Below are 57,671 nucleotides of genomic sequence, written 5' to 3'. Positions count from 1 at the left end.
ACGTGCTGTTACAGCTTCTTTGTACTCAACCTGTGGCTGTCCCTGATTTACTTCTACTTTAAACTCACGCTTAAGACGGTCTACAATAATATCTAAGTGAAGCTCACCCATTCCAGATATAATAGTTTGTCCTGAAGCTTCATCAGTACGAGCTGTAAAAGTTGGATCTTCTTCTGCTAATTTAGCAAGAGCCATACCTAACTTATCTACATCAGCCTTTGTTTTAGGCTCTACAGCAATACCAATTACTGGATCAGGGAATTCCATTGATTCAAGAACAATTGGGTTCTTTTCATCAGACATGGTATCACCTGTTTTAATATCTTTAAAACCAACTGCAGCTCCAATATCACCAGCCTCGATGAATTCAATAGCATTTTGTTTATTAGAATGCATTTGGTAAATACGTGAAATACGCTCTTTTTTACCAGATCTATTGTTTAAGATATACGAACCTGCATCTAAACGTCCTGAATAAGCTCTAAAGAACGCTAGACGACCTACGAAAGGATCTGTAGCAATCTTAAATGCTAATGCCGCGAAAGGCTCATCTACAGAAGGCTTACGTGTAATTTCTTCTCCTGTATCTGGATTTGTTCCTACAATCGCATCCTTATCTACCGGAGAAGGTAAATAACGACAAACAGCATCAAGTAGGAATTGAACTCCTTTATTCTTAAATGCACTACCACAAACCATTGGAATGATAGACATATCCATTACAGCTGCACGTAATGCCGCGTGAATTTCATCCTCAGTAATAGAATCCTCATCTTCCATGAATTTTTCAAGCAAGCTTTCATCATAAGCAGCAACTTCTTCTATTAAAAGCGCTCTGTATTCTCTAGCTTCTGCTTTTAATTCTTCTGGAATATCAATTACGTCAAATGTAGCTCCTTGTGTATTATCGTGCCATACAATAGCTCGGTTCTTAACAAGATCAACTATTCCTTTAAAGTCAGCTTCATCACCGATAGGTAAAACGATAGGCACCGCATTAGAACCTAACATTTCCTTAACCTGATTACAAACCGCAAGGAAATTAGAACCTTGACGGTCCATTTTATTAACAAATCCCATACGTGGGACTTTATAGTTATCTGCTAATCTCCAGTTAGTTTCTGACTGAGGCTCAACACCATCAACTGCACTAAATAAGAATACCAATCCATCAAGTACACGTAAAGATCTATTTACTTCAACAGTAAAATCTACGTGACCAGGAGTATCGATAATATTAAAGTGATAATCCTTAGTTTCAGGTAATCTTTGAGCATTTTCCATAGGAAACTGCCATGTACAAGTTGTTGCAGCAGAAGTAATAGTAATACCACGCTCCTGCTCCTGCTCCATCCAGTCCATTGTTGCAGCACCATCATGCACCTCACCAATTTTATGTGAAACTCCTGTATAATAAAGTATACGCTCAGTAGTTGTTGTTTTACCAGCATCAATGTGAGCGGCAATACCAATATTTCTTGTGTATTTTAAATCTCTAGCCATGTCTTAGAATCTAAAGTGTGAGAATGCTTTATTAGCCTCTGCCATTTTGTGCGTATCCACACGTTTTTTAACAGCAGCACCTTCTTCTTTTGCAGCAGCAAGTATTTCAGCAGCTAATTTTTGAGAAAATGATTTTTCGTTACGCTTTCGAGCATATCCAATTAACCATTTCATTGCTGTAGAAATTTTGCGATCTGGTCTAATCTGCATTGGGATTTGAAAAGTAGCACCACCTACACGTCTACTGCGCACCTCTACGTGAGGCATTACATTAGATAAGGCATCTTTCCAAAGCTCCAAAGCCGTTTTTTCTTCATCTTGATTTTTCTCTTCTACGATATCCATTGCATCGTAAAAAAGCTTAAATGCTATCGACTTCTTTCCATGCAACATCATCATGTTTACAAAGCGAGTCACTAGCTGGTCGTTAAAACGTGGATCCGGAAGGATAGGACGTTTTTTTGCCTGTCTTTTTCTCATTTCTGTTGTTTCAGATTGTTAATTGAATTACTTCTTAGGGCGTTTTGCACCATACTTAGATCTACGTTGCGTGCGGTCTGCAACACCTGCTGTGTCCAAAGCACCACGTACAATGTGATATCTAACTCCTGGTAAATCTTTTACCCTTCCACCTCTAACTAATACTATCGAGTGCTCTTGTAGATTGTGACCTTCTCCTGGAATGTATGCGTTTACTTCCTTACCGTTTGTAAGTCTTACACGAGCAACTTTTCTCATTGCCGAGTTAGGCTTTTTAGGCGTAGTAGTGTAAACACGCGTACATACTCCACGACGTTGCGGACAAGAATCTAAGGCAGCCGATTTACTCTTCTTAGTTATTTTGGCTCTTCCTTTTCGTACTAATTGTGAAATTGTTGGCATATTATTTTACGCTAAATATGTTAAATCCCTATTTTTAGGGTCGGCAAAGGTATAAATATTATTTTGTTATTCAAACCTCACTTTCAAATATTTACAATAAAGTTTATTTAAAAACGTTTTTACCCTATCAAAAAAGTTAAGCACACATACAAAAACTATGTTTTATTTAATGAGAAAAATTACATACTAGGAGTACTTTTTACCCTTTTTACTTTGTCCTTATTATATAGCCAACAATTTGATATATTTAATTACATCTATTCAAACAGTCAAAAAATCACAGATACTATAGCTGTATCTAGTAGCTCATTCGAAGAGTCAAAAAGAAAATCAGACAGTATCATTAAACACTATCAAAATATTGGTTACATACGCTTACAGCACACCACAATCAACCAAAATAAAACCTATCACTATAGCCGGTCCATATTTTTGAATCAACCTATAAAAGGAATAAACGTTGGTATACCAAAAAATTATTATTCAAATTATGAGTTTTTGAAAAGTACGCTTTCGCGAAAGCGAGAAATAAAAATACCTTTTAAACATAAAGACAGCTTACTAAAGCTGATCACCAACTCTTTTTCCGAACAAGGGTTCGTATTTACTGAAACCAAATTGCTCTTTTTAAAAGAAACACAGGACACACTTTTCTCCCGCCTTACATCATCTACTACAAAAAAAAGACGAATAGACAATATAGAAGTTAAAGGTTATAAAAAATTTCCAAAGAAAATCATCAAGTCACAAATTATTGACAAGAGCTTTACTCCTAAATTATCGACTGCAATTAATAAAAGAATAAATAGCATCCCATTCATCCAGGCCACGAGAAATTCGGAATTGTTGTTTCAAGAAAACTCCACTACTCTCTATCTATATCTAGAAAAGAAAAACATAAACGCCGCTGAAGGTTTGTTAGGTTTTAATAATAACAATGGCAAACTAGAATTAAATGGTTATCTAGATCTGTATTTAGAAAACAACTTTGACGCTGCTGAAAGATTTCAACTTACCTATCGGAATGATCAAGATGATCAAACTAGAGTACACTCAGCATTTACAATTCCATACGTAGCACAATCTAATTTTGGTTTGGGCGCATCTCTGGAGATTGTACGAAGAGATAGCACATACCAAAGAAACAACTTTGAAATAGGAACGTCTTATAAAATAGATTGGAATAACACTATCACATTAAATTACGAAAGTCAAAATACCACGGACAGCGGGATGATACTCTCCTTAAATAATCTTGAAACCGATCGTTCTGGATTGAACATTGGTTATAGATTAGAAAAATGGTCAACAGATTTATTGCATCGTCAAAATCTAATCTTCCAACTTAAGATAGGCACAGGAACAAGAGAATTACCAGAGGAAAAAGAAAATTATTTGAATATTGACGCAACCATTACAAAACTTTGGCATCTATCAAATAGAAGTAAGATTCTAAGTTCTTTGAAAAGCCAAATTTTAAAAACAGATAAAATTCAATTTAATGAGTTGTATCAATTAGGTGGGAACAACAGCATAAGAGGTTTTAATCAAAATAGCATTGATAGCTCGCAATATGCAACCCTACTTTTAGAATATAGATACAATTTATCTCCAACTTTATACATAAACAGTATTACAGATGCTGGTATTTTCCGAAGCTTTATTGACGATAAAGCAGAATATTTAACAGGATTTGGAGCAGGTGTAGGAATTTTAACAAATTCAGGAATACTAAGTTTAAATATCGCATCAGGAAATTTTGGAGACGCTAACTTTAATCTAACCAACCTTATAGGCCATATAGAATATAAGGTTTTGTTCTAAAAAGGTTATACAAATGTTAAGCCAATATTAAATTTCCTGATAAAATAAATAGTTAAAAGTTGTTTTATTAAGTCTTTTTTTTGATTTTTACAGCTGGCTAATTCAAATAAATCTAAACATGAAAACAAAATTTAAAGGAATTTTGACGCTATTACTAGCGTTAGTTGCGCAAGTAGCTTTTGCGCAGCAGACTGTTACCGGTACGGTATCAGATGCAGATGGACCTGTTGGAGGTGCAACAGTGTCTATTAAAGGTTCGAATACCTTCGCATCAACTAATTTTGATGGTGAATATAGTATTCAAGCTAACCCTGAAGACGTGCTTGTCTTTAGTTATGTAGGATATGATGCTAAAGAAGAGACCGTTGGTAATAGAACAGTTATCGATGTAACACTTAGTTCTGCTCTTGAAGAGGTAGTAGTTCAGGCATATCGTACTTCATCTACCAAAAGGAGTAACATTGCTGCAAATGTTATTACCGCTAAACAAATCCAAGACAGACCTAACGCAAGTGCTATTCAAAGGTTACAAGGTCAGGTACCTGGACTTATTATTCAAACGGCTTCTGGTCAACCAGGTGCAAACTCTACTATTCAATTAAGAGGTGTAAGTTCTATTAATGGTAATACAGAGCCACTTATCATTATAGATGGTATTCCTGTTGATGAAGATGCCTTCAGAACAATAAACCCATTGGATATTGAAAGTCAGACTGTACTTAAAGATGCGGCAGCAACTGCAATCTATGGTAATAGGGGTGCAAATGGTGTAATTATCATCAAAACTAAAGGTGGTGCTTATAATCAAGAGCTTCAAGTTAGTTATACGGGACAGACTAGAATTACGGAATTAATAGACACAGAGTATGACCTGTTCAACTCACGTGACTACTTAAGGCTAGAAAACGAACGAGGAATCGGTCTAGGTGCAACTTTAACAGACGCTGAAATAAATGCATATGCGGTTAACACCGACTGGAGTGATACTTTCTATAGAACTGGGTTTAGTCAATTACACAATTTATCTTTAAGATCTGGTGGTAAAAACTTGAACCAATTCACATCTGTTAACTACACATACGAAGAAGGTTCTTTACAAGCATCAGACTTACAGAGATTTACGGTTAGAAACAATTTAAATGTAAAGTCAGATAATGATCGCTTTAATTTGGCAACCTCTCTTCAAGTAGGATATTCTAAAAACAACTCTCAGTCAGAGCCTGAGACAAGAAATAATGCTATTTATTTTAATTCTATCTATAATTCTAATTTTGGTTTACCTTATTTTGATCCAAACAATTATGATACAAGAATAGAGGAATGGGTTGGTAGTTTACAGGCACGTTTGTCTCCATATGTTACCTTAGACAACATTTTATTCAATGGTAATAGAGAAGATGAAATGAAAATAATTGCTGGTGCAAATTCATCTTATAAAATTAGTGATAATTGGACAGCGAGATACAACATTGGTGTGGATTATCGTCAACAAACATTTTTAAGATATGCTGATCCTAATTCTGCTCTAGCAAGAGTAAGAGCAAGTTTCATTGGACCTGGAGAAGTAGAAGGATTTCAAACAGAATCATTTTTCAATGACTTTAGATTTAACTCGACTGCAAGCATAGGTTATAAGAAAACTTTTGGTGCGAATGAAGACGGAAGTAATGGTCACACAATATTAGCAAACGGATATGTAGAGTATGTAAAGGCTCACTTTAAAAGTTTCGGCTTTTCTCAGACAGGTTTAGACCCAAGAACATTTAGTCCTGGAAATGACGGTGGGGCATTCATTGGTGACAATGAAGATAATGACGAATTTGTTCCAACGGTTAACTCTGGAAAAGGTAGTACTGGTCTATTCTCATATTTTGCAGAATTTGATTATGATTATGCTGACAAATATGGTTTTGGTGCAACAATTCGTAGAGATGCTTCATCAAGATTTAGCGGAGACAACAAATGGGGTACTTTTTGGTCTGTTGCAGGTAGATGGAATATTTCGGAAGAAGCATTTATGAAAGATGTAAACTGGGTTAATTCATTAAAACTAAGAGCATCATATGGTAGCGTAGGTAATGACCGAATTGCTTCAACTTATTACGGAGCTCTTAACAATACAAGAACTTTATTTACTACAGGATTATCATATGCTGATAATCAAACCTTCGTAAGATCTCAATTAGGAAATGCAGACTTGAGATGGGAGTCGGTAAACACGGCAAACCTTGGTATTGATTATGAATTATTTAACCGAAGATTAAGAGGTACATTAGATTTCTATAACAGAAAAACTACTGATTTATTTTCTCCGAGATCTGTTTCTACTTTAGTAATTGCTAGTGGTACACAGCAAGCTAACATTGGAGACTTGGTGAATCGTGGTATTGAATTAGGAGCTAGATTTGATTTAATCATTCCAAAATCAAATAAAGGATTTGATTTAGACATATTTGCTAACGTAAGTTACAATGAAAATGAGGTAACTTCAATTGATGCTCCAGATGGAATCATCGATAATGGTTCATCAGTAATCCAAGAAGGAGCTCAATTAAATGAATACTTTGTAGTGCCTTATCTAGGAGTAAATCCAGCTAACGGTAACTTGTTATTCTTAGATGCGAATGGAAATCCAACGGAAGCTCCAACACTAGATGATAGAAGATTAACTGGAACTGATACTGTGCCAGATTTCCAAGGTGGATTTGGTTTTGAAATGAACTACAACAACTTCTTTTTTGAAACTCAATTTAGTTTCATGACTGGATTACAAAGATTTGACTTTAATCAACGTGACTATTATGACATCAATAATTTAGGTCAAACTCAATTATCTAGCGACCTTACAAGATCGTGGACGCCAACAAATAGAGTTACAGATATGCCATCTTTAGCAGCTACTAACATAGCTACTGGACCATTATCAGATAGATTCTTAATAGACTCAGACTTTTTAAGAGTTCGTTTCATGCAATTGGGTTACAACTTTGATGAGACAGCATTAGATAAAATTTTCCTTGACAGTGCTAGAATATATGTAAATGCTGAAAACTTAGTTACTTGGACTAAGTGGTTAGGATCTGATCCAGAAAGTACACGTTTATCAGAATACAACAGATACCCAACACCACGTATTTTTAGTGTAGGTATTGATTTACAATTTTAATTTTAAAAGCAATGAGAAAAATATTTTTAACTTTAGGACTCGCAGCTGCCTTGTTTAGCTGTGAAGACGCAACTGAAATAATTCAGCCGAGTGAATTCGGATTTGATACTGCGTTCCAAAATGCGGACGATGTAAAAACCGCTGTTTTTGGAATCTACGGAAATGCAAATAGAACTACGGGTATCGCATTTACATCATATTTCACTGATGAATGTGGATTAGGTGAAGCTGGAAACAATGGTAACGAATCACACAGACTTCAGCTTAATGTAAACAATGCACAAGCATCAGGTATATGGACTGGCTACAATAGTGCCATAAGAAATGCAAATATTTTCTTTGAAGGAGCAGCTCTAGTTACTCCAGCTGATGCTGCAGAACAAGCTACATATGATGAAGCTTTGGGTGAAGCACATGCTTTAAGAGCATATGCGTACTCTCAATTGCTTGCTTACTTTGCTCAAGATTTATCTGATCCTTCTAGTTTGGCAGTACCAGTATATGATTTTGTACCTGGTGTAGAAGACAGATTACCACGTAATACGGTGGCAGAAGTTGTTCAATTTATAAATGATGACTTAGATGCAGCTGATAATTTATTAACACAAGCTGGAACTGCATACACCGTAGACTTTATTTCACTTGATTTTGTAAATGCATTGAGAGCTCGTGTTGCTGCATATGTTGGTGACTACCCAAGAGCATCCAATTTTGCACAAGCAGTGTTAGGTAATTTTACTTTACCTACTACCGCTAACGCTGCTCAATTTACAGAGGTTTGGCAAGACATAAATGGTACTGCTACTTCACAAGAGGTTATTTTTAAATTTAATAATACTCTTGCTGTTGGGAGCAGTATGGGACAAATATGGAATACTAATTCAAGTGACGTAACAGGTTCACCATTATATGAGGTTGGAAGAAGACTTTTTAATGAATTAGAAAGTAATAGTTCAAGTTTTGGTGATATCAGAAGACAAGTATGGGTAGATCCATCTTCATTAATTTCTCCTGATTACCCTAATGCAACAAACCCGAGAGAAGACGACATTCTGGTTGTGGATAAATATCCAGGAGACCCTTCTTTACCAGGTCTGGTTGGTGGATATACTAATGATCAGAAAGTGTTTAGAACCGCTGAAATGCATTTTATTCTTGCTGAAGCAGCTGTTGAAAATGGAGATCTACCTGGTGCTGCAGCACAATTGAAAATTGTACGTGATGCTAGATACACTAGCCCACAGGCCGCACCGACTTATTCTAGCGCTACTGAAGCATGGGCAGATATCATGGCAGAACGCTATATTGAATTAGCGTTCGAAGGGCACCGTTACATTGATGTTAAAAGATTAGGAGCACTTGCAAACCAAGGTTATGACAGAAATGAGACGGACTGCTCACTTTATCCTGCACCAGAATGTGATATAAGCTTCAATGACTTCAGAGCAAGAGCATTACCAATTCCTGCTGTGGAAGTAAGGGGTAATCCTACAATTACTCAAAATGACGGTTATTAATAAAATAAATTTAGTAAGATGAAAAACTTAAAATATAGCTTTATAGCAATCGCGACGCTTTTTTTAATAATTGGTTGTGAATATGAGCCTAAGGTATTTGACGGTAATGGAGACTTAACATTAGTTCAGTTTTCAAGATCTACTTATGACTTAGAAATTATAATAGATGCTACAGGAGAATTGAATATACCTGTTCAATCATCAACTGTATCCTCTACAGATAGAACATTTAACGTCAATGTTGTAAATGACGGAACAACTGCAATCACTGGTAGTTATTCCGTTCCGACTTCTGTAACTATTCCTGCAAATGAATACGAGGGAACCTTAACAATTTCAGGTAACGACGTTGCGGGTGTTGATACAAATGCTGAAACTTTAATAATTGAACTTGAGGAAGGTGCAGATTTTGCTTCTGGTGGTAATGCAATTATAAGTGTATTCCAGATCTGTCCTGTACCAGATACGTTTATGATAGGTGATTATACTATAACAGACCTTGCAGGTGTTATTGGTCCAGGTAATGGTACAGAAAACTTCGAATCAGGAACTGTAACTCTTAGCGCTTCTTCAGCAACAGGTAGAAGTTTTAGTGTTGCCATGTTACCAGGTTTTAGACCAACACCAGGAGATGTAACAATTAACTTAATTTGTGGTAATTTTATATTGGCTGAAACAGGACCAAATCCTGGAATTGGTTGTAGTGCAGCTGATATTCGTTTTGGAGCAGCAACAACACCTACATCTTACCCATTAGATTTTAGTGATGATTCCCTATTCATCGTTACTTATGATGAAGATATCTTGGGAAGTTGTGGTGGACCGTTCCCAGATCAATCATTTTTGTTACAAAAGATTTAATGATTTAAGTCATATAATCATAAAAATCCCGTCCTTAAGGACGGGATTTTTTTATTAGTCAAATCTTAATAATAAAACTATTTTTGCAGCATGAGTAAGACATCTTTTATATATGGTATTCGAGCTATCATTGAAGCCATTGAATCAGGAAAAGAAATTGATAAAATATACCTTTTAAAAGGTGGTGATGGCGTTCTAGCTCAACAGCTCAAAAAGGTTGCTGGGACTAAAAATATTTCAACTAGCTATGTGCCCATTGAGAAATTGGACCACCTTGCAAAAGGAAATCATCAGGGAGCAGTTGCCAGAATAGCAGCTATCTCCTATTCCAACTTAGAAGAAATATTAGAAAAAATTGACTTAGATACAAATCCAACTTTCTTGGTTTTAGATGGGATTACAGATGTACGTAACTTCGGCGCTATTGCTCGTACTGCAGAATGTACAGGGATTGCGGCTATAATTATACCTACAAAAGGTAGTGCGAGTATTAATGCAGATGCAATAAAGACAAGCGCAGGTGCCTTATTTAATATTCCTATCTGTAAAGTAAATCACGTGAAAGATGCGTTGTTTATGTTCCAGTCCTACGGTATTCAACTGGCAGGAGCTACAGAAAAAGTTGATCAAGTACTCTACAATGAAAATCTCAATCTACCAATTGCGGTAGTTATGGGAAGTGAAGAGCGAGGTATACAGCCATCGGTCATAAAAATGCTAGACTACAAATTAAAATTACCGATGTTAGGAGATATCGCATCCCTTAATGTATCAGTAGCTTGTGGTGCTATACTTTATGAAATAACTAGGCAAAAAATGTCGTAGTCGTCACTCCTCTTCCTCAGAAGGAATTTCAAAAAAATTACCTTCATCATCAAACTGCTGCATAAAAGGATCCTTTGAACTATCATAATTTCTAAGTTCCCATTGGAACTTTCTTTTTTCCGGCATCTTGTTTTTTGCAAACAAAGCAATGACTAGTCCGGTTATGAAACCACTAAGATGTCCTTCCCATGACATTCCTTCCTTAATAGGTAGCATATACCATATTAAACTCCCATAAAAAAAGGCAATTAAAAAACTTAAGGAAACCAATCGATAGTGTTTAACTAATAGCCCTTTAAAAAACAGAAAACTTACTAGCAGATAAATAATACCACTTGCACCAATATGATAACCATTGCTTGCAATTAACCAGGTTAATATTCCTGTACTTAACAAGCCTATAATAAAAACAAACCAAAACTGTTTCCTATAGAAATAATTGAGTAAAACAAGAAGTATGAAGGAAGGCACTGTATTACTCCACAAATGTTGTAAACTAGCGTGAATGAAAGGGCTTGTAAAGATCCCCTTTAAACCAGCTATACTTTTAGGATATATACCCATTTTGTTAAATCGGATATGAAAAGTTACTTCTACATAATAAACTAACCATATCAATAGAACAAAAAGTACGGCAGGAAGGAAGGTGATACCATCAAACTTAAAATACTCCTTATCTTGCATACTTATAAAATATCAATGTTTAAGCCACAAAGGGCTGTCATGTCAATATAACTTATGTCAATAAACACGCCACTAGCTGAACGCCTAAGACCGCAAAATCTGGATGATTACATAAGTCAAAATCATCTTGTAGGCGAGCATGGAAGTCTTACCCGTCATATTAAAAACGGAACAGTACCATCGTTGATTTTTTGGGGTCCACCTGGAACAGGTAAAACCACACTTGCTCAAATTATTGCTCAAGAAAGCAAGCGACCTTTTTTCACACTAAGTGCTATAAATAGTGGTGTAAAAGATATAAGAGAAGTAATTAATAAAGCGAAAACATCAGGAGGACTGTTTACACAAAAGAATCCAATTTTGTTCATTGATGAAATTCATCGTTTCAGTAAATCACAACAAGATTCACTTCTCGGTGCAGTGGAAAAGGGATGGGTAACTCTTATAGGTGCGACGACCGAAAATCCAAGCTTTGAGGTTATACCTGCCTTGTTATCTAGATGTCAGGTTTACGTTTTAAACGCTTTCGCGAAAGCGGAATTACACCAACTACTCCATCACGCTATACAAAAAGATGACATTTTAAAAAACTTATCCATTGAATTGATAGAAAGTGACGCACTGATGAGGATAAGCGGTGGTGATGCAAGAAAATTGTTAAACACATTTGAATTAGTTGTCCTATCCCAACCCGAAGGTGTAATTAAGGTTACCAATGAAATGGTCCTTGAGCAGGTTAAGTCAAATCCTGCACGATACGATAAAACAGGTGAGCAACATTATGATATTATAAGTGCGTTTATAAAATCGATAAGAGGATCAGATCCTAATGCCGCAGTCTACTGGCTAGCCAGAATGATAGAAGGCGGAGAAGACGTTAAGTTTATTGCTAGACGACTTATCATACTTGCTAGTGAAGATATAGGAAATGCAAATCCTACTGCTTTAATCATGGCTAATAATACTTTTCAAGCGGTAAGTACTGTAGGAATGCCAGAGTCCAGAATTATACTAAGTCAATGTGCAATCTATCTCGCAACCTCGCTAAAAAGTAATGCTAGTTACCTGGCAATAGGTAATGCACAAAAGTTGGTACGGGAGACCGGTGATTTACCTGTACCCTTAGGATTACGTAACGCTCCAACAACGTTGATGAAAGATTTAGGATATGGAGACGATTATAAGTATGCCCATGATTATCCTGGTAATTTTGCATTTTACGATTTTTTACCAAAAGAAATAAGCGCTACCAAACTTTATGAACCCGGTAACAATTCAAGAGAACAAGCTCAAAGAGACTTTTTAAAAAGAAGATGGAAGGATCACTATCCTTATTCCGATAAATAAGTGAATATATCTAATAAACTCTCTACATAGGGCTGATCGTGCGCGGTTTGCTCATTAGTTGTTTTAAACCAAATGCTATCCATCCCTATATTTTGAGCTCCTTCTATATCGGCAAGTAAGCTGTCCCCTATCATTACACTTTCTTCAACGCGAGCACCTGATTTTTGAAGAGCTATTTCAAATATTTTGGGATCAGGTTTTTTAACTCCAGCTTCATCGGCTGTTAAGATTACATCAAAGTATTTAGACAAACCGGATTTATTGATCTTATTATGCTGTACGTCAAAGAACCCATTAGTAATTAAATGTAATTTAAACTTGGGTTTTAACTGATCTAATAACTGAATACATCCAGCAAATAAATGGTTGTTATTAGGTAAATAAGCGATGTACATATCAGCAAATTTATTGATTTGTTCGGTAGTCGTCGGGTAATTACAAGCATCAAAAGCGGTTTTAAGACGTTGAAATCTGAGTTCTTCCTTAGTAATTAGGTTTTCTCTGAATTTTCGCCAAAACTCAAGATTCAACGGTTCATAAACCTTTATGAATACATCAAGATCTAATGAAATTTTCTCTTCTTGAAATATTTGTTGATAGGCTAGTTTACTATTCAAATTAAAATCCCATAAGGTGTGATCTAAATCAAAGAAAATGTGCTTTTTACCTTTAAATACCATTGAAATCTTTTAAAAATGTATAACTGTGATTGCCTAATTCTCTGTCGAAATGATCATAATTCATAACAATATTTAAGTGACCATGTACAGCTTTAATTTGATGAACTATTTGTTTGAGCGCTATTCGTTGACTAGCTAACATTTTATTTACTAATGACGAATAATGAATAGCAACTGGATGAACAAGGACTGGTGTTTGAATTTCATAATCCAGATCATAAAAATAAAAGGGTAATGATGTACCTGCTCTAAAACCTACAACGTTTTCAAAGCACATACTATAATCATTTACCTTACCTAAGCCAGAAATATTTCTATAAAAATGAGGCACTTCCAATTTACTCTTGTTTACCCTTACGAATTTTAGGATACGATGGGTGTTTTTTTCAAACCTCGTAGCTTGTAAAATTGCCTGTTCTTCGCTTGAATTAATTCTCGCGAGAACACCTATATCAGAATAATCTGCAGCATGTTTTATCGCTATTTTATAAGTATGGTTTCTATAAGATACTCCAGGATTATCACGAGTAATATTACCTAGGTTGAATAAAAACAACGACTTACTTTCAGTTTGATTAGTCGATGTAAAAATTTTTAATAAATCATCTAGATTATCAAAGGGATCCTTTTTAAATCTAAGTAGCACTGAATAGAACAATATGAGCTTGTAGATACTGAACTTTTTAACATATGAAATAAACATCTCCCATTTTGTAATCCAACTACGACTGCGGTATTTAAAATAAATAGGAGTATCAATTACTGTTACTTGCTTATATTCATTAGCCAAATCAATAGTAAAATCAAATTTTTCTTCGAGAACAGTTTTAAATTTAAATACCCATAATTCAATTATAGGTAGTTTTAAAAAATCATTTTGATAAGCAACAGAGTCTTGTGCTTTAAATCTACCCAACTCATCCTTCATCTGTGGTAGATATTCTTCATAACGAGAAAGTAAATAAAATACTGCACTAAATAAATCAAAGGGTACTATCGACTCATAATCTAGTGATTGAAAAAAAACTGGTAACTCATCCCAATAACTTATTTCAACCTCATGTAGATCAATACCTACTTCATCCAACAAGCCTTCGGCATAGATACTCATTTCCTGACCAATGGTCTTTTGAGTATAGCTAAATTTAGGTCCAGAATACCCTACAAATTCATTAAGCTCTGTGGTGAATTTATATTCTACCTCTAGAATTCTTTTAAACACGTGGCGAAAAACGTATTCTTTCCTACTTGTAATATTTGAACAATAAATCAAGATCATAGAATCCCTTCATCTGCAAAGCTATAATAAGCGCTTTGAGTAATAATTAAATGATCAAAAACCTTAATATCTAAAACTTTACCAGCTTCAATAAGTTTGGTCGTTATGTTTTTGTCCTGGTGGCTAGGCTGTAGTTTACCGCTAGGGTGATTGTGCGCCAAAATTATAGCCACACAACCACTTTCTATAGCTTTTTTATAAACAATCCTAGTATCAACCATCGTCCCAGTTATACCACCTACACTTATTTGAGAAGATTCAATCACTTGATTACTATTATTAAGATACAATACCCAAAATTCTTCATGAGGCAACTCACCCAATCTAGGTTGTAAAATTTTAAAAGCATCTAGACTAGAGGTTATTTTTGGTTTAGTAACTGGCATTTCCATGGCACGACGTCTTCCTAATTCCATTGCCGCAGCAATGGTTATCGCTTTGGCTTCTCCTATACCCTTATACTTAATTAATTCTTTGATTGATTTCTTTCCTAAGGTATCTAGCGAATTACCCGAATCATTCACCATGATACGGCTTAATTCCACAGCGCTCATTTTACGAGTACCACTACCTATCAAAATGGCAATTAATTCTGCTATTGAAAGTGATGAACTGCCGCTTTTAAGAAGTTTCTCACGAGGACGATCGTCTAATGACCAATCCTTAATTGAAAAATGCTCTTTTTCATCTTGCATGCAGCAATATAAAAATTACCTTACAAATACAGGTTCATTTTCTTTTTTTGTTTCTTCTGCCGAAAATGAATAACCATCTGTAGCAAAGGAAAGAATAGCCTCTTTACCCCTATTTTCAGTAGTAATTAAATGTCTAGCCATAGCACCTCGAGCTTTTTTTGCAAAAAAGGAGATTACTTTAAGCTTACCATTTTTATAATCCTTGAATACAGGTGAGATCAATTTACCAGTAAGGGCTTTTTTATTAATAACCTTGAAATACTCATTACTTGCGAGGTTTACTACTAATTCATCCTCGGTCATTTCCTCATTAAGCGCTGGGGTTACAACATCTTTCCAATATTGATAAAGATTGTCGTTACCACCTATTGACCATTTGGTGCCCATTTCTAATCGATAAGGCTGCATAAGATCTAGAGGTCTTAGGTAACCATACAGTCCAGATAAAATTCTAATGGATTTTTGGGCTTTTTTTATTTGACTTTCTGATAGCGTGTATGCATCTAGGCCAGTATAAACATCTCCATCAAAAGCATAGATAGCCTGCTTTGAGTTTTCTTGATTAAAATCTATTGCAAACTCTTGATTGCGATCGTAGTTCAAATCGGCAAGTTTATCAGAAATACTCATCAACTCACTCAGCTTTTTCCTTGATAGTTTTTTTAAACCTTTATTCAATTGTACAGCCTGATCTTTAAACAAGGGTGTAGTAAACTCAGTTACAACCGGTTTTGTTTCATAATTTAGAGACTTTGCAGGAGACAATAGAATTTTCATATCAATATTTTAATGATTCAAAAATAAATATCCTTCTTCTCAATTATAGGATACCGGTGCCTAAATCTATCGATGATTTAATAAGAAATTTTGATACTGAATAACCAGATAGTATTGTGTTACTACGCTTTCGCGAAAGCGAAACTTAAAACTACTAATCAATCATTACTAGCATGTGTAGCATATACTCGCCATTTTTCAATACAAGCTTGCATATCGTCTGGTACCGGACATGAAAAACTAAGCCACTGACCAGTTGTTGGGTGCTCAAATCCTAAAGTGCGCGCATGTAAGGCCTGTCTAGGCAGGACCTTAAAGCAATTATCTACAAACTGTTTGTATTTTGTAAAACTTGTACCCTTGAGTATTTTATCACCACCGTAGCGTTCATCATTGAATAAGGTGTGCCCGATATGTTTCATGTGCACGCGAATTTGATGGGTACGTCCCGTTTCTAACCGGCAACTTATAACGCTTACATATCCTAAATCCTCAATCACTTTGTAATGGGTAACGGCAGGTTTACCTTTATAGGGTTCTTCTCCAGACCAAACTGTATTCTGCAATCTATTCTTGGGATGTCTACCTATATTACCTTCAACTGTTCCACTTGTTTCTTCAAAACTGCCCCATGTAATTGCAATGTATTCTCGTTCACTGGTTTTATTTGCAAATTGAGCAGATAGATGTGCCATGGCATGTTCCGTTTTGGCAATTACTAGCAATCCGCTAGTATCCTTATCTATTCTATGAACCAGGCCAGGACGATCACTAGAATTGTTAGGTAAGTTTTCAAAATGATAAATCAAAGCATTTATCAAGGTACCAGAGTAATTACCATGTCCTGGATGTACAACCATTCCTGCTGGTTTATTCACCACTACGACATCATCGTCTTCATGAATTATATCGAGATCGATATCTTCAGCAACCAGTAATTGTTCATAGGTAGGATGCTGCATTAACACACGTACAGTATCACCTGATTTTACCTTATAGTTAGCTTTTACTACTTGATCATTTACAAATACGCCACCTTCTTTAATGTATTGTTGAATTTTACTACGGGTAGCGTTTTCAATACGATTAATTAAGAATTTATCTACTCGCAAGGGTTCTTGCCCTGGGTTTGCGGTAAATGAATGATGTTCATGTAGATTTTGGGAAGATTCCTGTGTCATAATACTTATTTAGAATCTTCAGGTGTGGTTACTGGTCGTTTTCCATCAGCCAGCACTAGATCAATAACACTTGTTTTACGTAATTGCGTTCCAGATTCTAGGACCTCACCTTTATATCTCATTTCAAGCACAGTGTCCTCTGCATAGTTAGGTTTATAAGTAATTTCACCAATTTCAAATCCTAAACTTTGTAAGGTAGGTATAGCTTGTCTTTTAGTCTTGTAAATTACATTAGGAACGGTAACCATACCATATCCACTAGGATTCACTTTGAGATAAATCTGTCTATTTTCCTTAACAAATTTTCCTGCTTTAGGATTTTGCTCAATGATTGTTCTAGGAGGAAACTCTGGATTGAAACCAGAGCTATCTATAACCTTACTTCTTAAATCCAATTCTTCTAACTCTGTATTTGCCTGACTCAAGGTTAGTTTTTCAAGGCTAGGCACCTCAATACGTTGATCATGATTTGTATACCAATCTAGCCAATATAAATATCCTAGACATAAAACAAAAACAAGAACAACTGCCAGAACAACTTGTATCCAGAAGGTTTTAGTAAACATAAACCTGAAAAAATTCATACTTGAAAAATTAAGTAGTATTATGCACCAAAGATACATAATCGATTCCCTTATTTAAACGACATCTTTTTTAACTTTGTTGTTTACGCTCAGGGCGAAAACAGAACTATGAAAAACATTGCCGTACTCATGGGTGGCTATTCCAGTGAGAAAGACATCTCGATGAAGAGTGGAAAGGTAATTTCCAAATATTTAAACAAAGATCTTTACCAGGTCTATGAAATTGTAATATCAGAACAGTCATGGAGCTACACCAGTGCAGATGGTGAGGTCCATGAGATTGATAAAAATGATTTTTCAATTACCATTAATGACAATAAAGTAATATTTGATTGTTGCTACAATACCATTCACGGTACTCCTGGTGAGAATGGACTGTTACAAGCCTACTTAGAATTAATAGGCTTGCCGCAAACCTCTTGTGACAGTTACCAAAGTGCAATTACCTTTAATAAAAGGGACTGCATTGCAGTGTTGAAACCATGGGGAATAACTACTGCACAAAGTGTTTATTTAAATCAGTCTCAAGAGGTCGATGTAAATCTAATAGTTGATCGAGTGGGATTGCCTTGTTTTGTTAAAGCAAATCGCAGTGGTAGTAGTTATGGTGTTTCAAAAGTTTATCAAATCGAACATTTACCAGCTGCACTTGATGTAGCATTTGCGGTAGATAACGAGATTATTATTGAGTCCTTTCTAGATGGCATTGAAGTTTCTGTAGGTGTTTATAAAAAAGATGGTACTATCATCGCTTTACCACCTACTGAAATTGTAAGTGAAAATGATTTTTTTGATTATGAAGCCAAATATCAAGGAAAATCCCAAGAAATTACGCCTGCAAGAATTAGTGAACGTATGACAGTTGCTGTTCAAGAATTAAGTAAAAGAATCTATGAATTACTTAATTGTAAAGGTATAGCACGTGCCGACTTTATATTTCATCAAGGAACACCTCATTTCATTGAAATAAATACCAATCCCGGTATGAGTGAGGAAAGTATAGTTCCTAAACAAGTAGAAGCTTCTAATCAATCCTTAACTGATTTTTTAACCGATATCATTGAGGAAACCTTAAATTAGCCCTATGAGAAGAGCCGTTTTTCCGGGTAGTTTTGACCCAATAACCCTAGGACACTATGATATAATTGAAAGAGGTTTAGGCCTTTTTGATGAAATCATAATCGCAATTGGTGTTAATGCAGATAAAAAGTACATGTTCAGTTTAGAAGAACGTAAAAGGTTTATAGAGGAAGCCTTTAAGGATCAACCACAAATAAAGGTAATGACGTATTCTGGACTAACCATTGAATTTTGTAAACAACAACAAGCTCAATTCATTCTTAGAGGATTACGTAACCCAGCCGACTTTGAATTTGAAAAAGCAATTGCCCATACTAATCGCAAGCTTTCCGAAATAGAAACCGTATTCCTACTTACCTCTTCTGGTAAAAGTTATATTTCATCATCAATAGTACGCGACGTAATTCGTAATAATGGAGACTACACAGGACTAGTCCCTACAACTGTAAGAATATGAGAAACCTGTTAATCTATTTTGCTTTCATCTTTGTTGTTACATCATGTGATAATAAAAAAACCACTAACAACGATCCAATAGATTGGGAAACTCCATTTGAAAAAGGTAATGGGAATCAAACTGCTACCTATCATGAAGTTATTTCATATTACGAAAAATTAGCAAACCACTACTCCTCTATTTCTATAAAGGAATATGGTAAAACAGATAGTGGTTTACCCTTACACCTTATCTCGTTCAAGTCGAACACTCAATCCAATGAGGAACCAGTAAAAATACTAGTAAATAATGGTATTCATCCAGGTGAAAGTGATGGAATTGACGCCAGTATGATGCTATTAAGAGATCTAGCTAACGAAAAATTGTCCATTGAATACCCAATTGAACTGCATGTAATAGCGGTGTATAATGTAGGTGGTTCATTAAATAGGAATACGAGTTCAAGAACCAATCAAAATGGACCAGAAAGTTATGGATTTAGAGGTAACGCTCGTAATTATGATTTAAACAGAGATTTTATTAAAACAGATTCAAGAAATGCAGTCACATTTCAAGAAATCTATCATACTGTAAATCCTGATTTCTTCATTGATAATCACGTGAGTAATGGTGCAGACTATCAATACGTTCTTACTCATTTGATCACACAACACAACAGATCAACCTCTATCCTTGCCAACTATATTGAAAACTCGTTTAGGCCAGAGCTTGAGCAAAAATTAAATGAAGAAAACTGGCCCATTACACCCTACGTGAGCGTTTGGGGCACTACTCCAGATAAAGGTTTTTCTCAATTCCTGGATGAACCTAGATATTCTACCGGATACACTTCATTATGGAACACGGTAGGACTTATGGTAGAAACTCACATGCTCAAACCTTATAAGGACCGAGTTGAAGGAACCAAAATACTAATGGAAAAAGTGCTAGAAATAGCACAATCAAGAGCTACTGAGGTAAAAGAATTGAGAAAAGATGCTTTTGCTACTTTAAAAGCAGGAGATTCATACGCACTCACCTACAATCTAGATAGAACTAAAAATGATAGTATAGAGTTTTTAGGCTATGAAGGTGAATACATAACTAGTAAAGTCACTGGACTGGAACAACTAACCTATAACCGAAACAAACCTTTTAAAAAAATGGTTCCTTATTACAATACCTATAAAGGAACCGACAGTATCATAATCCCGTCATATTATGTAATCCCTTCGGGCTATTGGAATATCATAGAAAATTTAGATCACAACCAAATTGATTACTTTACTTTAAAAAAGGATTCAACAATTCTTGCTCAAGAATATCGAATTGAAAACTACAATACCGCTCGCAGTGCCTATGAAGGACATTATCCTCATAGCAATGTATCTGTTAGTAGTAAAGAATATGAAGTACGCTTTCGCGAAAGCGATATCATCATACCTACTAATCAACCAGGAATTAAATATCTTGTTGAAACTCTAGAACCACAAGCAAGTGATAGCTTTTTTAAGTGGAATTACTTTGATACCATACTCCAACAAAAGGAAGGTTTTTCTAGCTATGTTTTTGACGCTAGCGCAGAAAAACTATTAGAACAGAATCCAAGTATTAGGATGGAATTTGATAGTTTAAAACAAGCCAATCCGAATTTTAAAAATAATGCAGCTGCACAACTGTCTTGGTTACATAAACGCAGTCCTTATTATGAAAAAGCTCATCTAACCTACCCAATTTATAGAATTTTATGAAAAAAATTATAGCACTAGCAACAATCAGTTTGATTGTCTTAAGTTGTAACTCCGATAAGAAAAACAATTCAGAAAATCTAGACCCAATACCCAGTGATTTTGAACGAGGTCAAGTAATTGAAAACAATACAGATGGCGTATGGAGTAATCAAGTAAATTGTGATGGAGCTGTTTATAAATTTGAAATTCCAAAATTTTCGGGAACTCAAACTAAATCATTATACCAACCTATCTCCAATTTAATTGGCAAGGATTTGAGTGCTACTACCTATCCAAAAGATGCCACAATGGAAGAGGTTTTTGACATTTTTGCCAATGAGCGCAGCATGAATCTTTGTCTCAATAAAGATCGCGGTACAAGTATGATAAAGGTTAATCATGTATCTGAAAATACAGATTTTATTTCTTACAGCATTGTTTATAAGAGAGAAGGAGAATTTGGAAGAATACTGCGCACTTTTTCAAAACCTAATTATAAAGAAATCAAACTTAATGATATGGTAAGCGCTAAAAAATTCCCTGATGTGCGCACTATTCTACAAGTTAATTTACAACAAGAAACAGCAAATCTTATTTTAGGATTACCAAAGGATATGCAGGCGACCTATGGAGATTATGCTAGAAATACGGCCTTTACTTTTACCGATGAAGAACTTAAAAATGCACCTGTTGCATTCAAAGTTGATCAAGATAAAAATGTTTTCTTACAAACTACTTTTAAAGTTGACTTACCAGATACTTTTAAAGAACTTAATAATCAGGTATTAATTACAATACCTGTTGATCAACTAAGCTATTACATGGATTTTGAGAAGGTAATAAAAGGTTAGTGACGCTTAGTCACTAACATGTTATCAGGAAAAAGCTCTCTTATATTAGCATAGGAATTCATAAGAGCTACTTGCGCCATTTCTTTATCTAACCATACCGCTTTTTCTATTCCTTCCTTTTTTTGAGGCTTAAGCTTTTTATCTGAGTCTGTTTGCATAAGGTACCAGTGAGTAAGCTTGAGCTTTATTTTTGATTTCCAAGAATAAATGTGATAAGTACGACCTAGATAATCATTGAGTTTCAAATTTTTCACTTTCGTTTCTTCTTGAACCTCTCGAATAGCACAATCTTCAATGGTTTCTCCTTTATCAATTTTACCTTTAGGAAGATCCCATTTGTCATTACGATAAATAAATAAATATTGATTAAGCGAATTGAGAACAAGTCCACCACCGGCAACTACCACAGGAAGTTTTTTATGCAGCCTTTTGACAATTTTGTTGGGATTCTTGCTATACAACAACACTTTAGTAAGCTCACCAGCTTCAATACGCTTGATGATTTTTTTAAGATTTACAGTTCTTAATTTAAAGACTGTGTAATCTGGAAAATTGTCTTTGTTTGAAGTGACTAAAATAGGCACTTCTTTGACAAAAACTTTATACATTTGCTCCATGGTCAGAGATAAAAATGTTGCTGCAAAAACAGCAGAATTATTATTGCAAATTAAAGCAATAAAATTGCAACCACAAGAACCTTTTACATGGGCCAGTGGATGGAAATCACCTATTTATTGCGACAACCGCATAACTCTTTCATATCCAGAGGTTAGAAACTATTTAAAGGATCAATTATCAGATCTTGTTAAGAAAATGTATGGTACACCAGACGTTATCGCCGGAGTTGCTACAGGTGCCATAGGTATCGGTATGCTAGTGGCACATGCGCTAGACGTTCCTTTTATCTATGTACGACCAGAGCCTAAAAAACATGGTAGAAAAAACCAAATTGAAGGACAGTTAAAGGCTGGTCAAAATGTGGTTGTAATTGAAGACCTTATAAGTACAGGTAAAAGCAGTTTAAATGCTGTAAAAGCTTTAAAAGAATCTGGGGCACATGTCAAGGGCATGCTTGCTCTTTTTTCATATGGCTTTACTTTTGCTGTAGAAAATTTCAAAGAACACGATCTAGAACTTACCACCTTAAGTGATTATAATCATTTAATTGAAAAGGCAGTAAGTGCTGGATTGTTTAATGATGAAGAAAAAGAATTACTAAAAAGCTGGAGAGAGAACCCTAGCCAGTGGAATAATTAAGCTATGAATTTAGAAAGCCGTAAAGTAACAACTCAAAAGAATCCAGAAGAATTGTACACGTTTTTAACAAACGTTGCTAATTTCAAGGAGCTCATGCCCGATGATACAAAGTTTGAATTAAGAGGTGATGATAGTTTTCTCTTTGGACTTAAAGGAATGCCAGAAATAAAGCTTCAACTTAAAGAGCAAAACCCTTATTCTAAAGTTGTTTTAGGCTCAGCAAGTGATAAGTTTGATTTTAGTCTAATCTGTGATATTGAAGATAAAGAAGCTGGTAGTGAGGCTCAATTATTTTTTACAGGAGATTTTAATCCTATGATGGCTATGATGATTAAAGGCCCTATCAAGAAATTTTTGGAGCAACTAGCCAAAGGACTAGAACAATTCTAGTAAAACCATTTAAGTTCTTTTAAGTCTGCTGTGAGGTATTGACTATCAGTAGTCATTAACTCCAACAAACCGTTCTCAGTTACACCGATAATGGTTGCTGTAATAGGCCTATCAAGGTATTCAAAATTGAGAGTCCTACCCAGTTTATATAAGTGACTGTTGTAGTCATTTATAAACTCCTTAATTTCATAATTTGAAACATTCAAATATTGAACAAAGCTAAATAGTAACTCATCTAGGTTGAACTGTTTACCCGTTATTAATTTAAGTGAGATCGCTTTCAGGGAATCGGGAAACTCATCCTGGTTAACATTAAGACCTATACCAACGATCGCATGGCTTAGTGAACTACCTGAATAGACAGTTTCGATGAGAATTCCTGCTAGTTTATGATTAACTGCCAGAATGTCGTTTGGCCATTTAATATCTGCCTTTATGCCAAGATGGTTTTTAAGCCACGATACTAAACTTACGGTTATCCATTTATTAATTTGAAATGGTGTAAGACTCACCTTTGAATTATCAAGTAAAAAACTGAAAGTTAGATTCTTACCAGGCTCAGAGTGCCATTTTGCTCCAAGCTGTCCTTTGCCTGCCGACTGTTTGTAAGCAACAACAGTAGTAAGGTGAGTGAGTTCGCTTTCGCGAAAGCGAGACCTCAATTCATCATTTGTAGAGGTAGTGGCATATAATTTGACAATGTTCAAATCTAGAATTTAATTGTAGTTTAATGAATAAAGTGCAATTCTAGAACAAAAAAGAAATAAATTTGTACTTAACAAAAAGTTTTTAATGATTAAAACAGCAGTACCTACAGATACATTAATAAGCCAAATAATTGCCGGAATAGAAGATGTCAAAGGAAATGACATTACTATAATGGACCTAAGGGATTTAGAAAATACCGTAACTAGTTACTTCATTATTTGCAACGGTAACTCCAATACTCAAGTTAACGCTATCGTTAACTCTATTCAGAAGAAAGTAAGTAAAGAATTGCAAGAAAAAGCCTGGCATGTAGAAGGTACAGATCAAGGTGAATGGGTACTTATTGACTATGTTGATGTAGTTGTTCACGTTTTTCAGAAACCTATTAGAGAATATTACGACCTAGAAGGATTATGGGGTGATGCAAAAATCACAGTTATTGAAAGTACTTACTAAAATTGAAGAAGAAAAACATGTCTGATAAAAAAGCACCTAATAAAGATCCACGTAAACCTTTAATGAATTCAGGTAAACCAAAATTCAGCATTTGGTGGATTATTATTCCTTTGGGATTATTATTTTTTGGATACAGTCTATTTACTGACCAATTATACTCACCAAAAGAAATATCTATACAAGACTTCTATACTTACCTAAAAGACGGTGATGTAAAAAAGGTTGTTATTGTAGGTAACAGAAGAAAAGCTAACATTTTTCTTACTGATGAAGCAAAAAAAGAAGACCAGCATAAAGATGCTAAACGAGGTAGTGAGGTAGGATCAAATATTCCTATACCACAATATGTTGCAAATTATGGTTCACAAGAAAAGTTTGAAGAAAAATTTTCTGAGATAAAAGAACAGAATAATCTGGATACTGAATATACTTTTGACCCAGAAGAGGAAGGATTTTTAAGTTACGTAGGCACCTTCCTACCCTTTATTATAATTCTTGCGATTTGGATTTTTATCATGCGTAGGATGAGTGCTGGAGCTGGTGGTGGCGCTGGTGGCCAAATTTTTAACATAGGTAAATCAAAAGCAAAGCTTTTTGACCAAAAAACTGATATTAAAACAACTTTTAAAGATGTTGCAGGATTAGAAGGTGCTAAAGAAGAAGTTCAAGAAATCGTAGATTTTCTTAAAAATCCAGAAAAATATACTTCGCTAGGTGGTAAAATTCCTAAAGGAGCCCTTTTGATAGGATCGCCTGGTACAGGTAAAACATTACTTGCTAAAGCGGTAGCTGGTGAAGCAAAAGTTCCTTTCTTCTCATTAAGTGGATCAGACTTTGTAGAAATGTTTGTAGGTGTAGGTGCAAGTAGAGTACGTGATCTCTTTAAACAAGCTAAAGAAAAATCACCATCTATTATTTTTATTGATGAGATTGATGCTATCGGTCGTGCAAGAGGTAAATCTAATTTTTCTGGATCAAACGACGAGCGTGAAAATACACTTAATCAATTATTGACAGAAATGGATGGTTTTGGCACCAATACAAATGTGATTGTGCTTGCTGCAACCAACCGTGGTGACATACTTGATAAAGCATTGATGAGAGCAGGTAGATTTGATCGTCAAATTTATGTAGACCTACCAGATGTAAGAGAACGTGAACAAATTTTTGAAGTTCACTTAAGACCACTTAAGAAAGTAGATGAAGAACTAGACACTTCATTTCTTGCGAAACAAACACCTGGATTCTCTGGAGCCGATATTGCCAATGTTTGTAACGAGGCAGCACTTATCGCTGCGAGAAAAGGTAAAAAGGCAGTAACTAGACAAGACTTTTTAGATGCGGTAGACCGTATTGTAGGTGGACTTGAAAAGAAGAATAAGTTAATCACACCTAGTGAGAAAAAGACAATTGCTTATCATGAAGCTGGTCACGCAACTGTAAGCTGGATGACTGAGCATGCAGCGCCATTAGTTAAGGTTACCATTGTTCCTCGTGGACAATCTCTGGGAGCAGCATGGTATTTACCTGAAGAAAGACAAATTGTAAGACCAGAACAGATGCTTGACGAGATGTGTGCAACTATGGGTGGTCGTGCAGCAGAAAAGGTGATTTTCAATAAAATCTCAACGGGAGCTTTAAGTGATTTAGAAAAAGTCACTAAACAAGCTAAGGCTATGGTGACTATTTACGGTCTTAATGATAAAATAGGTAATATCACCTATTATGACAGCAGTGGTCAACAAGAATATTCTATGACCAAACCTTATAGTGAGGAAACAGCTGTAATTATTGATAAAGAAATATCAAAAATTATTGAGGAGCAGTATCAACGTGCTATTCAAATCTTGACAGACAATCAAGATAAATTAACCGAACTGGCAGAATTACTTTTAGAAAAAGAGGTGATCTTCAAGGATGACTTGGAACGCATATTTGGTAAAAGACCTTTTATCAAGGAAAAACCGATTGCATTAAAGTCAGCTATAAGCGGTACTGAAACTGATGCAGCTACAAGCAAGGATGAAGAAGAATAGTTTGTATGCTTTTAGTTAAAAAAGTATATTTACATCAACCCTAAATCCTTTTGCTTATAGAATGGGCATATTCGGCAAGTTTTTTAAAAAATCAACAGAAAGCGATGAATCAAAGAGCACTGATAATGAGCGCTCTAAATACATGCCTGAAAAAAAACTGCCTTTAGACGAACAATTTTTTCATCATTTTATCCAACAAGGTGGAAGATTACTCTACTCGGTAAATGAAGAAGAAATTCAAGCAAACTTCGAAGATATTTTAGTTGAACATGATTTTTTTGAAAAGGATGTTTTTTGTCACGATAAGCAATTACAACAAAGATTTCCTAATTTCAACTTGAATTTTGAGGGAAGTAATCGCTCCAGTAGTTTCTTTTTGACCACTTGTGAATATCTAATAAGTGACAAAGGAGCTTTATTATTTTCTTCAAATCAGATTAAGGAATGTAAATTACCTGAATTACCTAACACCTTTGTTGTCCTAGCAAGCACTAGTCAGATTGTAGAAAATATAGGTGAAGGTTTGAGAGGCATTAAACACCGTAGTAAAACATACATCCCTACTAACATTACTACTCTTAAAAACTTTAAAGATGGCGATGGCAAAGAAAGTAAGGATATTGAAACTTATGGAGCACCTAATAAAAGACTCTATCTTTTATTATTAGAAGATTTATAATGAGAGAATTATTAGTTCGTTCTATTTCGGGAATTGTATACGTTTCCCTAGTGGTATTAAGCGCCCTATATTCACGAGATGTGTTTATAGGTTTATTTTGTTTGTTTGCCTTTTTTTGCTTGATAGAGCTTATGCCAATGATAAGGCTAAAGCAATGGTTAATATATCCCGTACTACCTGCCGCTTACCTTTTACTGGTAAGGTATAATGTGTGGCCCGATCCTTTGGACGATTATTATCTTTATGTGATATATGCATTATTAGCTGGAACACTAGCAGTAAATCTATACCTTATTAGAGACTTAATACTTACAGATCGTATTCCCCTTTTCAATTCAAAAAAACACTTTATTGCGTTATTATATTTGATTGGATCAAGTTTATTCTTAGCATTAATACCAGATGTTTTAGAAAGCTACAAACCAGAATTAATAATTGGTCTATTTACAATCATATGGTCCAATGACAGCTTTGCCTATTTATTTGGTAAAAACTTTGGTAAGCATAAATTAATGCAACGCATCTCACCTAAAAAAACCGTGGAAGGATTTGTAGGTGGGTTGGTTATGGCAATGCTTACAGGTGTTGGTCTATTCTTTTATTTACAAAATATAGGAATAACAGATTACACCATATACCATTGGATAATTATAGCTTTTGTAGTTGCGTTTTTTGGAACACTAGGTGATTTAATTCAATCTAAATTTAAAAGACAGGCACAAATAAAAGACAGTGGTAGTATCATGCCAGGTCATGGTGGTATCTTTGACCGCATGGATAGTATTATCTTTGCAGCGCCATTTGCTTATCTTACATTCTTAATTATTAATTATGTTTCATAAAGAGGGATCAAAAATTATTCTGATATCTGTTTTAATAACAGGAGCCTTAAATTTAGGTGTTTCCTATTTCAATCCTCCACATTGGATTACAGTAGCTGTAGGGATATTATCGATTGTTTTTTTAATTCTAATTCTGCAATTTTTTAGAAACCCAAAGAGATCTACACCAATAAGCGAAACCAATATAATATCACCTGTTGATGGTAAAGTAGTTGTAATCGAGAAAGTACAGGAGAATGAATATTTTAAGGAAGAACGTTTAATGATAAGCGTTTTTATGTCTCCTATCAATGTTCATGTAACTCGGTATCCAATTGGAGGCTCCATTGCTTATAGCAAATACCATCCAGGAAAATACTTGGTGGCATGGCACCCAAAAGCTAGTGAGGAAAATGAACGCACAACTGTTGTTATCAATCATAAAAATAAATTGCAAGTAATGTATAGACAAATAGCAGGTGCACTTGCAAAACGCATTGTTAATTACGCCAATGAAGGTGAACAAGCTATTCAAGGTAATGATAGCGGTTTTATTAAATTTGGCTCTAGAGTAGACGTATATCTACCCATAGACACAGAAGTTAAAGTATCACTTAATCAAAAAGTAAAAGGTGGAATTACCACATTGGCTAAATTCTCTTAAAGGTAAAGAATTGGATAAGTACTTTGAATCAGCTTTTCACAAAGCGAGTTCTGAGGAACAGTCCGAAGTTCCTCTTGCTACTCAATTACATCTTTATGCATACTACAAAAGAGCTATAGATGAGCCTTATGTAAGTAATCGATCCTTTGAATTAAATGATTTGCGACAAGGCTTCAAAATGAATGCTTTAATTCAAGTTCAAAATATATCTAAAAGCGAGGCTAAAAGAAGGTATATAAAAATCGTTGAAGATCTATACCCTAAACCTTGGTAAACACAAGTGATCCATCACCAAAGAATCACTATATAACTACTATTTTTTCTTTAGAATATATATTGCCAGCGCAGCTACACAAACTACAATGGCGATAAAAATTATAGCAATGGTAGAGATTACATTCATCGTTTCAATAATTTCTTAAGCAAACAGATAGTTAGCAGCACACATAAAGCTACCACTATCAGGCTGCCTAGTAATATTAAAATTATATTACCTGTACTCATTATTTTAGAGCTTCAATACTAGCATTAATAGTATCAATTTTTGCAAGAGCATCTGCTTCTTTTTTACGTTCAAGCTCGACTACTTTTTCAGGAGCTCCGGCAATGAATCTTTCATTAGACAATTTCTTTTGAACTCCTAATAAGAATCCCTGCGCACGCTTTAATTCAGCCTCTAATTTCTCTAACTCTGCAGCCGTATCAACGTTTCCTGATAAGGGTATGAAGTATTCATTTGATTTAACTCTATAACTAGCTGCTCCAGATAATTGATCAGTTACCTGCATAATTGAATCAACATTACCCATTTTCATGATGAGATCATTATAATCTGCAGATAAACCTTCATTATTTATAACACTTAAAGAGATTTCATTTTTAAATGAAATTTGCTTTTCCTTACGCACCGTTCTTATACCAGATATGATGTCTTTAACCATCTCAAAATCCACAAGTAATTTATCATCTGGTTTTACAGTCGTAGGCCATGTGTTAATACACAATGCATCTTCGACTTTACGATCAGTAATACTTTGCCAGATCTCCTCACTTATAAAAGGAGTAAATGGATGAATTAATCGCAAATTATTTTCAAACAACTCTATAACCTGCTTATAGGTTAAAGCGTCAATAGGTTGACCGTATTCTGGTTTAATAATTTCCAACAGCCATCCACAAAAATCATCCCAAATTAATTTGTAGGAGCTCATTAAAACATCACTAATTCTATATTTTGAATAGTGATCCTCAACCTCATCTAATACTTGCGCAAACCTAGATTGGAACCACTGGATTCCTTGTTTAGCATAAGAAGGTTGTTCTATTTTTGTATCAATTTCCCAACCTTTTATTAGTCTAAATGCATTCCACATTTTATTTACGAAACCTTTTCCTTGCTGGCATAAGCTTTCATCAAACATAAGGTCATTACCTGCAGCACTGCTTAATAAAAGTCCTACTCTTACACCATCAGCACCAAACTCTTCAATTAACTTAAGCGCATCAGGTGAATTCCCTAATGACTTAGACATTTTACGTCGTTGCTTATCCCTTACAAGTCCAGTTAAATAAACCTTATCAAACGGTTTCTCATCCTTATACTCATATCCAGCTACAATCATACGTGCCACCCAAAAGAAAAGAATATCTGGACCTGTCACAAGATCTCGCGTAGGATAATAATAGTTGATCTCTTTATTTTCAGGTTCTAGAATACCATTAAAAACCGATATAGGCCACAGCCAACTGGAAAACCAAGTGTCAAGAACATCATTATCCTGTCTTAAATCCTGTTCTTGTAGATTGTTATTGTTAGTTCGCTTTCGCGAAAGCGTAAGAGCATCCTCTATACTCTCAGCTACTACAAAATCCTCTTTTCCATCTCCATAGTAATAAGCAGGAATACGTTGTCCCCACATCAACTGACGAGATATATTCCAATCTCTAACGTTATCCATCCAGTGGAAATAAGTAGACTTAAACTTAGCTGGTAACAACTCTACAATATCTTCTTTTACAGCCTTTATTGCAGGTTGAGCTAGTTCTTCCATTTTTAAGAACCATTGATCAGACAATCTAGGTTCTATGACTGCTTTGGTTCGTTCACTAGTACCTACCTTATGAATATGGTTTTCCTTTTTGACAAGGTAATTTTTCTCTTCTAATTCTTTTGCAATCAACTTGCGCACTTCAAATCTATCCTTACCTTGATAGTGCAAACCATAACTATTAAGGCTACCATCTTCATTGAAAATATCAATGATTTCTAGATCGTGTTTTTCCCCTAACTTATAGTCATTTTCATCGTGTGCAGGAGTTATTTTTAAACATCCTGTACCAAACTCCATATCTACATACTCATCAGCAATAATTGGTATTTCTCGATTAACAATAGGAACTATAACTGTTTTACCTATCAAATTTTGATACCTTTCATCTTCAGGATGAACACATATTGCCGTATCACCCAGGATTGTTTCGGGTCTGGTTGTTGCGATGATCACCTTATCATCACTATCCTTTAGGTTATAAGCTAGATGATAGAGATGTCCATTTCTTTCTTCATAAATAACCTCTTCATCGCTTAAGGTAGTTTTAGCTTGCGGATCCCAATTTACCATACGATATCCACGATAAATTTTACCTTTATTAAAAAGGTCCACAAATACTTTTATCACACTAGCTGACATGTCGTCATCCATGGTAAATTTTGTGCGAGACCAATCGCAACTAGCTCCTAATTTTTTAAGCTGTTCAAGGATTATCCCACCATATTCATGAGTCCAATCCCAAGCATGTTCAAGGAATTCCTCTCGTGTAAGGTCATTTTTATCAATACCTTGCTCTTTAAGCTTCTTCACCACCTTTGCCTCGGTTGCGATACTAGCATGATCAGTTCCTGGAACCCAGCAGGCATTATATCCTTTTAACCTAGCTCTTCTAATAAGAACATCCTGAATCGTATTATTAAGCATGTGCCCCATATGTAGAACTCCAGTAACATTAGGCGGCGGAATTACTATGGTATAACTTTCTCTATCATCTGGAACAGATTTGAAGAAGTCGTTTTCCATCCAGTAGTCGTACCACTTTTGCTCTGCTTTTTGAGAATCATATTTTGTTGCAAGGGACATGTTTGGCTTGATTTTTGAAATTTCTTCGACAAAAGTACTATTAACTTAAATTATATCTGGCATTAACTGCTATTTTAAATGAGTTAGTTTACCTTTAAAATCTAAAAAAGTAAATGATGAAAAATCTTATACTACTGGTAGCATTTTTAAGCTTTACCCAAATGGGTGTTGCTCAAAAACCTTCTACCCTAGACCCTATGACAACTGTGGAGTTTGAAACTACTACAATTGACTATGGTGAGATTAAAAAAGACAGTGATGGTGTGAGAACTTTTAAGTTTAAAAACACAGGCGAACATCCTCTAAAAATTTATCAAATCTATTCCTCATGCAGATGCGATATTTTGGAACAGCCCGAAAAGCCAATTGCACCTGGAGAAACTGGTGTAATTAAAGTCAAGTATGATACCAAAAAAATTGGGCCTATCGTAAAAACGCTAACCGTAATTACTAATATCAAAGAAAAACAAGTTGCTTTGCGACTAAAGGGACGCGTGATTGAATAATTAGCTTATCAACTAATCTATTAAAGGTATAAGTTTAAACTTATACCTTTTTTGTTTGCCATTTCTTTTAATCGTAATCCTAATAGTTGAATGTGGATTAGTGTAAAAAAAGTCATTTACCTCATTCAAAGTTAAATAGGGGAAAGATCTTCCATTTATTTTGACAATTTGATCTCCTACTTGCAAGCCTGCCTTTTCTGCTTCGCTATTTACTCTGATTTGATCAATGTAAATACCTGGTATTTGAACAATGTCATATTCGGGTTTATCTAATTGAATTAACTGCGCATCCACCTCATTACCATAACCATTTTCCGCCTTGCTTTCATAACTATAGAAAATCTCACGTTTTCCTAATTTTGCTGTAATACCTGACATATTGTAATAAAATCCGTCACGATATTTCCTAGTGTTCTGTAGGTAAATTGTATTGTTTCTGTAATCTAAAATTAAGAAAAACCTCTTAAGCACCTCTGCGCCAATACTAGACAGCAAGTTTTTAGAATTCAATAATTTTGACTCTTTAATATCTGGAAATGATGAAGTAATTCTTTGCAAATTGAAGCTCCCGAAATTTAGTTGATCTAACTTAGTCCTGTAACCACTTATTTCCCCATTAAGACCAAAACCTAAAAAGTCGTAAAAATTCTTTTCTGGAATTTTAAATTGCTGTGGTCGTTTATTAATCCATAAAGCGTCGTTACTTCCGGTATCTATTAAAACATCGGCATTATAGGAATTATCAGCTTCAACTATTTCACTCTTTATATAAGGTTTACCACTTGAGAGTTGTATGGGAATTGAATCATAACGCCTTAAACCTCTTAAATACTTTATGTCCTGAGTTAATGTTATATAGTTTTTTTCGTAATCTATTTTAACTACCGCATTTTTAAAAAAACTAGCACCTATTACCCCATTAATTTCCACTCCTATAAAATTGAAAAGGGATAGTTGCTCTTCTGCTAGTATAAAAATTCTTGCTTGCTCGTTAACATAATCTCCTAATTTTAAAACATTATTATCACTTACATACGCATTCACTCCATTCCTATTTCCATAACCCTTAAGTTTAAATTGTTTTCCTTTCTTTATTTCAAGGGAATCAATACCATTAAGATTATAAATAATATTTTTGGAGGCTCCAGTATCTAACATAAAGTTGAGCTTGGTGCCATTTAATTCTATGGGAACTATGATTAATCCACCAGAATTATCAAATTCAACAAAAATTTTCTTTTGGTCGTTTTTAAAAGTAAAATAATCTTGTTGAGCAATCATCAACAAGGGTTGGATGAAAACTATAAAAAACAAAATTTTCTTAAGCATATATTATAAAGATAAGCAATCGAATTGTTTTAGTACATAACAGCCTTAAACCTTACTTTTGTATCTCAAAAAAGAAAAAGATGCCACAGATTTCCCAAAAAGGTACAGCAATGCCTTCATCACCAGTGAGAAAACTGGTACCATTTGCAGAACAAGCAAAGAAAGAAGGAAAGCATATCTACCAACTTAATATAGGTCAACCAGACATTAAAACACCAGAACAAGCTATTGATGCTGTTCAAAGCGCTAATATTGAAGTACTATCTTACAGCCACAGTGCAGGTAATCAATCCTATAGAGATAAATTGATCGCCCATTACAACAAACTTGGATTTGGATTGGAAGACGATAATATTATTGTTTCTACTGGAGGAAGCGAGGCGCTATTATTCACTATGGGAAGTATTTGTGACTATGGTGACGAGGTCATTATTCCAGAACCATTTTATGCAAACTATAATGGATTTGCAACTGCTAGTGGTGTAACTGTAAAGCCTATTGAAACTAGCATAGAGAACAATTTTGCATTACCAGCCATCAGTGAATTTGAAAAGTTAATTACTGATAAAACTAAAGCTATCCTTATTTGTAATCCAGGAAACCCAACTGGTTACTTGTATACTAAAGAGGAAATGCAACAACTAGCTGATCTTGTTATAAAACACGATTTATTTCTAGTTGCCGATGAGGTGTATAGAGAATTTGCTTATGACGGTCGCGAGCATTTCTCAGTATTAAGCATGAAAGAATTAGACAATCACGCTATAATGATTGATTCCGTTTCAAAACGTTACAGTATGTGCGGTGCTCGTATAGGTTGCATGGTTTCTAAAAATAAAGAGGTAATGGCAACCGCCATGAAATTTGCACAAGCCAGATTGAGCCCACCTACATTTGCTCAAATAGCTGCCGAAGCTGCATTAGACACACCACAAACCTATTTTGATCAAGTAATAAATGAATACATAGAGCGTAGAGATATTCTTATCGCTGGACTCAAAGAAATCCCAGGAGTGACCGTAGCAAACCCTGGCGGAGCTTTCTATTGTGTAGCTCAATTACCTGTAGAAGATACCGATGTTTTTGCACAATGGATCCTAGAAAACTTTGACGTTGATGGTGAAACAATAATGGTTGCACCGGCGGCAGGCTTTTACTCAACACCAGGAATGGGTAAAAATCAAATACGAATTGCCTATGTCCTTGAAAAAGAATCGTTAAAAAAAGCAGTTAATATATTAGACCAAGCCCTTAAAGCCTACAATTCTTGATTCAAGTAAATCACAATTTTTCTCTCAAGGAGTTTAATACTTTTGGTATTTCCGCTTTCGCGAAAGCGTACTCACCTACAAACTCTATTGAACAACTTAAGGAAACTTTATCTTACTACCGTCGTGAAACTATTTTTTTACTTGGCGGCGGTAGTAATATGTTGATTACCCAGGATATTGAAACCCCTGTAATTCATGTTTTAATAAAAGGAATTAAGGAAGTCTATAGAGAAAACACTACCGTTAGATTACAAGCAATGGCTGGTGAAAACTGGCACGAGTTTGTGATGTATTGCATTTCAAAACGATATGCTGGTGTTGAAAACCTAGCTCTTATCCCAGGTAATATAGGGACCTCTCCTATCCAAAACATTGGTGCTTATGGAGTCGAATTAAAGGATGTCTTCTATTCATGTACGGTTCTGGATTTAAAGACCCAAGAGGAAAAAACATTATTCCTTGACGATTGTAAATTTGGGTACAGAGATTCCATATTTAAAAATGAGGCTAAAGGTAAATACGTAATTACCTCTGTTACGCTAGAGCTTTCTGACTTAAACCTTACTGATAAGTATCAAGTAAAAACAAGCTATGGAGCTATCCAAGAAGAGCTTAATAAACTAAATAAGGGAGAAAGTATTGATCAAATAGCTCAGGCTGTAATCAATATTAGAAGCAGTAAATTACCCGATCCTAAACTATTAGGAAACAGTGGCAGCTTCTTTAAAAATCCAATCATTGATAAGGCTGCTTACCATAAACTACTAGAATTGAATGATGACATCCCATCATATCCAGTAAACGATGATCAGGTTAAAGTACCTGCAGGATGGCTCATTGATAAATGTGGACTTAAAGGATACAGGGATGGCGATGCGGCTGTCCATGATAAACAAGCACTAGTACTGGTTAATCATGGTAATGCTACTGGATCTGACATTATAAATTTAGCTCAATTTATACAAAACCAGGTTTATTCAAAATTTGGAATAAAAATTCATCCTGAAGTAAACTTAATTAAGCAGTAATACCATTGAAACTGTTTATCTTATCATTAAGATAAAATTAGTGCAATGTTCAATCTAAGTAGATTGTAAATTGTATTTTTGCACTATGAAATTATTTCTCATATCATTTGGTCTATTAGCTCTTGCAGTTGCTGGTATCGCAATTAAAATTTGGGGTAAAAAAGATGGTAAATTTGCCGGAACATGTGCAAGTCAAAACCCTTATCTAAACAAGGATGGAGAAGCCTGTTCACTATGTGGTAAATTACCAGAAGAGCAGGATTGTAAAAACGACACAGCACAAGCTTAAACTTTTCATTAATGAGCATTGCTGACTGGCCTTTATTTCTATTCGGCATTATTGCCTTGATAAATATTATTTACTATGTGTTCTTCAGTAAATTTATTTTTCAAAAAAATAGTACACAAGCACAATCCAGCGATGATCCTGTATCCGTGATTGTATGTGCAAAAAACGCAGCACAACATCTTAAGAAGAATATTCCCTTTTTGCTAGATCAAATTCACCCGAATTACGAGATCATTATTGTAAACGATGCTTCCATAGATGACTCTCTTGATGTCATAGAGCAATTTATGGAGCAGGACGATAAGGTTCACCTAGTTAACGTGGTCAATAATGAAAGCTTTTGGGGCAACAAGAAGTACGCGCTTACTTTAGGAATAAAGAAAGCACGTCACGACAAATTATTATTTATTGATGCTGATTGTAAGCCAGCGACAGAATATTGGATTACTGAAATGAGTGCCCACTACGGCATGGATAAACAACTTGCTTTAGGTTACGGTGGTTATAGTAAGATAAAAGGTAACTTACTCAATGCATTAGTTCGCTTTGAAACAGCTATTACCGCAATGCAGTACTTTAGTTATGCCTTATGGGGTAATCCGTATATGGGAGTAGGACGTAATTTAGGTTACACAAGTAAACTTTTCTACGACACTAGCGGCTTTATGTCTCACATGAAGATTATGGGTGGTGATGATGACCTTTTTGTGAACGAGGCAGCAACCAAAAAAAACACCAGTGTAGTCACATCTCCTAAATCATTTACAACAAGCGATTCAAAAAACAACTGGGCAGCCTGGTGGCGTCAAAAAAGAAGACATATCAACACAGCTCAATATTATAAATCAAGCCATAAGTTCTTATTAGGGCTTTTTTATCTTTCGCAGTTTGGATTCTTCATCACTATGGCATTAGCATTTTCCTTTTCGCCCTGGGAATTTGTTACCGCAATTGTTATTACTAGATACATCACCTCTTGGATAGTTGTTGGGTCTAGTTTATCTCGCTTTCGCGAAAGCGATATCATCATTATCTATCCGATTTTAGAACTACTACTTATATTTTCACAACTAGGATTATGGATGCATAACAATATCCAGAAACCGACACAGTGGAACTAAGACAGTTTTAAGGTTTATTACCGACTCATTCACTAAATTTGTAGTATGAATACAGTACAAGAATCAGTAGCACCACCAACTAAAGGTAAACCAAAATGGTTAAGGGTAAAATTACCTGTAGGTCAAAAGTATAAAGAACTGCGTGGCACTGTAGATAAGTATAAACTACATACTATTTGTACAAGTGGTAGTTGTCCAAACATGGGAGAATGCTGGACAGAAGGAACTGCTACATTCATGATTCTAGGTAATACGTGTACAAGATCTTGTGGATTTTGTGGAGTAAAAACGGGTAGACCAGATGATGTCGATTGGGCAGAACCTGAGAAAGTAGCACGTTCCATCAAACTCATGGGAATTAAACATGCTGTAATCACGAGTGTAGACCGTGACGACCTTAAAGATATGGGATCTATCATTTGGCAAGAAACTGTAGCAGCCATTAGAAGAATGAACCCAGAAACAACTCTAGAAACTCTTATACCAGATTTTCAAGGAAATAGAAGAAACCTAGACCGTATCGTCGAGGCTAATCCCGAGGTTGTTTCACATAATATGGAAACCGTACGTCGCCTTACTCGTGAGGTAAGAATTCAAGCAAAATATGACCAAAGTTTGGGTGTTCTTAAATACTTAAAAGAGCAAGGAATTAATCGAACTAAATCTGGTATCATGCTAGGTCTAGGAGAGCAAGAAGATGAGGTAATTCAAACCATGCGTGATTTAAGAGTTCACAATGTTGACGTTGTGACTATAGGTCAGTATTTACAACCTAGTAAAAAACACTTACCGGTTAAAGAATTTATAAAGCCAGAGCAATTTAAAAAATATGAGACCATTGGTCTAGAAATGGGTTTCCGTCATGTAGAAAGTGGCGCACTAGTGCGTAGCTCCTACAAGGCTCATAAACACATTTTATAATTACTATTTATGGTTAGAGTTGCTATAAACGGCTTTGGACGTATAGGTCGTACTTTTCTAAGAACCACATTGTCTCGTAACGATCTTGAAGTTGTTGCCATAAATGACATTGCCCCTATTGAGGTGATGGCTCATTTGTTTAAGTATGATAGTATTCATGGTATAACTGATGCTGAGGTTTCTTTTGAAAATCAAGATTTAATTATTAACGGGTCAAGAATAGCTTATAGCACTCAATACAGTCTTGACGATCTCAATTGGAGAAATGTTGATATTGTAATTGAAGCGACTGGTAAATTCAAACATAAATCTCAACTTTCTAAACATTTAGATGCAGGTGCCAGTAAAGTTATTTTAAGCGCACCGCCTATTGACGACGATATTAAGACAATTGTGCTAGGTGTTAATGAAGAAATTCTTGAAACTTCGGATTTGATTGTATCCAATGCTAGTTGTACAACAAACAATGCTGCTCCCTTAATTAAAGTGGTAAAGGACTTGTGCGGAATTGAAAATGCTTACATTTCTACAGTTCACAGCTATACTAGTGACCAAAGTTTGCATGATCAACCTCACCGAGATTTACGAAGAGCAAGAGCAGCAGCACAATCTATTATACCTACCACCACAGGTGCTGCTAAAGCATTAACCAAGGTATTTCCAGACTTGAGTAATGTTATAGGCGGTTGTGGCATAAGAGTTCCAGTTCCCAACGGCAGTTTAACAGATATGACAATTAATGTTGAAGAAGTTGTAAGTATAGAACAAGTGAATAAAGCCTTCTATGAATATGCTGCTAAAAACAATACTATCATGGAGTACACAGATCTGCCCTACGTTTCAAAGGACATCGCCGGATCTCCTTATTCGTGCGTGTTTGATTCCAGTATGACATCAGTAATAGGAAAGATGGTCAAACTAATTGGGTGGTACGATAATGAGACAGGATATTCCAATCGCCTTGCAGATTTGTCAGCAAAAATCAGTACCCTTTAAAGGGTATTTTATCGACGAACTGCATTATATAGAGGTAATTCGTATATTATTTAACATACTCAGAAATTAGAATGATATATTTGTTAGGCTAAAAAATACAGTATTAATCTTTTACGAAACATAGCGCTATTATTCGCACAATTATGTTGCGTGTTTGCTTTTGGACAAGTTTCCAATAGTGAAACAAATCAAGGGTTGAATACTGCATCTCGAGTTCTACTAGAACGAGTAGAAGGACTTATTGACTCACGAGATTTTGATGAAGCTAAATCATTGATCATTGATTCTAGAACATTAATCAATGATGACTATGGTGATCGTTTACTCGATCTTTATTTCATAGAACTAGAGTTAGAATCCTCTTCAGGTGAAAATCCTACATCACCTTTTGTGCAATTTAAAGACGAGGAATTATCACAGGATGCTTTCATTTATTTGGAGTATTTAAAAGGTAGAAAAGCATTCTTGAAAAAAGAATTCTCTAAAGCTGACTCCGTATTTACATCTACCTTTTCGATTACCAAAAAATTAGGTGACACTCATAGATTATTTTTGAAATCGGAATTATATACTGCTCAACTTAACTTTTTTGAAAAAAATTATACGGTTACTACTGCGGTACTTAACGATCTTATCCCTAGACTTGAAGAAAAAGGTCTGGAATATGAACAAACTCAAGCTTACCTTACTTTAGGAGAAATTGCACATTCTAAAAATAACTATGAAGAAGCGAATATTTATTATAGCCTAGCTCAAATACTTATTAAAGAAAATCAATTTCCTCTTCTCGAAATTAAGCTCTATAAGTTGTTTGCGCAGCATTACAGAGATCTACAAGATTATCAAAATAGCTTAGTATATCTAGAAAAGCATGTTCAAACTATTGAAGACAATGGATTTATTGGTGGTGAAAATGCTAAACAACTTTCTAGTTTAAATAGTGAAATTGAGTCATTAAAAGGAATAATTACCCAAAAGGACAAGGAATTAGAAAACAAGGAGAATTACTACATCATACTTTGTATGTTTATTACTCTTTTAACAATCACTTCGTTAGCATTGTTCAGACGTAATATACTCAAAGCAAAACGTAACAGCCGACTTGCTCATGAAAAATCGGCACTTATAAATGAGCGTAATAAAGCACAAGATGCTGCACAAATCAAAGCGGATTTTTTATCTACCATTACGCACGAATTACGAACTCCTATGTATGCCGTTACGGGTCTTACACATTTACTTTTAAGTTCATCTCCTAGAGATGATCAACAAGAACATTTAGAAACATTAAAGTCATCAGGTGAATATCTTTTATCTCTTATAGACAACATTCTTGACTTTAATAAATTAGAAGCCAACAAAGTAGAGTTAGAAGAAATAAAATTTGATTTAAGAAAACGAATTGCAGATATAGTTAAAACTCTAGACAAACAGGTCAAGGATAAAAACAATAAAATTGTGATTATTCATGATGAAGCTATTGCTAGTTCTTTAGTTGGAGATCCAGTAAAGATTTCTCAAATTTTAATTAATCTCTTAGGAAATAGTATCAAGTTTACAAGTAATGGTACTATAACTATAAAAACTAAACTAATTAAAAAATCTAAAGAAAAGAGTAAGATTTTATTTGAGGTTCAAGATACTGGAAAAGGGATATCCAAGGATAGACAAGAACAAATTTTCGAAAATTTCACCCAAGAAAATATAGAAACTGCACGTGAACACGGTGGTACAGGCTTAGGACTTGCTATTGTTAAGAAGTTAGTTACTCTTATGGGTAGTGAAATAAAGCTCGAAAGCGAAGTTGGTAAAGGAAGTGTTTTTTCTTTTGCAATAGATTTTAATAATCCAGATAGTAATTCTTTTGTTGATCAATTAGATAGTAATAATACTAAGGCACCAACACCTACTCCAATCGCAGTTTACGGATCTCATGATGAAGTTCCTACACCTGCCAAAACAGCTCCTATTTTAAAAACTGAAACTCCAGAATTTGAAATATTAAAAGGGAAAAAAGTTCTCATAGTTGAGGACAACAAAATCAATCAAATGATTACTAAGAAAATTCTTGAACAAAAAGAATTTATATGTGATGTAGCAAATAATGGTGAAGAAGCTGTTGCTATGGCTAGAGCAAACGAGTATGACCTTATCCTTATGGACATTCATATGCCCGTCATGGATGGAAAAAGAGCGACTGTCGAAATACGCAAATTCAACTCTAAAACTCCACTACTAGCACTTACTGCTGTAACACTAGAAAATGCTCAAGATGAATTGATAGAAATAGGTTTTGATGATATTATACCAAAACCTTTTAAAATGGATGAATTCTTTGGAAAGATTCAAAGAGCTTTCTCAAATATTCAAATCATTTAATTCAAGTTTGTTCCCTAAGAACTTATTTTTTATCGGTAAATAAAAAAGATTGAGCTGCTTGAACTTTTTAAGCTTAACATAATCCTTTTCTGTAGTAATAATAACATCTTCACTCCAATTTTGAACCGTTGAATGATTATAATCGAAATGGTCTTGATAAGTATAAGTAACTACATTATTTAGATTTTCCTCTAAATGTTTAAAAAAGAAGGCAGGTTTTGCTATTCCAGCTACTGCAGCGATCGTCTGATTGTCTAGTGATTTAAGTGGCAATAATTCTCCTTCACTAATTACATTTTGTTCATAATCAATATAGCTGAAAAATAACTTTTGCTCAGGCAGTACTCGTAGTTTCTTTTTAATTTCCAGTCTATTTTGATCAGTTAGATTAACTGGGCATTTTGTAACAACGATACAAGTAGCCCTACTAGCACCTTTGCGTGATTCTCTTAAATTACCAGCAGGTAATACAAAATCATCACTATAAAGCTTATCATAACTAGTAAGTAAAATATAGTCACTTGCCTTTACATATCTATGTTGATAAGCGTCGTCTAGGATAATTACATCTACAGTATTTTGTGAAATTATTCTATCAATACCTTCAACTCTACTTTCACATACAGCACTTACAATAGAATTACCAAATTTCTGTTTGATTTGAGCAGGTTCATCTCCAACTTCCTTTGGAAGTGAATCGGTACCGACATATTTAAAACCTCTTGTTTTACGTCCATAACCTCTGCTCAGTACTGCAACACGTTTATTCGCAAGTAATTCAATCAAATACTCCACCATAGGTGTTTTTCCCGTTCCGCCAGTACTTAAATTACCTACAGCAATTACTGGAATATCGTACGATTTGGAAACAAGTAAACCTTTATCAAATGCCCAATTACGGACTCTTGTAATCCCATCGTACAAGACAGAAAATGGATATAAAATAAGCCGCCATTTTATCATAACCCAAAAGTAGACTAATTTTACATTAGATTAAATCTGGTTTATGACAGTTATTAGGGACATCACCAATTACATAGAAAAATTAGCACCGTTACGTTATGCCGAGGACTTTGACAACGTAGGTCTTTTAGTGGGATCTTACGAAACACCAATCACTGGCGTTTTAGTAACCTTAGACTGCTTAGAGAATGTGGTAGATGAAGCAATTGACAAATCCTGTAATTTAATTGTAGCATTTCACCCTATAATCTTTAAAGGAATTAAAAATTTAAGACCAGATGATTATGTGAAACGAGTTATAATTAAAGCTATCAAAAATGACATTGCGATCTATGCGACGCACACAGCACTAGATGTTGCTCACGGTGGTGTAAGCTATAGAATGGCACAAGAACTAGGTTTACAAAATTTAAAAACCCTTGCACCTAAAAATAATCTCATTAAAAAACTTACCACCTACATACCTATTGAGCATTTCGATCAAGTACAAAATACTTTATTCCAATCCGGCGCTGGACACATAGGTAATTACAAGGAATGCGGTTTCAGTGTTGATGGTGACGGAACGTTTAAGGGTAATGAATTAAGCAATCCACGATATGGAGTGGCAGGAATTCGATCTACAGAAAAAGAAAAACAATTACATATAACCTATTTACCACATATCGAATCAAAAATTCTCAAAACACTCAAAGAATCACATCCCTATGAGGAAGTTGCGTATGAAATAGTAACATTGGAAAATTCATACCAAAAAATTGGAATGGGTTGTGTAGGAGAATTTCCTGAAGAGTTAGAAATAGAAGATTTTATATCAACACTTAAGTCTACTTTTAACCATAATGCGATAAGAACTTCGCTTTCGCGAAAGCGTACTATCAAAAAAGTTGCAGTGTTAGGAGGATCTGGGGCTTTTGCTATTCAAAACGCAAAAAGCTATGGTGCAGATGCTTACGTTACGGCAGATTTAAAATACCACGATTTTTTTCAAGGTCAAGATATTCTATTGTGCGATATTGGACATTATGAGAGTGAGCAGTTTACAAAAAATCTTTTAACTGAATATCTTACTGAAAAATTTACTAATTTTGCAATTCTTTGTGCACAAGCGCAAACAAACCCAGTAAACTATTATTAGACGATGGCAAAAAAGAACGAAGCTACTGTAGAACAGAAGTTAAGAGAACTTTACAACCTACAATTAATTGATTCTAGAATAGATGAGATACGTAACGTACGAGGAGAACTACCTCTAGAGGTTCAAGATCTAGAAGATGAAGTAGCAGGTTTAAATGCACGTATAGGGAAACTAAATGTACATTTAGAAGAATTGCAAGGTAACATCAGTGATAGAAAAAACTTGATTGAAGAGGCTAAAGCCTTGATCTCGAAATACACTGAACAACAAAAAAATGTTAGAAACAATCGTGAGTTTAACTCGCTTTCTAAAGAAATAGAATTTCAAGAGCTAGAAATCCAACTAGCTGAGAAGCACATTAAGGAGTTTAAAGCTCAAATCGAGCAGCAAAAACAAGTGATCGACCAAAGTAAACAAAAACTATCTGATCGTGAAGAGCACTTAAAGCATAAAAAATCTGAGCTTGAAGAGATCCTTAAGGAAACTGAAAAGGAAGAAAATGCGTTGCTTAAATTATCGAACGACTACTCAACTAAAATTGAAGACCGTTTAATTAAAGCATACAAGCGTATTAGAGAGAGTGTACGTAATGGTCTAGCTGTGGTTCCTATAGAGCGTGGCGCTTCAAAAGGTTCCTTTTTTACTATTCCACCGCAAGTACAGGTGGAAATTGCTAGTCGTAAAAAAATAATTACTGACGAGCACTCTGGACGTATATTGGTAGATGCAGCCCTTGCAGAAGAACAAGCTGAAGAAATGCAAAAAACTTTTTCTAAGGTCAAATAATTATCCTTAAAAAAACTTACTTGAAAAACCTCAACTATACGTTGAGGTTTTTTTTATTATATCCTTTTGTGATAGTTCTGTTACAGCTTTTAACGGCTCTTTAATATGGCTGGATTAACCTAATATCTAGTTTTGAAAAAAATATAATATGAAACTTTTAATGTATACGCTTCTGGTTTTAATAAACACAGCATGTGGAAATGAAACCAAAGAAATCACACAGCAAGAAATCACCTATGCAACTCCTGTTGAAGTCCCAGCACAAGATGGGATGGAAAGAGCTTATTTTGCTAGTGGATGTTTTTGGTGTGTAGAAGAAATCTACGAAAACGTACAAGGTGTTAGTGAATCCATTTCTGGTTATTCTGGCGGTACCATGCAGAATCCAACCTATCGTAATCATGGCAACCATGCAGAGGCAAATGAAATCATCTATAACCCAAATAAAGTTAGTTTTAAAACGCTAGTTGACGTTTATTTTGCTTCCCAAAATATTGAGCAAGTTAACGGTCAAGGACCTGATATTGGAAAAGCATATCGAAGCATTATCTTTTATCAGAATGACGAGCAAAAACAGATTATTCAAAATAAAATTGAAGCTTTAACAAAAGAAGGTTACAAAGTTGCAGCAGAAGTAAAAGCTTTTCAAAAATTTTGGGTAGCCGAAGATTATCATCAAGATTACGCACGATTACATCCTAACAATAGTTACATACAAAACATCTCTATTCCTAGATTCAATCGTTTTGCTGCTAAGATGCCTGAGGTAATTAAAAAAAATGGCTCACATTAATTGATTTTTAAACTCAGTTTTGATTTTAAAAATTTTATTCTATCTTTGACACATGTTAAAAAACAATAATAATATCAATTCTAATAATAATTTATTGCGAAAGCGATGAAGTAGACTTGGTATTTATAAATATTACAAAAGGCCTGCTTCATAGTAGGCCTTTTTTTATTGAATAAATTTAAACCAAAAAAACCAACAATTATGTGCGGAATAGTAGGAGTCTTTGAACTTAAAAAAGACAGCAAAGAACAACGTCAATCAGTATTAGAACTATCAAAAAAATTAAGACATCGTGGTCCAGATTGGTCTGGAATATATTGTGGTGAAAAAGCTATACTTGCTCACGAAAGACTAACTATTGTTGATCCACAATCGGGAGGACAACCCTTGTATAGTCCAGATGGGAAAGTTGTACTTGCAGTTAATGGTGAAATATACAACCACCAAGAAATCAGAATGCAATACCATGACTATGAGTTTCAAACAAAATCAGACTGTGAAGTTATACTAGCCTTATACCAAGAAAAAGGTGTAGACTTTTTAGATGATTTAACAGGCATGTATGGATTTGCACTATACGACAGTGAAAAAGATGTTTTTCTTTGTGCAAGAGATCATCAGGGAATAATACCCTTATATTATGGAACTGACGAACTAGGTCAATTCTATGTTGCTAGTGAATTAAAAGCCTTGGAAGGAACATGCAACGAAATTTCACCTTTCCCACCAGGACATTACTATTACAGTGAAGATAAGGATTTCACAAAATGGTATGATAGAGATTGGAAAGAATATGATGCAGTTAAATCAAATGTAAGCTCAGTTGCCGACTTACGTAAGGCCATGGAAGAATCAGTAAAACGTCATCTTATGAGTGATGTACCTTATGGTGTTTTATTATCAGGTGGTTTAGATAGCTCTCTAGTAAGTGCAGTCGCAAAGAAATTTGCATCTAGAAGAGTAGAGACGGGAGATCATGCCGATGCGTGGTGGCCTCAACTACACAGTTTTGCAATAGGACTTAAAGGTAGCCCAGATCTAGCAGCAGCACAGGTAGTAGCAGACCATATAGGTACCGTGCATCACGAGGTAAACTTCACTATTCAAGAAGGATTAGATGCGATTAAAGACGTTATTTATTATCTAGAAACATATGATGTTACAACTGTAAGAGCATCAACACCAATGTATTTATTAGCTAGAGTGATTAAGTCTATGGGTATAAAAATGGTTTTATCAGGTGAAGGAAGTGACGAGATTTTCGGTGGTTATCTTTACTTTCATAAGGCACCAAATGCGGAAGAATTTCATAAAGAAACAGTTCGCAAACTAGACACCTTACACCTTTATGACAACTTAAGAGCAAATAAGTCACTTGCAGCTTGGGGAATCGAAGGAAGAGTTCCTTTTCTAGATAAAGAATTTATGGATGTTGCAATGAGACTAAATCCAGAAGATAAGATGTGCAGTAATGGAAAAATGGAGAAGCATATTTTAAGAGAAGCCTTTGAAGACTATCTTCCTAAAAGTGTAGCATGGCGACAAAAAGAGCAATTTAGTGATGGTGTAGGCTATAGCTGGATTGATACTCTTAAAGAAATGGTTGAAAAGGAAGTTACTGATGAAATGATGGAAGCAGCTCCTTATAAATTTAAAATTAATCCACCACAAAACAAAGAAGAATACTACTACCGCAATATTTTCAGCACACATTTTCCTAGTGACGCTGCTGCCAGTTGTGTACCTAGTTTAAAGTCTGTTGCATGTTCCACACCCGTAGCTCTTGAATGGGATGAAGCATTTAAAAATATGAATGACCCTTCTGGAAGAGCAGTTAGCGGAATTCATGATGATGGATATTAAAATTTTGCTAACTCTTGTTTGTTTCAAAATGCAGTAGTAACTTTGACCACATGTTTACAAGAACTCTTCATACTTGGTGGTGGAATAATACAGCTCAATAGCCGTAAAGTCACCTGTATGTTTAAATAATTTAAATGGTCTACTTTACGGTAGACCATTTTTTTTGATATGAAATGAATAAAATATTTAAAGCAAAAACAACACACCGGGAAATCCTAGCAGATACGCTTACACCTGTAAGTATTTATCTAAGATTAAGGGACAAGTATCCTAATAGCATCTTACTGGAGAGTAATGAATACGGACAGCGCAACAATAGCTACTCTTTCATTTGCTGCAACCCTATAGCATCATTTGAATTGACAAATGAAGAAGAAATTTCGGTTTTTCCTGATGGCAAAAAATCTGTCGTAGATCTAAAAAAGGAGTATCGCCTAACCTCTGGTCTTGAGAATTTCAAAAATCATTTTGAGCAGCAAGATCACGAATTCGCATTTCCCATTGAAGGTCTATATGGTTATTTAAGTTATGACGCCGTTCAACATTTTGAAAATATTGAATTCCGCTTTCGCGAAAGCGAAAACATACCACTTGCCTACTATCAAGTTTTTCAAAATGTAATTGTATTTGATCATTTTCATAATCAATTATACGTATTTGATCACGTCTACGAAAATTATATAAGTAGATTAGACGAGGTGTGTTCTATCATCACCCATCGTGATATTGCCACTTACAATTATTATAACACAGGAGAAGAAAGCTCTGAGATGAGTGATCAATCCTTTAAAGAATTAGTAAAACAAGGAAAAGCCCATTGTAAACGAGGTGATGTTTTTCAGATTGTACTTTCTAGAAAATTCAAGCAATCCTTTAAAGGAGACGACTTTCAAGTATACCGTCAATTACGAGCTATAAATCCTAGTCCTTATTTATTTTATTTTGACTACGGTAATTTCAGAATATTTGGCTCGTCACCAGAGGCTCAATTAATCGTAAAAAATGATTATGCCAGTATTCAACCTATTGCAGGTACTTACAAAAGAACAGGCAATGACACAGCTGACTATGAAGCTGCTCAAAAGCTTAAAAACGATCCTAAGGAAACTGCCGAACATGTTATGTTAGTGGACCTAGCTCGTAATGATTTAAGCAGACATGCAAGAAATGTTCAAGTACAGGACTATCAAAGTATTCACTTTTACTCGCACGTTATTCACATGGTAAGTAAGGTAACAGGAAAAATTCTCGATGAAAAAGATCGATTAGAACTTGTAGGAGATACCTTTCCAGCTGGAACATTAAGCGGCGCTCCCAAACACAATGCCATGCAATTAATTGATAAATACGAAAAAAGTAATCGTGAATTTTATGGTGGTGCCATAGGCTATTTAGGTTTTGATGGAAATTTTAATCACGCCATTATAATCCGTAGTATTTTATCAAGAAATAATCAATTGGAATTTAGAGCTGGTGCAGGTGTTGTAATTGAAAGCAACATCGAAGATGAGACACAAGAGGTTTATAACAAAACAAACGCATTAAGAAAAGCAATAAAATTAGCAAATCATGAAAAATAAGTTTTTGACATTTTTAGCATTTATAGCAATAGTGAGTTGCACGACTGGAAATAAGAAAATTTTTTATGTGGATTATTCAAAAGATCAAAATGGTCTAGCGTTACCTAATGCCGATAAATTCTATACTCCAGAAGGTGAAGAATTACGATTGCTAACGGAGGATGAAATCGCTCTAGCTTATGCTATGGATACGAAATTCAATAATATCATTTATCCTAATGAAAATTTTGATGTTTTAATCCTTAAAAAAGAATATCGAAAGGATAAAAACAATATTGTGGAAATCCATATGCGTACATTTAATGATGAAGGCATCGTGTTAGACTCTTTTAAACTTGCTGAGTCTGGAGGAACAGAATATTGTGATGGCTTTTTGACAGAAAGTTTATCCATCGAAAGAGAATGTAATGGTTTTGTTGACAAATACTATATAGACAAGGAGTCCGGTAAATTCATCCAACAGTAACATGAAGAAAATAATTTTAATAGACAACTACGACAGCTTCACATACAATCTAGTGCATTATCTAGAAGATCTTAATGCAGACGTAACGGTTGTGCGCAACGATGAAATTTCACCAGAGGATTGTGAAAAGTATGATGCTGTTGTACTATCACCAGGACCAGGAATTCCAAGCGAGGCTGGAAATTTATTACCAATCATTCAATATATGAAAGACAAAAAGCCACTTTTAGGAATTTGTCTAGGACACCAGGCTATTACGGAAGTTTTTGGTGGTGAAATCATCAATCTAGAAAAGGTTTATCATGGTTTATCCACAAAAATGACTCATAGGAATGATGAATTATTTAAGGACATCCCATCTCAATTTGATGCCGGTAGGTATCACAGCTGGGTAGCAAAAAAAGAGGCTTTTCCAGATGAATTACAGATAACAGCTACAGATGAAAACGATCAAATAATGGCTCTCAGACATTCAACCTTACCAATTTACGGAGTTCAGTTTCATCCAGAAAGTATCATGACTCCACATGGAAAAAAAATGCTAGCTAACTTCCTAAATATCATTTAAATGAAAGAAGTTTTAACAGCCTTGTTTGAACATAGAACGCTTTCGCGAAAGCGAGCTCACGAAATACTTACTGCCATAACAAGTGGTGAGGTAAACGCTAGTCAAATTGCAGCCTTCCTAACGGTATATGGAATGCGCAGTATCACTGTCGAGGAGCTTGCAGGATTTAGAGATGCAATGCTAGAACAGGCACTTTTGGTAGACTTACAAAAATATAACCCAATCGATCTTTGTGGTACTGGTGGTGATGGCAAGGACACTTTTAATATAAGCACTCTGGCCAGTTTTGTAACCGCAGGTGCTGGGATTCCTGTTGCAAAACATGGTAACTATGGTGTAAGTTCTGTGAGTGGATCTAGTAATGTCATGGAATATCTAGGATTTAAATTTACTAACGACCTAGATTTAATAACCAAGCAAATTGAAAAGACTAACATCACTTTTCTTCATGCGCCCTTATTTCATCCGGCTATGAAAGCAGTTGCTCCTATCAGAAAAGAGTTAGGAGTAAAAACATTCTTCAATATGCTAGGACCGTTAGTTAATCCTGCTAGACCCAGATTACAAAGCGTAGGAGTTTTTAATTTACAACTAGCTCGTAATTATGAGTACTTATTTCAAACAGAATCTGATAAGAAATATGCTATTTTACATGCGCACGATGGATACGATGAAGTAAGTCTAACTAGTAATACAAGGGTTGCAACACATGAAGGAGTTAAAGACCTATCTCCACAAGATTTTAATCTAAATCAATTAAAAGCTGATCAAATTTACGGCGGTAACACGGTAAAAGAGGCTGCAAAAATTTTTACCGATGTACTTGAAAACAAAGCAGCTCCCGAACAGCAAAACGTGGTAATTGCAAATGCTGCCACAGCCATATCAATAGCAAGAAACATCTCGTTAAAACAAGCGGTAATTGTTGCTAAAGATTCATTAGAGAGTGGTAAAGCATTAAGTAGCTTCAAAAACCTATTAAATATTCATCACGCATAAACGAATTATAATGTCGGATATTTTAGAAAAAATCACCATACAAACCACTAAGGATGTTGTTCAACGACGATCCTTGAAAAGCATACAAGATTTAAGAGAAATGCCTCTCTATTCTCGTAAAACCTTGTCACTTCATGAATCCATTAAAAAAGGTAGCGGCATTATTGCAGAGCATAAACGCCAAAGCCCTAGTAAGGGCAGCTTTAATTGTCCTGCATCTCTTGAAGAGGTTGTGTTGGGTTATGAAAAGGCAGGTGCAAGCGCAATAAGCTGTTTAACTGACACTCCATTCTTTGGTGGAAGTTTACAAGATCTTGAACAAGTCAGAAAACTAATAAACATCCCTATACTAAGAAAGGATTTTATCGTGGACATGTATCAAATACATGAAGCAAAAGCCTTTGGCGCAGATGCTATTTTATTGATAGCAGCCTGTCTATCTAATGAACAACTTACTACTTTGGCTAATGAAGCACTCAATCTAGAATTAGAAATTCTATTTGAAGTTCACAACTTAACTGAGTTAGAAAACATTAAGAAGGTTACTGAAAACTTAGATCCTGAAAAATTTATAATAGGAGTTAATAACAGAGATCTTAAAAGGTTCAAAACAGACATTCAAAACAGTATTGATTTACTGCCTCATTTTCCTGAGAACGTAATTGCAATAAGTGAGAGCGGCATCTCAAATCCAGCAACTGTAAAAAAACTTCAATCTATAGGTTTTAAAGGTTTTTTAATTGGTGAAAATTTTATGAAAACCGATCAACCAGGTATAAGCTGTTCTACTTTTATTAAAGAAATCACAGTATGATTATAAAGGTTTGTGGCATGCGTGAGCCCAAAAATATAGAAGCACTCCAACAGCTTGATATTGACTTTATGGGTATAATCAAATACCCGAAAAGCAAAAGGTTTGTCGATCAAGATCAATCCCTAGACATACAGCAACTTAAAATGAATAAAGGCACTGTTGGCGTTTATGTAAACGCCAGTATGCAAGAGATTCTTAATGACATTATTCCTTTACAGTTAGACGTTGTTCAATTACATGGTGATGAGGATCCCGCTTTCGCGAAAGCATTGCTAGAATTAGATCTCAAAATTTTTAAAGCTTTCCAAATAAGTACCGACTATGATTTTGATAATTTACGCAATTGGGAATCCCTAGCGGCAGAGCATCCGGGTAAGTTTTTTTTCCTTTTTGATACAGCAACCAAACATTATGGAGGATCCGGGAAAAAATTCAATTGGTCAATACTTGAAAACTATAAAGGAAATGTGCCCTTTATACTAAGTGGTGGGATAGGTCCAAATGATGCAACAAACCTTAAAAACCTAAACCATGAAATGTTATTAGGAGTTGATTTGAACTCTCAGTTTGAAATTAGCCCTGGAGAAAAAAATATAGAAACGATTAAGCAATTTATAAAAGAACTACGCAATGAGTAAGTACCAAGTGAATGAACAAGGCTTTTATGGAGAATTCGGTGGTGCCTTTATACCAGAGTTATTGTACCCTAATATTGAAGAATTAAAGGAAAATTATCTCGCTATTGAAAAAAGTGAAAGTTTTCAAAACGAATTCCAACAATTACTTAAGGACTACGTTGGTAGACCTACTCCTTTATTTCTAGCCCAAAGATTATCTGAGAAATATGGTGCAGAAATTTGGTTAAAACGTGAAGATTTATGTCACACTGGCGCTCACAAAGTTAATAATACCATCGGTCAGATCTTACTTGCTCAAAGATTAGGTAAAAAAAGAATCATTGCAGAAACTGGAGCTGGTCAACATGGTGTAGCAACTGCAACGGTTTGCGCTCTTAAGGGTCTTGATTGTATCGTGTATATGGGCGAAAAAGACATTGAACGCCAAGCACCAAATGTAGCGCGCATGAAAATGCTAGGTGCTACTGTAAAACCTGCTACTAGCGGATCCAAAACATTAAAGGATGCTACTAATGAGGCTATGAGAGACTGGATCAATAATCCTGAAGACACTCATTATATTATAGGTTCTGTAGTAGGACCTCATCCTTATCCAGATATGGTAGCTAGGTATCAATCTGTTATTTCACAAGAAATTAAAAATCAAATGGATGGTTTGCCTGATTATGTAATTGCATGTGTAGGTGGTGGATCAAATGCTATGGGTGCATTTTACCATTTTCTTGATGATCCATCGGTAAAATTAGTTGGTGTTGAAGCCGCTGGGTTAGGAATACATACTGACAAAACAGCCGCTACATTAAACCTAGGAACTCCAGGAGTACTCCACGCAAGTCGTAGTATAATGATGCAAGACAAGGACGGACAAGTTATAGAACCGCATAGCATAAGCGCTGGTTTAGATTATCCAGGAATTGGTCCAGCCCACGCATGGTTAAAAGTAAGTGAACGAGCACAATATATGGCTGTCACAGATGAAGATGCACTCAAGGCTGCTGTTGAATGTAGTCGATTAGAAGGTATTATTCCTGCATTGGAAACTGCTCATGCTTTTTCAGTCCTTAAAGACTTAGACCTAAAATCAACTGATAGGGTAGTCATTAATCTTTCTGGTCGTGGTGATAAAGACATGAACACTTATATGAATGAATTGAATCTCAAATAATATGATCTCAAATAAACTCACACACTTGTTCAACCGTAAGTCGACCGATTTACTCAATATATTTTTCACCGCAGGTTATCCTAAATTAGAGGATACAACGATTATCCTTAATGAATTAGAGAAATCTGGCGTAGATCTTATTGAAATTGGAATTCCATTCAGCGATCCACTAGCAGATGGCCCTACTATTCAAGAAAGTTCTAAAATAGCATTAGAAAATGGTATGAGTATCGAACTACTGTTTAGTCAATTGGAAACTTCAAAACATGATGTTCCAGTACTGCTTATGGGCTATTTTAATCCAGTAATGCAATATGGTATAGAACATTTTTGTAAAAGATGTAAGGAAGTCGGTGTGGATGGATTGATAATTCCTGATTTACCATTAGAAGTTTATGCTTCACAATACAAGCATTTGTTTGAGAAATATGATTTATGCAATGTATTTTTAGTAACGCCTCAAACCTCAACAAACCGCATAAAACAAATAGATGAATTTTCTAATGGTTTCATTTACGCAGTAAGTAGTGCTAGCACTACAGGCACCAAATCCAATTTTGACGATGCTAGTGAGTATTTGAACAAATTAAAATCACTTAATCTTAAATCACCGATTTTAACTGGATTTAATATAAAAACAAGAGAAAACTACCTAGCAGCATGCAAGCACGTGAATGGAGCAATCATAGGTAGTGAATTCATCCGTCAGATTTCAATTCCGAAATCATCTTTACAAGATACCGTTAAAGACTTTGTTTCAAGTATCAAGAATGACTAATTATTGAAGATCATAACAAATAATAAGGCCACACAATTGTGTGGCCTTTTTATTTATTAAAATTCATGAATATGGATTTAAGCAACCACTAACTTGATAATAAAATAAGTTAAAAATCATATTATTGCTAATTTACTATATTTATGCAAAATTAATATAGTTGTGAAAATTTGCCCTAACTGTTCCTCTCAAAACCAGATAAAAAGCGGTGTTATTAAAGGTAGACAACGTTACAAATGTAAAGATTGTAACTATAATTTTACCGTTGAAAAAATGGGTAAGAAGATTGATGATTACTACGTTAACAAAGCACTTCAATTATATCTTGAAGGACTCACATACAGAGAAATAGAGCGTATTTTAGGTATATCACATGTAAGCGTGATGAATTGGGTGAAAAAATATAAAATCAAAAGACCTTACAATAATAAATACCATCCAACTTATAAAATATTAAATCACACAGAACTAGCCAACTACTTCTCAAATATCAATGAATTAAAGGGCGCTGGTGTAGTAGTAACAGAACTTGGCGATAAATTCATGCTTATTAAATGGGAACGATTTAGAGATTAAAACCTATACTCTTACCAGTTAACTATATTAAATTTTCCTTAACATAAGTTTTTATAGAGGTTAGTAGTGCGATTAATTTGATGATCGCAAAAACCAAACTCTTAATTATAAACTTATGAAAAACAAGTACATCCCTTTACTTCTATTTCTATTTACAGCTTCCTTTCTTGGCTTTAGTCAAGGCGCTACAGAATATACCGGAGGAATGAAAGTGAAATTAAATGAAGATGGTTCCAAGTATTTTAGAATTATCTCGTGGGCTCAATTTTGGGCACAACACACTGATAATACAACGCTCAATTCCACAGGTAATGAAGAAGCCGATCTCAATTTTTCTATAAGACGTGCCCGCATTCTTATGTATGCACAACTAACTAAAAAATTCCTGATCCTTACTCATTTTGGTCTTAACAGTCAAAATGCCAACAACATGGGACCTGTTGGTAAAAGTGATAGCTCTCAACTTTTCTTTCATGACGTATGGGGTGAATGGCAGTTAACTACAGATCACTCAATAGGTGGTGGATTGCATTATTGGAACGGAATATCTAGAGCCAATAATCAAAGTACCTTAAACATGCTCACGTTAGACAACAATCGTCAAAGTTGGTCTACGATAGGGTTAAGTGATCAATTTGCTAGACACATGGGCGTTTACTTAAAAGGTAAATTTGGTAATTTACAATACCGAGTTTCAGTAAATGAAGCTATCACAAACAGTCTAGACGTCAATGGTACGCCTACCATAAACACAGCAACGTACAATGGTCGTGCTATTTTGGGTGGTGCAGAGGCTAGTAAGAACTATGCTGGTTATTTTGATTATAACTTCCTTGATCAAGAAAGTAATTTTTTACCTTATAAAGTAGGTTCCTATTTGGGTAGCAAACGAGTATTCAATATAGGAGCTGGTTTCTTCTATCACCCTAATGGATCTACAATTCTTGATGCTCAAACTAATGATTTTATAGGTGAAGATGTTTCCATTTTCTCATTAGATGCTTTCTATGATGCACCATTAGGTGACAATGGATCTTCAATTACTGCCTATTTACAATATCAAAACAGCAACTATGGTGAAAATTTCGCGTTAGGTCAAACCTATGAGACAGGTAGTATGCTTTATACGCATGTAGGGTATCTATTACCAGGAGAGACAGATCGTAAAGTAAAAATACAGCCGTATACTTCCTTTAACTACCGCAGGATAGATGCTATAAATGACAACGCCACTAGATTTGGGATCGGTGGCAATCTATATTTCACAGGCCATCATTCAAAGTTGTCCGTTGAATATTCAAATCAAAAATATGGTAATCTAGATGCAGTAGGCACTTTTACTGTTCAAGGAATGATATATCTGTAACCTAAAATCAATTAATTATGTCTGATAAAAAATCAAATGCAACAGCATATTGGAAAGAGAATATCAAATATCTTGTAGGACTCTTACTCATATGGTTTCTAGTTTCATACGGCGCCGGAATTCTTTTTAAAGATGCTCTTAATCAATTCAGGTTAGGTGGATTTAAACTTGGGTTTTGGTTTGCCCAACAAGGTTCTATTTATGTTTTCGTCATACTCATTTTCGTTTATGTACGCATTATGAATAAGCTAGACAAAAAATACGGTTTTGACGAAGACTAGTATTTAAAATCATTATACAAATGGTAGTGTTTAAGTACGCTTTCGCGAAAGCGAGATTATCAAAAATCACATACACTACAATATCAAATAACACTAAAAAAACTTTTCAATTATGGATGTTCAAATTTGGACTTATATTCTAGTAGGAGTCACTTTTGCCTTATACATAGGTATCGCTATATGGTCACGAGCAGGTTCTACTAAAGAATTTTATGTTGCCGGTGGTGGCGTATCACCACTTGCTAATGGTATGGCTACCGCTGCAGACTGGATGAGCGCCGCATCATTTATCTCTATGGCAGGAATTATTGCCTTTGCTGGTTATGACGGCTCGGTTTACCTCATGGGTTGGACTGGCGGATATGTATTACTAGCTTTATTACTAGCTCCTTACCTTAGGAAGTTTGGAAAATTTACAGTACCAGACTTCATAGGAGATCGTTATTATTCTAAAACCGCTCGACTGGTAGCAGTTTTTTGTGCTCTACTAGTTTCCTTTACTTATGTAGCTGGACAAATGCGAGGCGTAGGACTAGTGTTTTCACGTTTCCTAGAAGTTGAGATCAACACAGGTGTGATCATAGGTATGATAATCGTATTATTTTATGCGGTTTTAGGTGGTATGAAAGGAATAACCTATACTCAGGTAGCACAATATTGTGTTTTAATATTTGCCTTTACCGTTCCTGCAATTTTTATCTCTATCCAAATGACAGGAAACCCTGTTCCACAATTAGGAATGGGTAGTGAAATGGTAGATGGATCTGGATATTTACTGGATAAACTAGATGGATTAAGTACAGAACTAGGTTTCAATGCCTATACAGATGGTTCAAAATCTATGATTGATGTATTTGCAATTACTCTTGCTTTAATGGTAGGTACCGCAGGATTACCTCACGTGATTGTCCGTTTTTTCACGGTGAAACGTGTGAAAGATGCTCGTAAAAGCGCAGGATGGGCCTTGTTACTTATTGCAATTCTTTATACCATGGCACCTGCAGTAGCAG

At 35.0% G+C, this 57,671-nt stretch carries 57 protein-coding genes (2 of these 57 only partly in view); 42 read left to right on the top strand and 15 right to left on the bottom strand.

What is annotated here, in order from left to right; all coding sequences use genetic code 11:
- The 3 genes in view from fusA to rpsL are tightly spaced (at most 27 nt apart) and all read right to left on the bottom strand, a layout consistent with a single transcriptional unit that may run on beyond the window.
- On the bottom strand, positions 1-1,503 hold the 5' portion of the coding sequence (fusA, locus tag HCN53_RS12820; RefSeq protein ID WP_105018471.1) for an elongation factor G. It extends 624 nt beyond the left edge of the window; 1,503 of the gene's 2,127 nt are visible here — the first part of the coding sequence; it begins with the start codon at positions 1,501-1,503; its stop codon lies off the left edge, out of view.
- A gap of 3 nt (positions 1,504-1,506) precedes the next feature.
- Entirely contained in the window at positions 1,507-1,983 is a 477-nt protein-coding gene (gene rpsG / locus HCN53_RS12815) for a 30S ribosomal protein S7 (RefSeq protein WP_042278884.1), read from the bottom strand.
- Between the two features lie 27 nt (positions 1,984-2,010).
- The gene (gene rpsL, locus HCN53_RS12810; RefSeq protein WP_015361172.1) at positions 2,011-2,385 is read right to left on the bottom strand and encodes a 30S ribosomal protein S12; all 375 of its coding nucleotides are present in this window, start codon (positions 2,383-2,385) and stop codon (positions 2,011-2,013) included.
- Positions 2,386-2,598: 213 nt separating this feature from the next.
- On the opposite strand from rpsL, the gene HCN53_RS12805 reads away from it, so the two are divergent.
- From HCN53_RS12805 to rlmB, 5 genes are all read left to right on the top strand, one after another.
- Complete coding sequence (locus HCN53_RS12805; protein ID WP_167343216.1) at positions 2,599-4,209, top strand: BamA/TamA family outer membrane protein; 1,611 nt, start codon at positions 2,599-2,601, stop codon at positions 4,207-4,209.
- A gap of 118 nt (positions 4,210-4,327) precedes the next feature.
- Positions 4,328-7,375, top strand: a complete 3,048-nt coding sequence (locus HCN53_RS12800; protein WP_167343215.1) for a SusC/RagA family TonB-linked outer membrane protein — start codon at positions 4,328-4,330, stop codon at positions 7,373-7,375.
- Between the two features lie 11 nt (positions 7,376-7,386).
- Positions 7,387-8,892 carry a RagB/SusD family nutrient uptake outer membrane protein gene (locus HCN53_RS12795; protein ID WP_167343214.1) on the top strand — a complete coding sequence of 502 codons (1,506 nt, stop codon included), beginning with the start codon at positions 7,387-7,389 and terminating at the stop codon, positions 8,890-8,892.
- Positions 8,893-8,910: 18 nt separating this feature from the next.
- Positions 8,911-9,753 carry a hypothetical protein gene (locus HCN53_RS12790; protein ID WP_167343213.1) on the top strand — a complete coding sequence of 281 codons (843 nt, stop codon included), beginning with the start codon at positions 8,911-8,913 and terminating at the stop codon, positions 9,751-9,753.
- Positions 9,754-9,843: 90 nt separating this feature from the next.
- Complete coding sequence (gene rlmB, locus HCN53_RS12785) at positions 9,844-10,578, top strand: 23S rRNA (guanosine(2251)-2'-O)-methyltransferase RlmB (RefSeq protein WP_105018466.1); 735 nt, start codon at positions 9,844-9,846, stop codon at positions 10,576-10,578.
- A 3-nt stretch (positions 10,579-10,581) separates the two neighbouring features.
- On the opposite strand, the gene HCN53_RS12780 is transcribed toward rlmB, so the two are convergent.
- Complete coding sequence (locus tag HCN53_RS12780) at positions 10,582-11,262, bottom strand: rhomboid family intramembrane serine protease (protein WP_167343212.1); 681 nt, start codon at positions 11,260-11,262, stop codon at positions 10,582-10,584.
- A 60-nt stretch (positions 11,263-11,322) separates the two neighbouring features.
- Here HCN53_RS12780 and HCN53_RS12775 point away from each other — a divergent pair, with 60 nt between their 5' ends.
- Complete coding sequence (locus HCN53_RS12775) at positions 11,323-12,609, top strand: replication-associated recombination protein A (RefSeq protein ID WP_167343310.1); 1,287 nt, start codon at positions 11,323-11,325, stop codon at positions 12,607-12,609.
- Here the strand turns inward: HCN53_RS12775 and HCN53_RS12770 are convergent.
- From HCN53_RS12770 to HCN53_RS12745, 6 genes are all read right to left on the bottom strand, one after another.
- Positions 12,594-13,289 (bottom strand): YjjG family noncanonical pyrimidine nucleotidase, encoded by a 696-nt coding sequence (locus HCN53_RS12770; protein ID WP_167343211.1) that lies wholly within the window; start codon positions 13,287-13,289, stop codon positions 12,594-12,596. The two genes, HCN53_RS12775 and HCN53_RS12770, sit on opposite strands and share 16 nt — an antisense overlap.
- Positions 13,279-14,511, bottom strand: coding sequence for a DUF7033 domain-containing protein (locus HCN53_RS12765; RefSeq protein WP_167343210.1), 1,233 nt, complete (start codon positions 14,509-14,511; stop codon positions 13,279-13,281). The genes HCN53_RS12770 and HCN53_RS12765 overlap by 11 nt, the downstream gene beginning before the upstream one ends.
- A 53-nt stretch (positions 14,512-14,564) precedes the next feature.
- Positions 14,565-15,263, bottom strand: coding sequence for a RadC family protein (radC, locus tag HCN53_RS12760; protein WP_167343209.1), 699 nt, complete (start codon positions 15,261-15,263; stop codon positions 14,565-14,567).
- A gap of 15 nt (positions 15,264-15,278) precedes the next feature.
- Positions 15,279-16,040: a peroxide stress protein YaaA gene (yaaA, locus tag HCN53_RS12755; protein WP_167343208.1), complete on the bottom strand. Its 762-nt coding sequence runs from the start codon at positions 16,038-16,040 to the stop codon at positions 15,279-15,281.
- Positions 16,041-16,198: 158 nt separating this feature from the next.
- The gene (locus HCN53_RS12750; protein ID WP_167343207.1) at positions 16,199-17,221 is read right to left on the bottom strand and encodes an RluA family pseudouridine synthase; all 1,023 of its coding nucleotides are present in this window, start codon (positions 17,219-17,221) and stop codon (positions 16,199-16,201) included.
- Positions 17,222-17,226: 5 nt separating this feature from the next.
- Positions 17,227-17,805 (bottom strand): PASTA domain-containing protein, encoded by a 579-nt coding sequence (locus tag HCN53_RS12745; protein ID WP_060523017.1) that lies wholly within the window; start codon positions 17,803-17,805, stop codon positions 17,227-17,229.
- A gap of 108 nt (positions 17,806-17,913) precedes the next feature.
- Between HCN53_RS12745 and HCN53_RS12740 the strand changes: the two genes are divergently transcribed.
- Genes HCN53_RS12740 through HCN53_RS12725 form a run of 4 tightly spaced genes read left to right on the top strand, consistent with a single transcriptional unit; the run spans position 17,914 to position 21,902 of the window.
- Positions 17,914-18,885: a D-alanine--D-alanine ligase gene (locus HCN53_RS12740; protein ID WP_167343206.1), complete on the top strand. Its 972-nt coding sequence runs from the start codon at positions 17,914-17,916 to the stop codon at positions 18,883-18,885.
- A 4-nt stretch (positions 18,886-18,889) separates the two neighbouring features.
- Complete coding sequence (coaD, locus tag HCN53_RS12735) at positions 18,890-19,342, top strand: pantetheine-phosphate adenylyltransferase (protein ID WP_042278861.1); 453 nt, start codon at positions 18,890-18,892, stop codon at positions 19,340-19,342.
- The gene (locus tag HCN53_RS12730; RefSeq protein ID WP_167343205.1) at positions 19,339-21,072 is read left to right on the top strand and encodes a M14 family metallopeptidase; all 1,734 of its coding nucleotides are present in this window, start codon (positions 19,339-19,341) and stop codon (positions 21,070-21,072) included. Before coaD ends, HCN53_RS12730 begins: the two co-directional genes overlap by 4 nt.
- Positions 21,069-21,902 (top strand): hypothetical protein, encoded by an 834-nt coding sequence (locus HCN53_RS12725; RefSeq protein WP_167343204.1) that lies wholly within the window; start codon positions 21,069-21,071, stop codon positions 21,900-21,902. The genes HCN53_RS12730 and HCN53_RS12725 overlap by 4 nt, the downstream gene beginning before the upstream one ends.
- On the opposite strand, the gene HCN53_RS12720 is transcribed toward HCN53_RS12725, so the two are convergent.
- Entirely contained in the window at positions 21,899-22,519 is a 621-nt protein-coding gene (locus tag HCN53_RS12720; protein ID WP_317168776.1) for an NUDIX hydrolase, read from the bottom strand. The genes HCN53_RS12725 and HCN53_RS12720 overlap by 4 nt on opposite strands.
- Here HCN53_RS12720 and pyrE point away from each other — a divergent pair.
- Both pyrE and HCN53_RS12710 read left to right on the top strand, forming a co-directional pair.
- Positions 22,518-23,159 (top strand): orotate phosphoribosyltransferase, encoded by a 642-nt coding sequence (gene pyrE, locus HCN53_RS12715; protein ID WP_167343203.1) that lies wholly within the window; start codon positions 22,518-22,520, stop codon positions 23,157-23,159. The two genes, HCN53_RS12720 and pyrE, sit on opposite strands and share 2 nt — an antisense overlap.
- A 3-nt stretch (positions 23,160-23,162) precedes the next feature.
- Positions 23,163-23,549 carry an SRPBCC family protein gene (locus tag HCN53_RS12710; protein WP_167343202.1) on the top strand — a complete coding sequence of 129 codons (387 nt, stop codon included), beginning with the start codon at positions 23,163-23,165 and terminating at the stop codon, positions 23,547-23,549.
- Here the strand turns inward: HCN53_RS12710 and HCN53_RS12705 are convergent.
- Positions 23,546-24,256 carry a biotin--[acetyl-CoA-carboxylase] ligase gene (locus HCN53_RS12705; RefSeq protein ID WP_167343201.1) on the bottom strand — a complete coding sequence of 237 codons (711 nt, stop codon included), beginning with the start codon at positions 24,254-24,256 and terminating at the stop codon, positions 23,546-23,548. The genes HCN53_RS12710 and HCN53_RS12705 overlap by 4 nt on opposite strands.
- Positions 24,257-24,341: 85 nt before the next feature.
- Here HCN53_RS12705 and rsfS point away from each other — a divergent pair, with 85 nt between their 5' ends.
- From rsfS to HCN53_RS12675, 6 genes are all read left to right on the top strand, one after another.
- Positions 24,342-24,713: a ribosome silencing factor gene (gene rsfS / locus HCN53_RS12700; RefSeq protein ID WP_167343200.1), complete on the top strand. Its 372-nt coding sequence runs from the start codon at positions 24,342-24,344 to the stop codon at positions 24,711-24,713.
- A gap of 17 nt (positions 24,714-24,730) precedes the next feature.
- The gene (gene ftsH / locus HCN53_RS12695; RefSeq protein WP_240919363.1) at positions 24,731-26,749 is read left to right on the top strand and encodes an ATP-dependent zinc metalloprotease FtsH; all 2,019 of its coding nucleotides are present in this window, start codon (positions 24,731-24,733) and stop codon (positions 26,747-26,749) included.
- Positions 26,750-26,891: 142 nt separating this feature from the next.
- Positions 26,892-27,428 (top strand): LUD domain-containing protein, encoded by a 537-nt coding sequence (locus HCN53_RS12690; RefSeq protein ID WP_317168775.1) that lies wholly within the window; start codon positions 26,892-26,894, stop codon positions 27,426-27,428.
- Entirely contained in the window at positions 27,428-28,270 is an 843-nt protein-coding gene (locus tag HCN53_RS12685) for a phosphatidate cytidylyltransferase (protein WP_105018450.1), read from the top strand. The genes HCN53_RS12690 and HCN53_RS12685 overlap by 1 nt, the downstream gene beginning before the upstream one ends.
- Positions 28,260-28,913: a phosphatidylserine decarboxylase family protein gene (locus tag HCN53_RS12680; protein ID WP_167343199.1), complete on the top strand. Its 654-nt coding sequence runs from the start codon at positions 28,260-28,262 to the stop codon at positions 28,911-28,913. Before HCN53_RS12685 ends, HCN53_RS12680 begins: the two co-directional genes overlap by 11 nt.
- Positions 28,882-29,187, top strand: a complete 306-nt coding sequence (locus HCN53_RS12675; RefSeq protein ID WP_105018448.1) for an acyl-CoA-binding protein — start codon at positions 28,882-28,884, stop codon at positions 29,185-29,187. The genes HCN53_RS12680 and HCN53_RS12675 overlap by 32 nt, the downstream gene beginning before the upstream one ends.
- Positions 29,188-29,416: 229 nt before the next feature.
- On the opposite strand, the gene HCN53_RS12670 is transcribed toward HCN53_RS12675, so the two are convergent.
- Positions 29,417-32,047, bottom strand: coding sequence for a valine--tRNA ligase (locus HCN53_RS12670; protein WP_167343198.1), 2,631 nt, complete (start codon positions 32,045-32,047; stop codon positions 29,417-29,419).
- Positions 32,048-32,163: 116 nt separating this feature from the next.
- Between HCN53_RS12670 and HCN53_RS12665 the strand changes: the two genes are divergently transcribed.
- Complete coding sequence (locus tag HCN53_RS12665) at positions 32,164-32,553, top strand: DUF1573 domain-containing protein (RefSeq protein WP_167343197.1); 390 nt, start codon at positions 32,164-32,166, stop codon at positions 32,551-32,553.
- 12 nt (positions 32,554-32,565) lie between these two features.
- Here HCN53_RS12665 and HCN53_RS12660 read toward each other — a convergent pair whose 3' ends face one another.
- Positions 32,566-33,882, bottom strand: a complete 1,317-nt coding sequence (locus tag HCN53_RS12660; RefSeq protein WP_167343196.1) for an aspartyl protease family protein — start codon at positions 33,880-33,882, stop codon at positions 32,566-32,568.
- 80 nt (positions 33,883-33,962) lie between these two features.
- On the opposite strand from HCN53_RS12660, the gene HCN53_RS12655 reads away from it, so the two are divergent.
- The 7 genes from HCN53_RS12655 to HCN53_RS12625 all read left to right on the top strand — a co-directional run bounded on the left by HCN53_RS12655 (position 33,963) and on the right by HCN53_RS12625 (position 41,887).
- Entirely contained in the window at positions 33,963-35,153 is a 1,191-nt protein-coding gene (locus HCN53_RS12655; RefSeq protein WP_060523027.1) for a pyridoxal phosphate-dependent aminotransferase, read from the top strand.
- Complete coding sequence (murB, locus tag HCN53_RS12650; protein ID WP_317168774.1) at positions 35,150-36,181, top strand: UDP-N-acetylmuramate dehydrogenase; 1,032 nt, start codon at positions 35,150-35,152, stop codon at positions 36,179-36,181. Before HCN53_RS12655 ends, murB begins: the two co-directional genes overlap by 4 nt.
- An 85-nt stretch (positions 36,182-36,266) precedes the next feature.
- Complete coding sequence (locus HCN53_RS12645) at positions 36,267-36,470, top strand: hypothetical protein (RefSeq protein ID WP_042278838.1); 204 nt, start codon at positions 36,267-36,269, stop codon at positions 36,468-36,470.
- An 11-nt stretch (positions 36,471-36,481) separates the two neighbouring features.
- Positions 36,482-37,591 carry a glycosyltransferase gene (locus HCN53_RS12640; RefSeq protein ID WP_167343195.1) on the top strand — a complete coding sequence of 370 codons (1,110 nt, stop codon included), beginning with the start codon at positions 36,482-36,484 and terminating at the stop codon, positions 37,589-37,591.
- 45 nt (positions 37,592-37,636) lie between these two features.
- On the top strand, positions 37,637-38,512 hold the full coding sequence (gene lipA / locus HCN53_RS12635) for a lipoyl synthase (protein WP_167343194.1): 876 nt from the start codon (positions 37,637-37,639) through the stop codon (positions 38,510-38,512).
- 9 nt (positions 38,513-38,521) lie between these two features.
- On the top strand, positions 38,522-39,508 hold the full coding sequence (gene gap, locus HCN53_RS12630; RefSeq protein ID WP_167343193.1) for a type I glyceraldehyde-3-phosphate dehydrogenase: 987 nt from the start codon (positions 38,522-38,524) through the stop codon (positions 39,506-39,508).
- 150 nt (positions 39,509-39,658) lie between these two features.
- Entirely contained in the window at positions 39,659-41,887 is a 2,229-nt protein-coding gene (locus HCN53_RS12625; RefSeq protein WP_167343192.1) for an ATP-binding protein, read from the top strand.
- Here HCN53_RS12625 and lpxK read toward each other — a convergent pair.
- Entirely contained in the window at positions 41,867-42,850 is a 984-nt protein-coding gene (lpxK, locus tag HCN53_RS12620) for a tetraacyldisaccharide 4'-kinase (protein WP_167343191.1), read from the bottom strand. The genes HCN53_RS12625 and lpxK overlap by 21 nt on opposite strands.
- Before the next feature lie 43 nt (positions 42,851-42,893).
- On the opposite strand from lpxK, the gene HCN53_RS12615 reads away from it, so the two are divergent.
- The 16 genes from HCN53_RS12615 to HCN53_RS12540 form a co-directional block, all read left to right on the top strand.
- Positions 42,894-43,988, top strand: a complete 1,095-nt coding sequence (locus tag HCN53_RS12615) for a Nif3-like dinuclear metal center hexameric protein (RefSeq protein WP_167343190.1) — start codon at positions 42,894-42,896, stop codon at positions 43,986-43,988.
- A 3-nt stretch (positions 43,989-43,991) separates the two neighbouring features.
- Positions 43,992-44,774 (top strand): zinc ribbon domain-containing protein, encoded by a 783-nt coding sequence (locus HCN53_RS12610; protein ID WP_060523034.1) that lies wholly within the window; start codon positions 43,992-43,994, stop codon positions 44,772-44,774.
- Positions 44,775-44,922: 148 nt separating this feature from the next.
- Positions 44,923-45,567: a peptide-methionine (S)-S-oxide reductase MsrA gene (gene msrA / locus HCN53_RS12605; protein ID WP_167343189.1), complete on the top strand. Its 645-nt coding sequence runs from the start codon at positions 44,923-44,925 to the stop codon at positions 45,565-45,567.
- A gap of 201 nt (positions 45,568-45,768) precedes the next feature.
- Positions 45,769-47,430 (top strand): asparagine synthase B, encoded by a 1,662-nt coding sequence (gene asnB, locus HCN53_RS12600; RefSeq protein WP_167343188.1) that lies wholly within the window; start codon positions 45,769-45,771, stop codon positions 47,428-47,430.
- 173 nt (positions 47,431-47,603) lie between these two features.
- Positions 47,604-49,010 (top strand): anthranilate synthase component I family protein, encoded by a 1,407-nt coding sequence (locus HCN53_RS12595; protein WP_167343187.1) that lies wholly within the window; start codon positions 47,604-47,606, stop codon positions 49,008-49,010.
- Positions 49,011-49,014: 4 nt separating this feature from the next.
- Positions 49,015-49,476: a hypothetical protein gene (locus HCN53_RS12590; protein ID WP_167343186.1), complete on the top strand. Its 462-nt coding sequence runs from the start codon at positions 49,015-49,017 to the stop codon at positions 49,474-49,476.
- A 1-nt stretch (position 49,477) separates the two neighbouring features.
- Complete coding sequence (locus HCN53_RS12585) at positions 49,478-50,044, top strand: anthranilate synthase component II (protein ID WP_167343185.1); 567 nt, start codon at positions 49,478-49,480, stop codon at positions 50,042-50,044.
- Positions 50,045-51,043 carry an anthranilate phosphoribosyltransferase gene (trpD, locus tag HCN53_RS12580; protein WP_167343184.1) on the top strand — a complete coding sequence of 333 codons (999 nt, stop codon included), beginning with the start codon at positions 50,045-50,047 and terminating at the stop codon, positions 51,041-51,043.
- Between the two features lie 10 nt (positions 51,044-51,053).
- Positions 51,054-51,857, top strand: a complete 804-nt coding sequence (gene trpC, locus HCN53_RS12575; protein WP_167343183.1) for an indole-3-glycerol phosphate synthase TrpC — start codon at positions 51,054-51,056, stop codon at positions 51,855-51,857.
- On the top strand, positions 51,854-52,495 hold the full coding sequence (locus HCN53_RS12570; protein ID WP_167343182.1) for a phosphoribosylanthranilate isomerase: 642 nt from the start codon (positions 51,854-51,856) through the stop codon (positions 52,493-52,495). The genes trpC and HCN53_RS12570 overlap by 4 nt, the downstream gene beginning before the upstream one ends.
- The gene (gene trpB, locus HCN53_RS12565; protein ID WP_042278815.1) at positions 52,488-53,660 is read left to right on the top strand and encodes a tryptophan synthase subunit beta; all 1,173 of its coding nucleotides are present in this window, start codon (positions 52,488-52,490) and stop codon (positions 53,658-53,660) included. Before HCN53_RS12570 ends, trpB begins: the two co-directional genes overlap by 8 nt.
- 1 nt (position 53,661) lies before the next feature.
- A complete protein-coding gene (gene trpA, locus HCN53_RS12560) occupies positions 53,662-54,438 on the top strand; it encodes a tryptophan synthase subunit alpha (protein ID WP_167343181.1) in 777 nt (258 codons plus the stop codon).
- A 273-nt stretch (positions 54,439-54,711) separates the two neighbouring features.
- Complete coding sequence (locus tag HCN53_RS12555) at positions 54,712-55,014, top strand: helix-turn-helix domain-containing protein (RefSeq protein WP_105018430.1); 303 nt, start codon at positions 54,712-54,714, stop codon at positions 55,012-55,014.
- Between the two features lie 115 nt (positions 55,015-55,129).
- Positions 55,130-56,380 (top strand): hypothetical protein, encoded by a 1,251-nt coding sequence (locus HCN53_RS12550; protein WP_167343180.1) that lies wholly within the window; start codon positions 55,130-55,132, stop codon positions 56,378-56,380.
- A gap of 17 nt (positions 56,381-56,397) precedes the next feature.
- Positions 56,398-56,661, top strand: a complete 264-nt coding sequence (locus HCN53_RS12545) for a DUF4212 domain-containing protein (protein ID WP_085774239.1) — start codon at positions 56,398-56,400, stop codon at positions 56,659-56,661.
- Positions 56,662-56,773: 112 nt separating this feature from the next.
- Positions 56,774-57,671 carry the 5' portion of a sodium:solute symporter family protein gene (locus HCN53_RS12540; RefSeq protein WP_105018428.1) on the top strand. Its footprint extends 890 nt past the window's final position, so the window shows 898 of its 1,788 coding nt (coding positions 1-898); the start codon lies at positions 56,774-56,776; its stop codon lies beyond the right edge, outside the window.

The organism is Nonlabens sp. SY33080, from assembly GCF_011784885.1.
GTDB classification, from domain to species: Bacteria; Bacteroidota; Bacteroidia; order Flavobacteriales; family Flavobacteriaceae; genus Nonlabens; species Nonlabens tegetincola.
The sequence above is the reverse complement of the archived record's forward strand: the minus strand, read 5'-3'. Positions and strand labels throughout refer to the sequence as shown.

Bases quoted from the DNA above. Each gene is read 5' to 3' on its own strand.
- rpsG (WP_042278884.1), bottom strand. From the start codon at position 1,983: ATGAGAAAAAGACAGGCAAAAAAACGTCCTATCCTTCCGGATCCACGT.
- rpsL (WP_015361172.1), bottom strand. From the start codon at position 2,385: ATGCCAACAATTTCACAATTAGTACGAAAAGGAAGAGCCAAAATAACT.
- HCN53_RS12800 (WP_167343215.1), top strand. From the start codon at position 4,328: ATGAAAACAAAATTTAAAGGAATTTTGACGCTATTACTAGCGTTAGTT.
- HCN53_RS12795 (WP_167343214.1), top strand. From the start codon at position 7,387: ATGAGAAAAATATTTTTAACTTTAGGACTCGCAGCTGCCTTGTTTAGC.
- HCN53_RS12790 (WP_167343213.1), top strand. From the start codon at position 8,911: ATGAAAAACTTAAAATATAGCTTTATAGCAATCGCGACGCTTTTTTTA.
- rlmB (WP_105018466.1), top strand. From the start codon at position 9,844: ATGAGTAAGACATCTTTTATATATGGTATTCGAGCTATCATTGAAGCC.
- HCN53_RS12780 (WP_167343212.1), bottom strand. From the start codon at position 11,262: ATGCAAGATAAGGAGTATTTTAAGTTTGATGGTATCACCTTCCTTCCT.
- HCN53_RS12770 (WP_167343211.1), bottom strand. From the start codon at position 13,289: ATGGTATTTAAAGGTAAAAAGCACATTTTCTTTGATTTAGATCACACC.
- radC (WP_167343209.1), bottom strand. From the start codon at position 15,263: ATGCAAGATGAAAAAGAGCATTTTTCAATTAAGGATTGGTCATTAGAC.
- yaaA (WP_167343208.1), bottom strand. From the start codon at position 16,040: ATGAAAATTCTATTGTCTCCTGCAAAGTCTCTAAATTATGAAACAAAA.
- HCN53_RS12750 (WP_167343207.1), bottom strand. From the start codon at position 17,221: ATGACACAGGAATCTTCCCAAAATCTACATGAACATCATTCATTTACC.
- HCN53_RS12745 (WP_060523017.1), bottom strand. From the start codon at position 17,805: ATGAATTTTTTCAGGTTTATGTTTACTAAAACCTTCTGGATACAAGTT.
- HCN53_RS12740 (WP_167343206.1), top strand. From the start codon at position 17,914: ATGAAAAACATTGCCGTACTCATGGGTGGCTATTCCAGTGAGAAAGAC.
- coaD (WP_042278861.1), top strand. From the start codon at position 18,890: ATGAGAAGAGCCGTTTTTCCGGGTAGTTTTGACCCAATAACCCTAGGA.
- HCN53_RS12730 (WP_167343205.1), top strand. From the start codon at position 19,339: ATGAGAAACCTGTTAATCTATTTTGCTTTCATCTTTGTTGTTACATCA.
- HCN53_RS12725 (WP_167343204.1), top strand. From the start codon at position 21,069: ATGAAAAAAATTATAGCACTAGCAACAATCAGTTTGATTGTCTTAAGT.
- pyrE (WP_167343203.1), top strand. From the start codon at position 22,518: ATGGTCAGAGATAAAAATGTTGCTGCAAAAACAGCAGAATTATTATTG.
- HCN53_RS12720 (WP_317168776.1), bottom strand. From the start codon at position 22,519: ATGGAGCAAATGTATAAAGTTTTTGTCAAAGAAGTGCCTATTTTAGTC.
- HCN53_RS12710 (WP_167343202.1), top strand. From the start codon at position 23,163: ATGAATTTAGAAAGCCGTAAAGTAACAACTCAAAAGAATCCAGAAGAA.
- rsfS (WP_167343200.1), top strand. From the start codon at position 24,342: ATGATTAAAACAGCAGTACCTACAGATACATTAATAAGCCAAATAATT.
- ftsH (WP_240919363.1), top strand. From the start codon at position 24,731: ATGTCTGATAAAAAAGCACCTAATAAAGATCCACGTAAACCTTTAATG.
- HCN53_RS12690 (WP_317168775.1), top strand. From the start codon at position 26,892: ATGCCTGAAAAAAAACTGCCTTTAGACGAACAATTTTTTCATCATTTT.
- HCN53_RS12685 (WP_105018450.1), top strand. From the start codon at position 27,428: ATGAGAGAATTATTAGTTCGTTCTATTTCGGGAATTGTATACGTTTCC.
- HCN53_RS12680 (WP_167343199.1), top strand. From the start codon at position 28,260: ATGTTTCATAAAGAGGGATCAAAAATTATTCTGATATCTGTTTTAATA.
- HCN53_RS12670 (WP_167343198.1), bottom strand. From the start codon at position 32,047: ATGTCCCTTGCAACAAAATATGATTCTCAAAAAGCAGAGCAAAAGTGG.
- HCN53_RS12665 (WP_167343197.1), top strand. From the start codon at position 32,164: ATGAAAAATCTTATACTACTGGTAGCATTTTTAAGCTTTACCCAAATG.
- HCN53_RS12660 (WP_167343196.1), bottom strand. From the start codon at position 33,882: ATGCTTAAGAAAATTTTGTTTTTTATAGTTTTCATCCAACCCTTGTTG.
- HCN53_RS12655 (WP_060523027.1), top strand. From the start codon at position 33,963: ATGCCACAGATTTCCCAAAAAGGTACAGCAATGCCTTCATCACCAGTG.
- HCN53_RS12645 (WP_042278838.1), top strand. From the start codon at position 36,267: ATGAAATTATTTCTCATATCATTTGGTCTATTAGCTCTTGCAGTTGCT.
- HCN53_RS12640 (WP_167343195.1), top strand. From the start codon at position 36,482: ATGAGCATTGCTGACTGGCCTTTATTTCTATTCGGCATTATTGCCTTG.
- lipA (WP_167343194.1), top strand. From the start codon at position 37,637: ATGAATACAGTACAAGAATCAGTAGCACCACCAACTAAAGGTAAACCA.
- gap (WP_167343193.1), top strand. From the start codon at position 38,522: ATGGTTAGAGTTGCTATAAACGGCTTTGGACGTATAGGTCGTACTTTT.
- lpxK (WP_167343191.1), bottom strand. From the start codon at position 42,850: ATGATAAAATGGCGGCTTATTTTATATCCATTTTCTGTCTTGTACGAT.
- HCN53_RS12615 (WP_167343190.1), top strand. From the start codon at position 42,894: ATGACAGTTATTAGGGACATCACCAATTACATAGAAAAATTAGCACCG.
- HCN53_RS12610 (WP_060523034.1), top strand. From the start codon at position 43,992: ATGGCAAAAAAGAACGAAGCTACTGTAGAACAGAAGTTAAGAGAACTT.
- msrA (WP_167343189.1), top strand. From the start codon at position 44,923: ATGAAACTTTTAATGTATACGCTTCTGGTTTTAATAAACACAGCATGT.
- asnB (WP_167343188.1), top strand. From the start codon at position 45,769: ATGTGCGGAATAGTAGGAGTCTTTGAACTTAAAAAAGACAGCAAAGAA.
- HCN53_RS12595 (WP_167343187.1), top strand. From the start codon at position 47,604: ATGAATAAAATATTTAAAGCAAAAACAACACACCGGGAAATCCTAGCA.
- HCN53_RS12585 (WP_167343185.1), top strand. From the start codon at position 49,478: ATGAAGAAAATAATTTTAATAGACAACTACGACAGCTTCACATACAAT.
- trpD (WP_167343184.1), top strand. From the start codon at position 50,045: ATGAAAGAAGTTTTAACAGCCTTGTTTGAACATAGAACGCTTTCGCGA.
- trpC (WP_167343183.1), top strand. From the start codon at position 51,054: ATGTCGGATATTTTAGAAAAAATCACCATACAAACCACTAAGGATGTT.
- HCN53_RS12570 (WP_167343182.1), top strand. From the start codon at position 51,854: ATGATTATAAAGGTTTGTGGCATGCGTGAGCCCAAAAATATAGAAGCA.
- trpB (WP_042278815.1), top strand. From the start codon at position 52,488: ATGAGTAAGTACCAAGTGAATGAACAAGGCTTTTATGGAGAATTCGGT.
- trpA (WP_167343181.1), top strand. From the start codon at position 53,662: ATGATCTCAAATAAACTCACACACTTGTTCAACCGTAAGTCGACCGAT.
- HCN53_RS12555 (WP_105018430.1), top strand. From the start codon at position 54,712: ATGGGTAAGAAGATTGATGATTACTACGTTAACAAAGCACTTCAATTA.
- HCN53_RS12550 (WP_167343180.1), top strand. From the start codon at position 55,130: ATGAAAAACAAGTACATCCCTTTACTTCTATTTCTATTTACAGCTTCC.
- HCN53_RS12545 (WP_085774239.1), top strand. From the start codon at position 56,398: ATGTCTGATAAAAAATCAAATGCAACAGCATATTGGAAAGAGAATATC.